This window comes from Burkholderia sp. THE68, from assembly GCF_009938265.1.
GTDB lineage: Bacteria > Pseudomonadota > Gammaproteobacteria > Burkholderiales > Burkholderiaceae > Caballeronia.
In genome coordinates, this window is sequence record NZ_AP022319.1 from 576,394 (window position 1) to 632,785 (window position 56,392).

51 protein-coding genes, 1 pseudogene and 1 riboswitch (1 of these 53 cut by a window edge) are annotated in these 56,392 nt (G+C 63.0%); of the genes and pseudogenes, 22 read left to right on the top strand and 30 right to left on the bottom strand.

The window, feature by feature from the left end:
- From BTHE68_RS31175 to mntP, 3 genes are all read right to left on the bottom strand, one after another.
- Positions 1-547: the 5' end (the start) of an L-lactate permease gene (locus BTHE68_RS31175; protein ID WP_162070148.1), read on the bottom strand. It extends 1,262 nt beyond the left edge of the window; the window shows 547 of its 1,809 coding nt (coding positions 1-547); the start codon lies at positions 545-547; its stop codon lies off the left edge, out of view.
- A gap of 181 nt (positions 548-728) precedes the next feature.
- Positions 729-1,796, bottom strand: a complete 1,068-nt coding sequence (gene alr, locus BTHE68_RS31180) for an alanine racemase (RefSeq protein ID WP_162070149.1) — start codon at positions 1,794-1,796, stop codon at positions 729-731.
- A 136-nt stretch (positions 1,797-1,932) separates the two neighbouring features.
- Positions 1,933-2,502: a manganese efflux pump MntP gene (gene mntP / locus BTHE68_RS31185; RefSeq protein WP_162070150.1), complete on the bottom strand. Its 570-nt coding sequence runs from the start codon at positions 2,500-2,502 to the stop codon at positions 1,933-1,935.
- An 8-nt stretch (positions 2,503-2,510) separates the two neighbouring features.
- Positions 2,511-2,681, bottom strand: a riboswitch (yybP-ykoY riboswitch).
- Positions 2,682-2,795: 114 nt separating this feature from the next.
- On the opposite strand from mntP, the gene BTHE68_RS31190 reads away from it, so the two are divergent.
- On the top strand, positions 2,796-3,242 hold the full coding sequence (locus BTHE68_RS31190) for an ester cyclase (protein WP_162070151.1): 447 nt from the start codon (positions 2,796-2,798) through the stop codon (positions 3,240-3,242).
- On the opposite strand, the gene BTHE68_RS31195 is transcribed toward BTHE68_RS31190, so the two are convergent.
- Positions 3,239-3,712 (bottom strand): hypothetical protein, encoded by a 474-nt coding sequence (locus BTHE68_RS31195; RefSeq protein ID WP_162070152.1) that lies wholly within the window; start codon positions 3,710-3,712, stop codon positions 3,239-3,241. The genes BTHE68_RS31190 and BTHE68_RS31195 overlap by 4 nt on opposite strands.
- A 184-nt stretch (positions 3,713-3,896) precedes the next feature.
- On the opposite strand from BTHE68_RS31195, the gene BTHE68_RS37210 reads away from it, so the two are divergent.
- On the top strand, positions 3,897-4,031 hold the full coding sequence (locus BTHE68_RS37210; protein ID WP_286202804.1) for a hypothetical protein: 135 nt from the start codon (positions 3,897-3,899) through the stop codon (positions 4,029-4,031).
- 10 nt (positions 4,032-4,041) lie between these two features.
- Here BTHE68_RS37210 and BTHE68_RS31200 read toward each other — a convergent pair whose 3' ends face one another.
- The 3 genes from BTHE68_RS31200 to BTHE68_RS31210 all read right to left on the bottom strand — a co-directional run bounded on the left by BTHE68_RS31200 (position 4,042) and on the right by BTHE68_RS31210 (position 7,326).
- Positions 4,042-6,546 (bottom strand): glucose/quinate/shikimate family membrane-bound PQQ-dependent dehydrogenase, encoded by a 2,505-nt coding sequence (locus BTHE68_RS31200; protein WP_162070153.1) that lies wholly within the window; start codon positions 6,544-6,546, stop codon positions 4,042-4,044.
- Between the two features lie 155 nt (positions 6,547-6,701).
- The gene (locus BTHE68_RS31205; RefSeq protein ID WP_162070154.1) at positions 6,702-7,025 is read right to left on the bottom strand and encodes a hypothetical protein; all 324 of its coding nucleotides are present in this window, start codon (positions 7,023-7,025) and stop codon (positions 6,702-6,704) included.
- 52 nt (positions 7,026-7,077) lie between these two features.
- Positions 7,078-7,326 carry a hypothetical protein gene (locus BTHE68_RS31210; RefSeq protein ID WP_162070155.1) on the bottom strand — a complete coding sequence of 83 codons (249 nt, stop codon included), beginning with the start codon at positions 7,324-7,326 and terminating at the stop codon, positions 7,078-7,080.
- Positions 7,327-7,471: 145 nt separating this feature from the next.
- On the opposite strand from BTHE68_RS31210, the gene BTHE68_RS31215 reads away from it, so the two are divergent.
- Positions 7,472-7,843 (top strand): hypothetical protein, encoded by a 372-nt coding sequence (locus tag BTHE68_RS31215; protein WP_162070156.1) that lies wholly within the window; start codon positions 7,472-7,474, stop codon positions 7,841-7,843.
- A gap of 10 nt (positions 7,844-7,853) precedes the next feature.
- Here the strand turns inward: BTHE68_RS31215 and BTHE68_RS31220 are convergent, their stop codons facing one another.
- Positions 7,854-9,053 (bottom strand): amino acid aminotransferase, encoded by a 1,200-nt coding sequence (locus BTHE68_RS31220; protein ID WP_162070157.1) that lies wholly within the window; start codon positions 9,051-9,053, stop codon positions 7,854-7,856.
- Between the two features lie 25 nt (positions 9,054-9,078).
- Positions 9,079-10,479 carry an amino acid permease gene (locus BTHE68_RS31225; protein WP_162070158.1) on the bottom strand — a complete coding sequence of 467 codons (1,401 nt, stop codon included), beginning with the start codon at positions 10,477-10,479 and terminating at the stop codon, positions 9,079-9,081.
- Positions 10,480-10,896: 417 nt separating this feature from the next.
- On the opposite strand from BTHE68_RS31225, the gene BTHE68_RS31230 reads away from it, so the two are divergent.
- Together BTHE68_RS31230 and BTHE68_RS36675 are read left to right on the top strand one after the other, a co-directional pair.
- Positions 10,897-11,085 (top strand): hypothetical protein, encoded by a 189-nt coding sequence (locus tag BTHE68_RS31230; protein WP_225936474.1) that lies wholly within the window; start codon positions 10,897-10,899, stop codon positions 11,083-11,085.
- Positions 11,086-11,149: 64 nt separating this feature from the next.
- Entirely contained in the window at positions 11,150-11,311 is a 162-nt protein-coding gene (locus tag BTHE68_RS36675) for a hypothetical protein (protein ID WP_174258134.1), read from the top strand.
- 48 nt (positions 11,312-11,359) lie between these two features.
- Here the strand turns inward: BTHE68_RS36675 and aroQ are convergent, their stop codons facing one another.
- From aroQ to BTHE68_RS31245, 3 genes are all read right to left on the bottom strand, one after another.
- Positions 11,360-11,806 (bottom strand): type II 3-dehydroquinate dehydratase, encoded by a 447-nt coding sequence (gene aroQ, locus BTHE68_RS31235; RefSeq protein ID WP_162070160.1) that lies wholly within the window; start codon positions 11,804-11,806, stop codon positions 11,360-11,362.
- Between the two features lie 36 nt (positions 11,807-11,842).
- Complete coding sequence (locus BTHE68_RS31240) at positions 11,843-12,913, bottom strand: Gfo/Idh/MocA family protein (protein WP_286202805.1); 1,071 nt, start codon at positions 12,911-12,913, stop codon at positions 11,843-11,845.
- Positions 12,914-13,010: 97 nt separating this feature from the next.
- On the bottom strand, positions 13,011-14,429 hold the full coding sequence (locus BTHE68_RS31245; protein ID WP_162070161.1) for an MFS transporter: 1,419 nt from the start codon (positions 14,427-14,429) through the stop codon (positions 13,011-13,013).
- 397 nt (positions 14,430-14,826) lie between these two features.
- Between BTHE68_RS31245 and BTHE68_RS31250 the strand changes: the two genes are divergently transcribed.
- Both BTHE68_RS31250 and BTHE68_RS31255 read left to right on the top strand, forming a co-directional pair.
- The gene (locus BTHE68_RS31250) at positions 14,827-16,404 is read left to right on the top strand and encodes a sensor domain-containing diguanylate cyclase (protein ID WP_162070162.1); all 1,578 of its coding nucleotides are present in this window, start codon (positions 14,827-14,829) and stop codon (positions 16,402-16,404) included.
- Between the two features lie 110 nt (positions 16,405-16,514).
- Positions 16,515-16,703, top strand: a complete 189-nt coding sequence (locus tag BTHE68_RS31255; protein WP_232078293.1) for a hypothetical protein — start codon at positions 16,515-16,517, stop codon at positions 16,701-16,703.
- A 7-nt stretch (positions 16,704-16,710) separates the two neighbouring features.
- Here the strand turns inward: BTHE68_RS31255 and BTHE68_RS31260 are convergent, their stop codons facing one another.
- From BTHE68_RS31260 to BTHE68_RS31270, 3 genes are all read right to left on the bottom strand, one after another.
- A complete protein-coding gene (locus BTHE68_RS31260) occupies positions 16,711-17,391 on the bottom strand; it encodes a response regulator transcription factor (RefSeq protein ID WP_162070163.1) in 681 nt (226 codons plus the stop codon).
- Positions 17,381-19,231: a PAS domain-containing sensor histidine kinase gene (locus BTHE68_RS31265; protein ID WP_162070931.1), complete on the bottom strand. Its 1,851-nt coding sequence runs from the start codon at positions 19,229-19,231 to the stop codon at positions 17,381-17,383. The genes BTHE68_RS31260 and BTHE68_RS31265 overlap by 11 nt, the downstream gene beginning before the upstream one ends.
- Positions 19,232-19,369: 138 nt before the next feature.
- Positions 19,370-19,726, bottom strand: coding sequence for a response regulator transcription factor (locus BTHE68_RS31270; RefSeq protein ID WP_162070164.1), 357 nt, complete (start codon positions 19,724-19,726; stop codon positions 19,370-19,372).
- Positions 19,727-19,978: 252 nt separating this feature from the next.
- Here BTHE68_RS31270 and BTHE68_RS31275 point away from each other — a divergent pair, with 252 nt between their 5' ends.
- A complete protein-coding gene (locus tag BTHE68_RS31275; RefSeq protein WP_162070165.1) occupies positions 19,979-21,199 on the top strand; it encodes an MFS transporter in 1,221 nt (406 codons plus the stop codon).
- Positions 21,200-21,292: 93 nt separating this feature from the next.
- Positions 21,293-22,249: a LysR family transcriptional regulator gene (locus tag BTHE68_RS31280; RefSeq protein ID WP_162070166.1), complete on the top strand. Its 957-nt coding sequence runs from the start codon at positions 21,293-21,295 to the stop codon at positions 22,247-22,249.
- On the opposite strand, the gene pssA is transcribed toward BTHE68_RS31280, so the two are convergent.
- Positions 22,239-22,853, bottom strand: coding sequence for a CDP-diacylglycerol--serine O-phosphatidyltransferase (pssA, locus tag BTHE68_RS31285; protein WP_162070167.1), 615 nt, complete (start codon positions 22,851-22,853; stop codon positions 22,239-22,241). The genes BTHE68_RS31280 and pssA overlap by 11 nt on opposite strands.
- A gap of 173 nt (positions 22,854-23,026) precedes the next feature.
- Between pssA and BTHE68_RS31290 the strand changes: the two genes are divergently transcribed.
- The 6 genes from BTHE68_RS31290 (at position 23,027) to BTHE68_RS31315 (ending at position 29,112) form a co-directional block, all read left to right on the top strand.
- Positions 23,027-23,506 (top strand): MerR family transcriptional regulator, encoded by a 480-nt coding sequence (locus BTHE68_RS31290; RefSeq protein WP_162070168.1) that lies wholly within the window; start codon positions 23,027-23,029, stop codon positions 23,504-23,506.
- Entirely contained in the window at positions 23,503-25,059 is a 1,557-nt protein-coding gene (locus BTHE68_RS31295; protein ID WP_162070169.1) for an MFS transporter, read from the top strand. The genes BTHE68_RS31290 and BTHE68_RS31295 overlap by 4 nt, the downstream gene beginning before the upstream one ends.
- 93 nt (positions 25,060-25,152) lie before the next feature.
- The gene (locus BTHE68_RS31300; protein WP_162070170.1) at positions 25,153-25,968 is read left to right on the top strand and encodes a cytochrome c; all 816 of its coding nucleotides are present in this window, start codon (positions 25,153-25,155) and stop codon (positions 25,966-25,968) included.
- Positions 25,969-26,071: 103 nt separating this feature from the next.
- Positions 26,072-26,761, top strand: a complete 690-nt coding sequence (locus BTHE68_RS31305) for a GntR family transcriptional regulator (protein WP_232078295.1) — start codon at positions 26,072-26,074, stop codon at positions 26,759-26,761.
- A 39-nt stretch (positions 26,762-26,800) separates the two neighbouring features.
- Positions 26,801-28,213, top strand: coding sequence for an MFS transporter (locus BTHE68_RS31310; RefSeq protein ID WP_162070172.1), 1,413 nt, complete (start codon positions 26,801-26,803; stop codon positions 28,211-28,213).
- Positions 28,214-28,233: 20 nt separating this feature from the next.
- On the top strand, positions 28,234-29,112 hold the full coding sequence (locus tag BTHE68_RS31315; protein WP_162070173.1) for an isocitrate lyase/PEP mutase family protein: 879 nt from the start codon (positions 28,234-28,236) through the stop codon (positions 29,110-29,112).
- A gap of 12 nt (positions 29,113-29,124) precedes the next feature.
- Here the strand turns inward: BTHE68_RS31315 and BTHE68_RS31320 are convergent, their stop codons facing one another.
- Positions 29,125-29,523, bottom strand: coding sequence for a RidA family protein (locus tag BTHE68_RS31320; RefSeq protein ID WP_061177458.1), 399 nt, complete (start codon positions 29,521-29,523; stop codon positions 29,125-29,127).
- A 26-nt stretch (positions 29,524-29,549) separates the two neighbouring features.
- Complete coding sequence (locus BTHE68_RS31325; protein WP_162070174.1) at positions 29,550-30,374, bottom strand: isocitrate lyase/PEP mutase family protein; 825 nt, start codon at positions 30,372-30,374, stop codon at positions 29,550-29,552.
- Positions 30,375-30,505: 131 nt separating this feature from the next.
- Between BTHE68_RS31325 and BTHE68_RS31330 the strand changes: the two genes are divergently transcribed.
- Positions 30,506-31,261, top strand: coding sequence for a COG4705 family protein (locus tag BTHE68_RS31330; protein WP_162070175.1), 756 nt, complete (start codon positions 30,506-30,508; stop codon positions 31,259-31,261).
- A 61-nt stretch (positions 31,262-31,322) separates the two neighbouring features.
- Here BTHE68_RS31330 and katG read toward each other — a convergent pair whose 3' ends face one another.
- On the bottom strand, positions 31,323-33,584 hold the full coding sequence (gene katG, locus BTHE68_RS31335) for a catalase/peroxidase HPI (RefSeq protein WP_162070176.1): 2,262 nt from the start codon (positions 33,582-33,584) through the stop codon (positions 31,323-31,325).
- Between the two features lie 810 nt (positions 33,585-34,394).
- On the opposite strand from katG, the gene BTHE68_RS31340 reads away from it, so the two are divergent.
- A complete protein-coding gene (locus BTHE68_RS31340; RefSeq protein WP_353622673.1) occupies positions 34,395-34,877 on the top strand; it encodes an HVO_A0114 family putative DNA-binding protein in 483 nt (160 codons plus the stop codon).
- A 12-nt stretch (positions 34,878-34,889) separates the two neighbouring features.
- Here BTHE68_RS31340 and fae read toward each other — a convergent pair whose 3' ends face one another.
- Positions 34,890-35,423 (bottom strand): formaldehyde-activating enzyme, encoded by a 534-nt coding sequence (gene fae / locus BTHE68_RS31345; protein WP_162070178.1) that lies wholly within the window; start codon positions 35,421-35,423, stop codon positions 34,890-34,892.
- Positions 35,424-35,724: 301 nt separating this feature from the next.
- Between fae and BTHE68_RS31350 the strand changes: the two genes are divergently transcribed.
- Positions 35,725-37,011, top strand: coding sequence for an MFS transporter (locus BTHE68_RS31350; protein WP_162070179.1), 1,287 nt, complete (start codon positions 35,725-35,727; stop codon positions 37,009-37,011).
- A 41-nt stretch (positions 37,012-37,052) separates the two neighbouring features.
- On the opposite strand, the gene BTHE68_RS31355 is transcribed toward BTHE68_RS31350, so the two are convergent.
- Positions 37,053-37,763 carry a GntR family transcriptional regulator gene (locus BTHE68_RS31355; RefSeq protein ID WP_162070180.1) on the bottom strand — a complete coding sequence of 237 codons (711 nt, stop codon included), beginning with the start codon at positions 37,761-37,763 and terminating at the stop codon, positions 37,053-37,055.
- A 171-nt stretch (positions 37,764-37,934) separates the two neighbouring features.
- Here BTHE68_RS31355 and BTHE68_RS31360 point away from each other — a divergent pair, with 171 nt between their 5' ends.
- Positions 37,935-38,825 carry a TauD/TfdA dioxygenase family protein gene (locus BTHE68_RS31360; protein WP_232078297.1) on the top strand — a complete coding sequence of 297 codons (891 nt, stop codon included), beginning with the start codon at positions 37,935-37,937 and terminating at the stop codon, positions 38,823-38,825.
- Between the two features lie 26 nt (positions 38,826-38,851).
- Positions 38,852-40,279, top strand: a complete 1,428-nt coding sequence (locus tag BTHE68_RS31365) for an aldehyde dehydrogenase family protein (RefSeq protein WP_162070182.1) — start codon at positions 38,852-38,854, stop codon at positions 40,277-40,279.
- A 66-nt stretch (positions 40,280-40,345) separates the two neighbouring features.
- Here the strand turns inward: BTHE68_RS31365 and BTHE68_RS31370 are convergent, their stop codons facing one another.
- Both BTHE68_RS31370 and BTHE68_RS31375 read right to left on the bottom strand, forming a co-directional pair.
- Complete coding sequence (locus BTHE68_RS31370) at positions 40,346-40,705, bottom strand: BON domain-containing protein (RefSeq protein WP_232078299.1); 360 nt, start codon at positions 40,703-40,705, stop codon at positions 40,346-40,348.
- Between the two features lie 106 nt (positions 40,706-40,811).
- Positions 40,812-41,927: a porin gene (locus BTHE68_RS31375; protein WP_162070183.1), complete on the bottom strand. Its 1,116-nt coding sequence runs from the start codon at positions 41,925-41,927 to the stop codon at positions 40,812-40,814.
- A gap of 325 nt (positions 41,928-42,252) precedes the next feature.
- On the opposite strand from BTHE68_RS31375, the gene BTHE68_RS31380 reads away from it, so the two are divergent.
- Positions 42,253-45,060 carry a winged helix-turn-helix domain-containing protein gene (locus tag BTHE68_RS31380; protein WP_162070184.1) on the top strand — a complete coding sequence of 936 codons (2,808 nt, stop codon included), beginning with the start codon at positions 42,253-42,255 and terminating at the stop codon, positions 45,058-45,060.
- Here BTHE68_RS31380 and BTHE68_RS31385 read toward each other — a convergent pair.
- The 7 genes and pseudogenes from BTHE68_RS31385 to BTHE68_RS31415 all read right to left on the bottom strand — a co-directional run bounded on the left by BTHE68_RS31385 (position 44,982) and on the right by BTHE68_RS31415 (position 53,701).
- Positions 44,982-46,184, bottom strand: coding sequence for an acyl-CoA dehydrogenase family protein (locus BTHE68_RS31385; RefSeq protein ID WP_162070185.1), 1,203 nt, complete (start codon positions 46,182-46,184; stop codon positions 44,982-44,984). The two genes, BTHE68_RS31380 and BTHE68_RS31385, sit on opposite strands and share 79 nt — an antisense overlap.
- 17 nt (positions 46,185-46,201) lie before the next feature.
- Positions 46,202-47,023: pseudogene (locus BTHE68_RS31390) on the bottom strand (acyl-CoA dehydrogenase family protein); the annotation flags it as partial.
- Between the two features lie 60 nt (positions 47,024-47,083).
- The gene (locus tag BTHE68_RS31395; protein ID WP_162070186.1) at positions 47,084-47,509 is read right to left on the bottom strand and encodes a hypothetical protein; all 426 of its coding nucleotides are present in this window, start codon (positions 47,507-47,509) and stop codon (positions 47,084-47,086) included.
- Positions 47,506-49,536: an integrase gene (locus BTHE68_RS31400; protein ID WP_162070187.1), complete on the bottom strand. Its 2,031-nt coding sequence runs from the start codon at positions 49,534-49,536 to the stop codon at positions 47,506-47,508. The genes BTHE68_RS31395 and BTHE68_RS31400 overlap by 4 nt, the downstream gene beginning before the upstream one ends.
- A complete protein-coding gene (locus BTHE68_RS31405; protein ID WP_162070188.1) occupies positions 49,533-51,455 on the bottom strand; it encodes a hypothetical protein in 1,923 nt (640 codons plus the stop codon). The genes BTHE68_RS31400 and BTHE68_RS31405 overlap by 4 nt, the downstream gene beginning before the upstream one ends.
- Positions 51,452-52,966 carry a site-specific integrase gene (locus BTHE68_RS31410; RefSeq protein ID WP_162070189.1) on the bottom strand — a complete coding sequence of 505 codons (1,515 nt, stop codon included), beginning with the start codon at positions 52,964-52,966 and terminating at the stop codon, positions 51,452-51,454. The genes BTHE68_RS31405 and BTHE68_RS31410 overlap by 4 nt, the downstream gene beginning before the upstream one ends.
- A gap of 324 nt (positions 52,967-53,290) precedes the next feature.
- On the bottom strand, positions 53,291-53,701 hold the full coding sequence (locus BTHE68_RS31415) for a hypothetical protein (RefSeq protein ID WP_162070190.1): 411 nt from the start codon (positions 53,699-53,701) through the stop codon (positions 53,291-53,293).
- Positions 53,702-54,714: 1,013 nt separating this feature from the next.
- On the opposite strand from BTHE68_RS31415, the gene BTHE68_RS37295 reads away from it, so the two are divergent.
- A complete protein-coding gene (locus BTHE68_RS37295) occupies positions 54,715-55,017 on the top strand; it encodes a DUF6471 domain-containing protein (RefSeq protein ID WP_353622674.1) in 303 nt (100 codons plus the stop codon).
- The last annotated feature ends 1,375 nt before the right edge of the window (positions 55,018-56,392 follow it).

The window sequence follows — 56,392 nt, forward strand, 5'->3', positions numbered from 1 at the left end:
CGATCGCGCCCCACGCAACGGGCGCCGTATTCGCGAGCAGGTTGAGCACGGCGGACTGGAACGGCCTGAAGCCGAGCCCGACCATCACCGCGCCGGCGATCGCCACGGGCGTGCCGAATCCCGACGTGCCTTCGATGATCGCGCCGAATGAAAACGCGATCAGCACGCATTGCAGCCGGCGATCGAACGAGATGTGGACGATCGATTCCTTGACGATCTCGAACTTGCCGGTGACGACGCTCATCGTGTAAAGGAACATCGCGGCCAGCACGATCCAGATGATGCCGAGAAAGCCCGACAGCGAGCCGAGCGCGAACGCCGACACCGCCGAGGCGACCGGCATCCGGAACACGAGACATGACACGATGAACGCGGCGATCACGCCGAACAACGCCGCATAAGGCGCCGAAATACCGAGATGCACGTTGCCCTGCGAATCGCGATGGCGATGCAGCGCGATGAAATAGAGCAGCGTCAGAATGGGGATTGCCGCGACGATCGTCGAAAGGAATGCGTTGCCCAACGGGTTGTAGGTCTGCTGGTACATGTCGTTTCCTTTTTGATCCTAGGATTCGAACTTTGCCCGCAGTCCGGACGAGACTTCACGCCGCCGGGACGTGCGAGCACCCGGGCAACAAAAACGCGTTCCTTACAGATTTACTACCGATCCTTTGAGGTATAGCGGGGGGAAGGGTCGAATGCAAGTTTTGCGGCGGCCTGATGAAAGGTCAGGCGATCGTCACCGGCACGCGGCGCGCGAGCGCGCACATCAGCTCGTAGCCGATGGTGCCGGACGGCTCGGCAACTTCATCGACCCTGACGTGCTCGCCCCACAGCTCTACGGCCGAACCGATGCCCGCCGCAGGACACGGCGTGAGATCGACAGTGAGCATGTCCATCGACACGCGCCCGACGATACGCGTGCGCGCGCCATCCACCCTCACCGGCGTGCCGGTCGGCGCATGGCGCGGATAGCCGTCCGCGTAGCCGCATGCAACCACGCCGATCCTCATCGCGCGATCCGCCGTGAAGGTGCGGCCATAGCCGATGGTCTCGCCCGCGTCGAGCGTCTGCACGCCGATGATGCGACTTTCGAGCGTCATCCCGGCGCGCAGCGGGATGCCTTCGAGATGCCGCGCGCAGCCCGTCGGCGACGCGCCGTAGAGGATCGTGCCGGGCCGCACCCAGTCGCGGTGCGCGCGCGGATGCCACAGCACCGCCGCCGAATTCGACAGCGAGCGCGTGCCGGGCAGATTGCGCGTGGCGGCGTCGAATTCGTCGATCTGCCAGTCGATTGCGCCATCGTCCGCGTTGGCGAAGTGGCTCATCAGGCCGATCGAGCCGATCGCCTCGATGTCCGACGCGCGCCTGTACGCGCCTTCGAACGCGCCAGGCCGATAACCGAGCCGGTTCATGCCCGAGTTCATCTTCAGTTGAATGTCGATGCGCTCGCGCGGCCGCGCCGCCTTAAGCAATGCGAGCTGGTCGTCACAATGAACCGTGACGGTGAGGCGATGACGGTCCGCCGTCTCCACGTCCGCAGGCTCGAAAATGCCCTCGAGCAATAGGATCGGCTTCGTCCAGCCGAGTTCGCGCACGCGCACGGCTTCGTCGAGATCGAGCAGCGCGATGCCGTCCGCGTCGGCGAGCGCCGGATAGATGCGCTCGATGCCGTGACCGTACGCATTCGCCTTGATCACGGACCAGACGCGCGAGGACGGCGCCGTGCGTTTGACGAGCTGAAGATTCTGACGAATGGCGTCGAGATGAATGCGCGCGGAAATCGGACGTGGCATGACGTGCTGGATTCAGGGTTGAAGGCAGTGGAATGATGAATCGTATCGACCAGAAGGCAGTTGTTGTTATTTTATTTATGCCGATTTTTAGTCGATTCGCCTGAGCACTCCACGGCCTTCCGGCGCGCGCGCAGGCTCAGCTCAGATAGCCCAGATGCTCCGCGAGGATGACGCTGCCGACGCCGATCAGGATCAGCCCGCCGACGATCTCCGCCCGCTTGCCGATGGTCGCGCCGACCAGCCGCCCGACCATCACGCCGATCGTCACCATCAGCATGGTCGCGAAGCCGATCGTGGCGGCGGTCGAGAAGATATCGACATCGATGAACGCGAGGCCCGCGCCGACCGCCATCGCATCGATGCTGGTCGCGAAGCCGGTGAGCGCGAGCACCCAGAACGAATGCGAGTTGGGCTTTTCCTCTTCGTGGTCCACGCTGCCGAAGCCTTCGCGGATCATGCGCGCGCCGAGCAGACCCAGCAGGCCGAACGCGATCCAGTGATCCCAGGCCGTCACGTACTGCGCGGCCGCCCTGCCGAGCGCCCAGCCGACGAGCGGCGTCAGCGCTTCGATCACGCCGAAGATCACGCCGGTCTTCAGCGCTTCCGTGATGCGGGGTTTGTGCAGCGTCGCGCCCTTGCCGACAGCGGCGGCGAAGGCATCGGTGGACATGGCGAAGGCCAGAAAAATGGTGGAAGCGAGATTCATCGGGTAGCGCTCTGGTCGGGCAAGACGGAACGACAGAACGCGCGCCCGACCGGTCGCGCATTCCGTCGATGGTCTTGCCAACCTGTGATGGCTGCCCATGCCACGGTCCGAACGACCGAGCGTGTTGACATGGGCGCTTTTCCGGGCGGAAAAGCCGGCTACTCCCCAGCGAAGAAGTGAGAGATTAACACGGCCTGGCGACCGTTCCTGCGTTTGCGCGACTGCTTGGGGTACAGTGAGTGCGCTATGTCGCCGTTCCCACCTCATGCAGACCGCACCGTGTAGGAGGCACCATGCAGCCCGCCCACCTGACTCAATCGGCCGCGCGCGAAGCGGTCGAGCGTCTCTACCGCGCGTTTTCCACCAAGGACGTCGCGCTCCTGCGGCAAGCCGTCACGCCCGACTGGCAATACCTTCCCGAGCCGCCCGGACAGTCGCACGGACCCGATCAGATGATCCCGATCTTCGAAGACCTCGCAACCGCGCTGCCCGACATGCGTATCGAGATTCTCGACATGCTGACGCAGGACGATCGCGTCGGCGTCCGCGCGGAAGTGAGCGGCACGCAATCGGGCCCGTTGATGGGTATCGCCGCGACGAAGAAGCCGATTCGCTTCGCGATCCACTCGTTTCATGAAATACGCGACGGCCGGGTGTCCAAAACCTGGCATCTCGAAGACTGGCTGAGCGTGTTCCGGCAGCTCGACGCCGTCCCGCCGAAGATGAATCCGCCGGTCTAGGCGCGGCGCATGCCGGGCCGCGCGCGCATCGGAGCATTCACGCGCAGGACATGCTCCACGCACAGTCCGACGAGCGTCGCGTCGAGCCGCTCCAGTTCGCGCGCCGCCTCACGCAAGGCGGGCGCATCGGTGCCGAAGGAATCGAAGAACAGCAATTCGCGCTGACGCGCCGCCACGCGCGCCGCCTGCACGGCCGCGCTCAATTCCCGCATGCGCGCAAATCCCGCCGCACGCGCCTTTTTCTCCAGCAGGCCGACGAGCGCTTCGAACGCACGCGGCTCGTTGCGCGTGGAGCGCGTTCGGGCGTCGTCGAATAACGAAAGAAAGCGCAGCACGCTACCCTGCAGCCGCCGATGCGCGTCCACGAGATCGCGCAACGACTCGGCGCGCTCGTGATCGTGCGCCGCCTTCAGGGTGGTGATGGTCGCGCCGTAGCCGCTCTCGGAGATGTCGATGGATGGTGTAAGCATGGTGCCGGGAAAATCGGTTCGCTATATACTCATGAATATAACGCATCCCGTTTCCCGCGGACTAGGCGGTTCGTCGTTTCGCGCGCGCTGCCTAGCGATTTCCGAAAAGTAAATTGTTGCAGCGCGTCAACTGTGCTAACCTAGGGTTATTACCTAGTTAGTTACCCCTAGTACGGAACACACCATGGGAATCATCGCCGCCACCCCGATCGCACTCGTTTCCTTTATCGCCACCAAGCTGCGCAACGCCGCTCGCGACGCCTTCAAGACGCGCGCCAAGGTCAGCGCGCTGATGGCCGAAGCGTATCGTCGCACGTAACCTCGAAGCCTCATTGCAGCGTATAGGCGATCACGTAATCGCCTGCTTTCGTGCCGAGCGAGCCATGGCCGCCCGCCGTCACGAGCAAGTACTGCTTGCCGCTGGCATCGGCGTAGCTCATCGGCGTGGACTGACCGCCCGCCGGCAGCCGCGCTTCCCATAGCTTCCTGCCGTCGCGCACGTCGTACGCGCGCACGTACTGGTCGAGCGTGCCCGTCAGAAACGCCACGCCGCCCGCCGTCACGATGGTGCCGCCCAGACTCGGCACGCCGAGCGGCATCGGAATGGGTAGCGGCGCGCTGTCGACGATCGTACCGTTCTTGTGCATCCACGCGATCTTGTTCGTGCGCAGATCGACGCCCGCCATATAGCCCCACGGCGGCGCCTGGCACGGAATGCCCAGCGGCGACAGGAATGCGCTGATCTCATAGGCATACGGCGTGCCGCGCGCCTGCTTGATCCCGCTCGTCTCGCTCGTGCTGGTAGCGCCTTCCTGTAGCTTTTCGCGCGGAATCAGCTTCGACGTGAACGCCATCCAATCCGGATTCGCGATCAGAATCTGCCGCACCGGATCGACGGAAATTCCGCCCCAGTCGAACACGCCGAAGTTGCCCGGGAACACCAGCGTGCCCTGCTCGGACGGCGGCGTGAACGGTCCGTCGTAGCGCAGGCTCCTGAACTTGATGCGGCACCAGAGCTGGTCAAACGGCGTCGTGCCCCACATGTCCGCTTCCGTCACGCGGGGCGGATTGAAATTGAGCGCGGAGACCGCCTGAGTCGGCGCGGTGTGGTCGCCCTTCGCCGCGCCTTGCGGCACCGGCACCTCGTTGATCGGCACGATCGGCTGCCCCGTCTCGCGATTCAGCACATAGATGCTGCCCTGTTTCGTCGATGCGATCACCGCCGGCTGCATGCCCTGCGCCGTCTGCAAATCGACGAGCGTCGGCTGCCCGCCGACATCCATGTCCCACAGATCGTGATGCGTAAACTGACGGTTCCAGCGCAGCTTGCCCGTCGCGGCGTCGAGCGCGACGAGGCCCGCCGCGAACTTTTCCGCCTGCGGCGTGCGCTCGCCGCCCCATTGATCCGGCGTCTGATTGCCCATCGGCAGATAAATCATGCCGCGCTTTTCATCGACGCTGAACATCGACCACATGTTCGGCGAATTGCGCACGTAGGTGCCGCCCGGCGCGATCGGCTCGGTGGCGTCCGGATTGCCCGGGTCCCAGTTCCAGACGAGATGGCCGTCGTTCACGTCGAACGCGCGGATCACGCCCGAAGGCTCATTGTTCGATTCGTTGTCGGTGACATGCCCGCCGACGATCACCAGATTGCGAAACACCGCCGGCGGCGACGTCGAGTAATAGCCGCCCGGCGTGAACGGGCCGATGTTCGCGCGCAGATCGATCGCGCCGTTCTTGCCGAAGCTCGCGCACGGCTTGCCGGTTTCCGCATCGAGCGCGATCAGGCGGGCGTCGGCAGTCGGAAGGAACAGACGGCGCGGACATTCGGCGAGCGCGGTGGTTTGCGCGGGCGTCTGCACGGGCGCGGCGGGCTCGGAAGCGGCTTGCGGTTCGGAAGCCGCAACCGCTTCGCTCGCCTGAGCAGGCGCGGACGCGGCCACCGCCTCCGACGCCACGGCGGCAGGCATCGCATGCACGGCGGCATCGTAATAAGCGACGCCCCGGCACGTCATGTGTTCCCAATGCTTGAACCCGATCGGGCTCTGAATCTGCGGATCGAAACGCCACTTCTCCTTACCGCTCGTCGCATCGAGCGCGATCACCTTGCTATGCGGCGTGCACAGGAAAATCGTGTCGCCGACCTTGACTGGCGTGTTCTCGTCGGTGGTTTCGGTGGGATCGCCGGGGCCGGGCATGTCGCCGGTGCGGAAGGTCCACGCCACTTTCAACTGATGCGCGTTCTCCGGCGTGATCTGTGCGAGCGGCGCGTAGCGCTGCGCCAGTGGCGATCCGCCATAGTCGGTCCAGTCGCCCGGCTGGCGTCCGGTCGCGGCGTTGGCATCGGCCTGATTCGCGTCGGCGGCCACGTTCACGTCGATACGGCCGGGCCGGTCATGCGGATCGTGAAAATACGTGCCGGCGCCGAGCAGCAGCGCAAGAACGATTGCAGCCGCGAGCGGCGTGCGCGCGGCGCGTGCAGTGGACGGCGGTCCGAACAGCGCGCCGCGATGCACGAATGGAATCAGCAGCCAGAGCGCGAGCAGCACCCAGATCCACAAGCGCGGCATCAATTGCCAGAAATCGAAGCGCACTTCGAAGACGGCCCAGACCGTCGATCCGAACAGCACGAGCGCGAACAACAGAAGCGCGGAGCGTCGCCGGATCAGCAGCAAAAGCCCCGTCAGGACGATGGCCGCGCCCGCGATCGCGTAGTACCACGATCCTTTCACCGTCACGAGATACGCGCCGCCCGCCGCCAGCAGCGCGCCGAGCATGATGAACACGATGGCCGTAAAGAACGTGAGCGGATGAAGTCTTCCGTTGCCAGCCATGCTGAAACCCTCCGTGACGATGAATGGCGGAACACGGCCGCGGGCGGTCGTGGTTCGGGCACTGTCGCGTCGTGGGAGAGAGCAATCGTTGTGCCGTTCGGCGGGAGTAAAGCGTGCGAGGAGTGCTTACAAATGACTTTCCCGCGATTCAGCGATCAAAGCGCCCGCGGCCAGAGCCCGCCTGGCAGGCTCACGGGAATCACGCCGGCGACGAACGCCGCCTTCAGATCGGCGCGTTCGGAAAAGCGCGGCGCGTCGAACCAGGTCAGGAATTCATCGCGCCAGTTGCCCCACGCGTTCTCGTCGAAATCGAAATCCTCGTCGATCCGGCCGTTGTCGCGCAGATAGGCGCCGACCACTTTCGTGCCGTTCCAGTACGCGACGGCCACATCCGTCAGATCGGCGGTCATGCCACGCGGAAGATCGCGCAGCAGCATCGCGACGTGCGCTTTGAACGATTCGAATTCGGTCGGTTTCATCGCGTGCTCCGCGTCAAAAAGTGCGTGAAAAACCTGCATGCGGCATGCTCGTTCAGCCGAACACGCCCTTGTTCAAATCCTTCTCGAACGCGGCCGTCCATTCGGAGCCGTGTCCAATGCGATAGTCGCGTTCCTTCAGCGTGGAACGTCGCGTAATGGTGACGGTGCCCTGCAGCGGATAGACATCGTCCACGACATCGGACGCGCCGCCTTCTGCGACGAGAAAATCGCTTTCGTCGAGCCTATGGCGCGCGAGAATCGCGAGAAAATCCGCTTTCTCGTCCGGTGCGATCACTGTCATCACGGCCTCCATGATCGAACGCTGCTCTCTTCAAAGTAGCACACGCGCGGCGGAAAGTCGGCGCATATCTTGCGGCGAGCGCGGCAGGGCGCACGCGCGCGCGATGAACGCGCGTGCCGATTTTTTCGATGAGGAGCCTGTACCGATGAATCGCGGATCAATCTTTCTGGTCGCGGCGGCGTTCGCCGTCTGCACTCATGCACATGCCGACGATGCCGTCTGCGGCACGCTCGAAAGCGCGATCAACGGCCAGGACGGCATGATCGCGCTGCGCGAAGGGGAAAGCGTGAATTTCTGGCGCGGCGGCGCCGTGAGTCACGGCGCGCTGCATGTCTACAAGGATGGCGAAGTGTATCGCGTGTACTGGCAGCCGGAAGGAAGCGGCGACCTGTATGTGCTTGCGAACGAAGGCACGACCAGCGTGCGGCTCATTCTGACGCCGCCGCGCGGCACGAAAGTGGACACGGGACCGGGCAGCCTGCCGCCGCAAAAAGTGCTGTCGTGTCCCGCGCTCTAGATGAACGTGCTTACTTCGCTGCAAGCACCTTGCCGATCGCATCGGCGACGACTTGCACGTTGCTGTCGTTCAGGCCCGCGACGCACATGCGCCCCGAGCGCAGGATGTACACGCCGAATTCCTCCTTCAGACGGTCCGCCTGCTCAGCGACCAGGCCCGTGTACGTGAACATGCCGCGCTGCCTGATGTAGCGCGTGAGCATTTCGCCGCGCACGTGATCCTTCAGGCCGTCGTGAATTGCCTGGCGCATGCGTGCGATGCGCTGGCACATCGACGCGAGTTCTTCCTGCCACGACTGCCTGAGCGCCGGCGTGTTCAGCACGTGCGTGACGATCTTCGCGCCGTGCGTCGGCGGATTGCTGTAGTTCGCGCGCACCGCGCTCGTCAGTTGGCCGAGCACGCGGTCGGCTTCGGCGGCATCGTCGCAGATCACGTGCAGGCCGCCGCAACGCTCGCCGTACAGCGAAAAATTCTTCGAGAACGAATTCGCGACGAACGCCGGCACGCCACGGCGCGCGAGTTCGCGCACGGCGAACGCGTCGTCGTCGAGGCCGGCGCCGAAGCCCTGATACGCCATGTCGACGAACGGCAGCAGATCGCGTTTCTGCAGCACGTCGATGAGCTTCACCCACTGCGCTTCGTCGAGATCGACGCCGGTCGGGTTATGGCAGCACGCATGCAGCAGCACGACGCTCTTCGCGGGCAGCTTGTCGATGGCGTCGAGCATTGCGTCGAAGCGAAGGCCGCCGGTGGCTTCGTCGTAATACGGGTACGTGTTCACTTCGAAGCCCGCGCGCTCGAAGATGAAACGGTGGTTTTCCCACGTCGGATCACTCACCCACACTTTCGATTGCGGGAAATAGCGCTTGATGAAATCGGCGCCAACCTTCAGCGCGCCCGAACCGCCGAGCGTCTGCACGCTGGCGATACGTCCGTCCGCGCGCGGCGGGCTGTCGTGGCCGAACACGAGCGCCTGCACGGCATCGCGATAATGCGCGAAACCGGCCATCGGCAGATAGGGCTTCGCACCGGGCTCCTTCGCGATCGACAGTTCCGCTTCGCGCACCGCATGCATCACGGGCAGACGGCCTTCGTCGTCAAAGTAGATGCCGATGCTCAGGTTGACCTTGTTGGTGCGCGGGTCCTTCTGGAAGTTTTCGTTCAGCGAGAGAATCGGGTCGCCGGGATAGGCATCGATATGTTCGAACATGGTGTGAGGGTGTCAGGACGAGTGATCAGCGAGATGGAAGGCGATCGGCGCGCGTGGCGTCAGCGCCCCTTTTTTTGAGATAGTAGCCGATTCCGAGCACGGCCAGCCAAACCGGAATCAGATACACCGAGAGGCGCAGGTCGGGCGTCTCGAACATCACCCACACGATGCCCGCCAGAAACGCCAGCACGACGTAGTTCGTGAACGGAAAGCCGAAGCTCGGAAACGACGTCGTTGCGCCGCTCGCGCGTTTGCGCCGCCGGAACATGACGTGGATGATGCTGATCATCGCCCAGTTGATGACGAGCGCCGATACCGCGAGGCCCATCAGCAGGCCGAACGCGCGCCCCGGAATCAGATAGTTGATGACCACGCACGCCGCCGTGACGAACGCCGACACCGCGAGCGCCGTCAGCGGAATGCCGCGTCGGCTCACGTTGAGCAGCGCCCGCGGCGCGTTGCCCTGTTGCGCGAGGCCGTACAGCATGCGGCTGTTCGCATACACGCCGCTGTTGTACACCGACAGCGCAGCCGTCAGCACGATCACGTTGAGCACGTTCGCCACGAGCGTGCTGTTCATCTCGCGGAAGATCAGCACGAACGGACTGCCGCCGGTCGCGACCTTGTCCCACGGATACAGCGCGAGCAGCACGCCGAGCGCGCCGACATAGAAAATCAGGATGCGATAGATCACCTGATTGGTCGCGCGCGGAATGCTCTTCGACGGATCTTCCGCTTCCGCCGCCGTGATGCCCACGAGTTCGAGGCCGCCGAACGAGAACATGATCACGGCCATCGACATCACCAGCCCGTTCACGCCGTGCGGAAAGAAGCCGCCGAGCCGCCACAGGTTCGCGACGCTCGCCTCCGGCCCCGCCTTGCCCGACGCGAGCAGATAGCCGCCGAACAGGATCATCCCGACGATCGCCGCCACTTTCACGATCGCGAACCAGAACTCGGTCTCGCCGTAGGACTTCACGCTCGTCAGGTTGATCGCATTGACGATCACGAAGCACGCGAGCGCCGATATCCACGTCGGCAGGCCCGGCCACCAGTACTGCATGTAGATGCCGATGGCCGACAGCTCCGCCATGCTGACGAGGATGTAGATCGCCCAGTAATTCCAGCCGGAGATGAAACCGGCGGCGTGGCCCCAGTACTTGTCGGCGAAATGGCTGAACGAACCCGCGACCGGCTCGTCGACGATCATCTCGCCGAGCTGCCGCATGATGAAGAACGCCATCAGGCCGGCGATCGCGTAGCCGAGCAGCACCGACGGCCCGGCGAGCTTGATGGTCTGCGCGACGCCGAGGAACAGCCCCGTGCCGATCGCGCCGCCGAGCGCGATCAGCTGGATATGGCGGCTCTTGAGTCCCCGCCTGAGTGTTTCGTGGTGTGGTGCTTCGTGGGTGTCGCCGGAAATCATGTCGATGCCTGTGTGCCGCAAAAGTTACCGCTTTGATATGACCGCATGTACGCCTATGTCGTTTCGCCCACATTTCTGCTGCCGTTTCGGGCGGAAACTGTTGTTTTTTGGTGCGGACGGACCCATAGGGCAATGAAAAAAGAGCCGATTATTCGAAGACGGAGCTGCGATTTTACCGCCCGGCGACCCGCGAAGCCTTGTTGGGCGGACCATTCGCGGCCGTATCTGAGAACTTTAGATCCGCACAGCAAACGATTTGAGGCCGAAATCAGGTGTTGTTCGGAGGATTGCCCGAGGCGTGGTGGCGGGAGAATCCCATCATCCACTCACGACGGGGTCGCCATGTATCAGACGATGGAAGGAAACGCCAGGCCGCATCGAACGGCGCAGTGTTTCGCTGAAGGATCGCAGTACAGCATGCCGGCTACGCAGGCCGAGTTGCTGCGCACGCTGCAGTCGGTGTCGGACGACATCATGCGACTCGCCGGCAAGCTGCACGCCGGACGCGACGCCACGGACGAAGACGCCGTGACGATCACCGAGCAGCAGGAGCTTGCGCAACATCTGATCGGCCAGTTGCTGACGATGCCCGCGTCGCAGCCGTAAAGGAAATATAGGGACCTAGCGCGGAAGCGGCCGCAGGCCGCCCGCGACCATCGGGGAAGGACACATGAACTACTTGACCATCATCGCGGCTGTATGGGGAATTTGCGCGATCTGCGCGGTGCTGTTCATCCGCGGCGCGGCGCAGCGCAATCAGGAACCGCTGCGCGTGCAAAGCGAGCGCGAGCCGAAAGCGAACCGCTCGGGCGACTACGGCCGCCCGGTCTGACCCGATGAAACCGGCGAGGCGCGCACGCCTCGCCAGCGCGTCGGGGTATTACTTGCCCGCGCCGATCGCGGCGACCGCGGCGCGCAAGCCCAGCAGATAGCTGTCCACGCCGAAGCCGGAAATCTGTCCCTTCGCGATTTCCGCGAACACCGATTTGTGGCGGAACTCCTCCCGCGCGTGCACGTGCGACATGTGCACTTCGATGACCGGCGCCGTCAGAATGGCGAGGGCATCGCGGATCGCGTAGCTGTAATGCGTCCACGCGCCCGCGTTGATGACGATCGCATCGACCTTTTCCTCGAACGCCCGATGAATGCGCGAGCACATCTCGCCTTCGATGTTCGTCTGATAGCACTCCACGTCCACGCCCAGCTCCTTGCCCAGCGCAGCCATTTGCTCGTCGATCTGCGCGAGCGTCGCCGTGCCGTACTGCTTCGGATCGCGCTTGCCGAACATGTTGAGGTTGACGCCGTGCAGCGTCAGGATCTTTGCCATGTGATTTCCTTGAACGGAATGGGGAATTGAAAAGACTCAGGCGGTCTCGACGATCTTGCCGCTCGTCGCCGCGAGAACGATAGCTTCGGTGATCCGCAGATTCTGCAGCCCGTCGCGTGCGCTGACAATAGGCTCGGCTTCGCTGCGCGCCACGCGCCCGAAATGTTCCATCTGATGCGCGAGCGGATCGTCGCGCTGCATCGGCACGATGCTTTCCTCGAACGGCTTCCACCACGAGCGGTCGGACGCAGCGCCGTAGGACTTCAGACGCATCGTCGGCACCGAAAGCGAGCCGAAGGTGCCCGCGATCACGTAGCAGTCTTCGTCGGGATAGGTCGAATACGCCTTGTTTTCCTGCGAGGTCTGTTCCCAGCTGCGCGGGCACGCGGCGGTGTCCGACAGCATGAAGGTGCCGAGCGCGCCGCTCGCGAAACGCAGATTGATCGCGACCGTGTCCTCGACGGGAAAGCCGCGCGTCGCCTGCGATGCGAACGCCTGCACCGCGACGATATCGCCGCACAGCATGCGCAGGTTGTGCACCTCGTGAATCATGTTGAGCAGGATCGGCCCGCCTCCCGGCTCGCGCCGCCACGGTGCGCTGGCGTAATACTCGTCGGGCTTGAAGAACACCGCGCTGCCCATCACCGCGACGAGCTTGCCGAGCCGCCCTTCGTCGATCACCTGCTTCGCGCGCGCCATGATCGGGCTGTGCGCGCGATGATGTCCGATCAGCACCTTCGCGCCTGAGCGCTCCACTTCATCGACGAGCGCCTGGGCTTCGTCGACGGTCGGCGCGATCGGCTTTTCCAGCAGCGTCGGCACGCCCGCCGCGAGACAGACGCGCGCATGTTCGACGTGCAACTGATTCGGCGTCGCGAGCACGATGCCATCGGGGCGGTCTTTGGCGAACAAATCATCGAGCGTGCGGTAGAGCGGCACGCCCGCCTTCGCCGCGATATCGACGGCGGCGGGCGCCGGATCGACGATCGCACAGAGCGTGCAGGTCGCGCTCGACTGCGCGACGCCCATGTGCGCCTGACCGATATAGCCCGCGCCGGCCACCGCGATGCGTGTCTTAACCGGGGAGTTGCCTGTGTCCGTATTCACTTGAATTTACCGAGGTTGATAAAACGAGCGCGCGCGAGGGCACGCGGACGGCGCGGTCCACGCGCCGCCGTCAGAAAATCAATCGAGGGAGAGAGCCTTACGAAACGCGCGCGTTCGCCACCGATTCCGCGCGCAGCCGGTCGTATTCCGTTTTCTCGACCGGCCGTGCATCCCGTTCGCCGAGCTGGCTGAGCGGAATGCGATACGTCTCCCGCGCGCTCCAGGCCGCGATGGCCGCGATGATCGTCACCGCGAGCGTGATCGAGCCGATCAGAACCGGGATGTTGGTCGATCCCGGCGGCGCGACGGTCGCGAAGAGCGCGGGCAGGAGCGCGGTGATCGTCGTGCCGACGTTCTGCGAGATCGCCATCGCGGAGACGCGCGTGCGCGTCGGGAAGAGCTCGGGATAGAAGCTCGGGAAAATTGCGTTATAGCCCTGATAGACGATGCCCCACATCAGCAGCGACGCGACAATCGCCAGGCCGACGCTGTGAATGCTGATCGCGTAGAGATACAGATACGACATCAGGCCCGAGGCGATCGCGCCGAAGATGATCGGAGGCTTGCGCCCGATCTTGTCGGAGAGATTGCCGACGATCGGAATCACGATCACGGCGAGGATATTGCCGACGACCGGAATCCACAGATACACGCTCTTGTGAAAGCCGACGCCGTAGGCCGCCTGCACCGCGTAGGCCGCGCCGAAGATCGTCGCCACCACGGGAATCACGTTCATCAGCGCCATGCAGACGACGCGGATCATGTCGCCGAGGTTGTATTTGAAGGCCTCGACGATCGGCGAGCGCGGCACCGCGCCCTTTTCGCCTTCCTTCTCGAAGGCGGGCGTTTCGTGCACTTCACGCCGGATGATATAGCCCGCGATCAGCACGACTGCCGAGAGCAGGAACGGAATGCGCCAGCCCCACGAATTGAACGAGTCCTCGGGCATGTAGTACGCGAGCGGCAGGAACACCGCGGCCGCGAGAATCTGCCCGGCCTGCACGCCCTGCAGCGTGAAGCTCGCGAAGAAACCGCGCCGGCCGAATGGCGCGTGCTCCAGAATCATCGAACTCGCGCCGGAGATTTCGCCCGCGACCGCGAAGCCCTGGACGAGGCGCAGGATCACGAGCAAGGTCGGCGCGAGCATGCCGACGCTGTGGTAGGTCGGCAGCAGACCGACCGCCATCGTCGAGCCGCCCATCAGGAACATGCACAGCACGAGCACGGTCTTGCGGCCGTGCGTGTCGCCCCAGTGGCCGAGCACGAACGCGCCGATCGGCCGCGCGACGTAGCCTACGCCGTATGTCGCCAGCGAGGCGACGATCGCCACTTTGGGGTTGCCGGATGGAAAGAAGAGTTGTGGAAAGATCAGCGCCGCGGCCTGCGCGTAGATGAAGAAATCGTAGTATTCGAGCGCGGAGCCTATCCAGCCGCTCGCGGTGGCCTTCTTCGTCTGCTTGTGGTGCTCGGCGTGCGACTCGCGTGATGCACCGGATGAGGCAGGCTTCGTGTCCATGACGTCTCCTTTTATGGGCTCGCCCGACGGTTTCTGCGGCCATCGTCGCGACGATGCTTCTGTACCGATATCACAGTTGCCTTCTTTTCTCGACGGACGATGCCCGTTGCTCGCGCAACGGACATCCAGCCATCATCGCCCCTGTATCGAAAGCTTTCGATGAGGCAAAACCCGGGCGCCCCCAATCGATGAAAGGATTGAGCGATAAATTACTATGCCGGCGAAAAAACATAATCCAGCGCAAAGGAAAGTCAGAATGCGCTCCGGGCGAATAATCTATATCGACTCGCCCGCGTCTTGCCTAAAGCTTGTGCAGACGAAGCCGTAAACACGAGTACCGGCGGTGACGGCATCGCCGCCGCCCTCATTTCGCCCTCTCGCTGGCCCGGTCTTCCGTATGTCAGGCAACCCGTCCTTGATCGATTCGATTCTGGCCACGCCGCCGGCGACAGAGGACGGACGCATCACGGCCGCCATTCGCGCGTCGCTGCTGTCGACGCTCGTCGAGGACGTCCGCCCGCTCCTCTTGTCCGGCATCTCGAGCGCGTTCGTCGCGATGATCGCGCTCGGCCGCCTGCAGGCCGTCTGGACGATTCTCTGGGTCGCCGCCGATGCGCTGTTGCTCGCCGCGCGCCTGTTCATCGTGTGCCGCTATCGCGCGCTGAGCCGCCCGAGCGCGCCGCATCCCGGTCCGTGGGCCGCGCGTTACGCGCCGTTCGCGCTCGCGACGTGTCTCGTGACCGGCCTCGGCACGATGGCCTGCGTCATCTCCGGCGACGCCGTGCTGACCTCGCTCGCGATCATGGTGACGGCGGGCCTGCTCGGCGGCATCGCGTCGCGCAACGCGGGCACGCCGCATCTGGCGATCGCGCAGGTGTGTCTCGGCGCGCTGCCGATCGGCGTCGGCGGGCTGTTCGGTCCGGCCGGTTACTGGATTCTCGTGCCGCCGCTCTTTCTCTACGCCGGCGCGATGGTCGCGGTCGTGCAGCGCCACTATCGCGGGCTCGTCGCGCTGATGACCGCCGAGCAGGGCCACGCCGAAATCGCCGCGCGCTTCGACGCGGCGCTCGCGCACATGCCGCACGGCCTTTGCACGGTGGATGCGGCGGGCAAGGTGGTGATCGCGAATCGCAAGGCGGCCGAGCTGTTCGGCGCGACCGTCGAAATGCTGCGGCTGAACGTGTCCTTGCCGGAATTCATCGGCTATGTGGGTCTCGCGAAATTCGGCGAAGCGCTGCGCGCGCAGTTCTCCGAGCGCTGTGCGCAGTGGCTCAAGGACGGCAATCTGCCGCTCGATCTGCCGTTGCGCGATGGCCGGCATCTCGAACTGAGCCGCAACCCGGTGCCGGACGGCAGTTCGGTCATCATCATCGAGGACGTGACGGAGCGCCGCAAAGCCGAGGCGAAGATCCTGCACTGGGCGCATCACGATTCGCTGACCGGCCTGCCGAACCGGCGCTATCTCGGCGATCACGCCGAGCGTCTGATGGCGGGCGGCGCGGGCCGCGACAAAGTGATGGTGATGTACGTCGATCTCGACGGCTTCAAGCGCGTGAACGACACCTACGGCCACAATGCGGGCGACGAACTGCTGAAGCTCGTCGCCGACCGCCTGCGCAACGTGATGCGTCACGGCGAACTCGCCGCGCGCCTCGGCGGCGATGAATTCGCGATCGTCGCGACCTATATCGCGGACGCGTCGATCGCGGCCTTCGCGCGCAAGATCATCCGCGAGCTGTCGGCGGTGTACGCGCTCGCGTCCGGGCAGACGCTGCGGGTGGGCGTGAGCATCGGCATCGCGCTCGCGCGGCCTTATGAGCCGTTCGAGAGCGCGCTGAAACGCGCCGATGCCGCGCTGTACGAGGCGAAGTCCGAGGAACGCGGCGGCTATCGGTTCTCCGACCGGGACGGCGAAGCGGTGGCCAATGACGAGCAGGTTGTCGCCGCGTTGGGGGATAGAGGGCGGGCGTGGTAATCGGGACGACACATCACACGTTCGTATAACCGCGCCGAGTCGTTCGTAGAATGGCCAACGCACACGCGCATCCTTATCCTGATGTCATCGTCAGGCAAACGGAGCGCACCATGAGCGATACATCGACACGCAGGCTGTTATCGGGTTGCGCCGCCGTGCTGGCGTTCGGAACGTGGTATTCGGTGAACGCGCCGCACGACTGGAGCGCGCTCGATCGCGCCGGTTACGACACGGAATTGCCGCTGGAACGCATCGCGCTCACCGAGGACATGGCGTCCATCACGACGCCGCAACGCTAAGCCGACTTCAGGGCCGCTGCGCGCGCGACGGCGTCGATGCGCCCTGCGGCATCTTCACGCCGAGGGCTTCGGCTTTCAGCACGAGATCGGCGAGCGAGCGCGCCGCCATTTTCTTCATCGCCTGGCCGCGATGAATCTTCACCGTGATTTCGCTCAGGCTCATTTCCGCCGCGATCTGCTTGTTCATCAGACCCGATACGACGAACGCCATCACTTCGCGCTCGCGCGGCGTCAGCGAATCGTACGAGCGCCGCAAGTCGGCCACCGAGCGGCTCGCCGCGCGCCGTTCCTGATCGGCCTCCAGCGCCTGCGCGACGGCATCGAGCATGTCCTGATCGCGGAACGGTTTGGCGAGAAAGTCCTTCGCGCCGGCTTTCATCGCCTTCACCGTCATGGCGATATCGCCGTGCGCCGTCATGAAGACGATCGGCAAGCCGAGCTGGCTCGCGGCCATCTGCTCCTGCACCGCGAGTCCGCTTTGCCCCTTCAGACGCACGTCGAGAATCAGGCAGCTCGGCACCTCGGGCATGTCGTACGCGAGGAATTCATGCGCGGACGCGAACGTCATCACGCTCAGGCCGACCGAGCGCAGCAGCATGCGCAGCGCGTCGCGCATCGATTCGTCGTCGTCGACCACGTAGACCATCGCGCCGCTCGTCTTCGTGTCCGCGTCCCTGTCAATGCTCATCGTCTCCCCCTGCGTGTTCGGGCAGCACGAAGCGCAAGCGCGCGCCGCCTTCATCGGGCGATTCCGCCCAGATCCTGCCGCCGTGCGCCTCGATGATCGAACGGCAAATCGACAAACCCATGCCCATGCCTTCGGCCTTCGTCGTGAAGAACGCGTCGAAGAGGCGGCGGGCGTTGTCCTCGCTGATGCCCGTGCCGGAATCCTGCACCGTGATCTGCACACAGCCTTCATCGCTCAGACTCCCGCCCGTCGCGACGCGCAGCACGCGCGGCCCGTTCACGCCGGACATCGCCTGCGCGGCGTTCATGATCAGGTTGATGAGCACCTGCTGCAACTGCACGCGATCGCACTGCACGGTCGGCGCGGGCGTCGCGAGTTCGGTGCGCACCTCCACGCGATGACGCGCAAGCTCGCGCCGCACGAGTTCGATCGTCTCGCCGACGATCTCGTTCACATCGAGCGTGGCGGGCTGGCTGTCGCGCTTTCTCGCCATCGCGCGAATGCGTGCGATGACCTCGCTCGCGCGCCTGGCGTCGCGAATCATCTGTGTGATCGATTGCTGCGCCTCCGCGATTTCCGGCTGCGCGCGGTTGAGCCAGCGCAAGCCGGCGTCGCCGCTCGTGACGATCGCGGCCATCGGCTGCGTGACTTCATGCGCGATCGACGCGGCCAGTTCGCCCAGCATCGTGACGCGCGTGACGTGCGCGAGCTCGGCGGTCGAGCGCGCGAGCGCTTCTTGCGCGAGCTTGGTGTCGGTGACGTCCATGAGCGCGCCGACGTATTCATCGCCATCGGCTTCCGTCGATGCGCGATGCGCGACGAAATGCACGTGCTTCACCGTGCCGTCCGGCAACAGCAGACGATGCTCCACGTCGATGTCGCACGCGCCGTCGAGCGCCGCGTGATGCGCGCCGCGCACGATCTCGACGTCGTCGGGATGCGTGCGCGCGAGAATCGCGTCGATGGACAGTTCGATATCGCGCGGGTAATCGAAGATGCGATACGCCTCGTCGGACCACCACATCGTGCCGGCGGGCAGGCGCGTCGCGATGCTGCCCGTGCGCGACAGGCGTTGCGCGTCGAGCAGGAACGCCTCGCTGCGCTTCAACGCGTCGCGCTGACGCTGCAACTCCGCTTCCATGCGCTTGCGCTGCGTGATGTCGTTGCTCGTCGCGAGCACCGCGCGCGGCTGGCCTTTCGCATCGCGCAGCAAGGCCGCGCGGCTCGCGATCACGATCTCGCTGCCATCGTGGCGCACGCGCGTGATCTCGCCGTCCCAGCGGCCCGAGCGCAGCAGTTCCGCGCGGATCTGCGCGTGCGGCACGGGCGAGTGCGCTTGCGTCATGCGATGGATCGGCTGGCCGAGCGCCTCGTGCGCCGGACAGCCGTAGAGCGCTTCGGCGCCGCGATTCCAGAACGTGATGCGGTCGTTCATGTCGTGCGCGACGATCGCGTCGTGCGCGAGATTGAGCAGTTCGAGCTGCTCCTGCATCTTGGTCGTGGTGGCCTGATTGCGCAGCGAAAGGACGGCGGTCGTGCCGATCGCGACGAGACTCACCGCGCAGCGCGCGAGCGCGCCGCCCGACACGTTCTGGTCGTGCGAAAGAATGAAGCCGACGAGCGTCAGCACGACGCAGCCCCACGCGATGGTGACGGTCGCGGCGCGATTGCCCGTCGACGCGACGAGCAGCACGACGACCACATACAGCACCGCGATGGCGATATCGAGTGGCGTGAGGGCGTCGATCAGGAACACGCCCAGCGCGATGGCGGCCGCGAGCATCGACACGATGCGGGTATCGTGACGCGCCGCGCGCGGCGCGCTCTGGAATGTCTCCATCACGGCCGGTCTGACGCCGGCGAATGGAAACGAACGACGAACGAGACGAGCGACTGGGTCATTGAGCGTTCGAAAAAAGACGTTCGTTGAAAAGTCGCGATTGGCGCGCGACGCATCGAAACCATTACGAAATGAATTCTAGCCCTTCAAAAAGCCTTGCCTGATGCGCTCCAGACAATCCGCGACTGCCGCGCCGTCGACAGGCTTGCCGAGAAAGCACACCGCGCCGCCGTCGAGCGCCTGACGGCGCGCGGCGTCCGATGCGAATGCGGTGATGAACATGACCGGCACGCCCGGCTTCAGCTCGCGCAGGCGCTGTTGCAGTTGCAGGCCGGACATGCCGGGCATGTTGAGATCGGTGATGATGCACGCGAGACCGTCGAGCGAGTCATCGTCGAGAAACGACTCCGCCGACGGATACAGACTGACCTCCCAGCCAAGCGAGCGCAACAGGCTTGAAGAGGCGACGCGGACGGATTCGTCATCGTCGATCACGGAAACTCTCGATGGGGATTGCAAGGGCGTAGTCCTGGGCCGTGCGTGAATGTCGGCGGGCATGGGACAGGTCCACCGCCTGAATGAAGGTCATCTTACGCACGCGGCGTCGCCCGGAAAATCATATGTACGTATAGGTTTGCAGCGTTTGCTTCCAATCCGGCATTCCTGTGATGAAACCGGGTGAACGGCGTGTCGAGCGCGTTGCGCGGCAAAACCGTATAGTCCCGATCTGCCTCCCTGGAAACCCTTATGTCGACTCCAACATCGACCGCGCTCGACGGCAAGCACGTCGAGCTCACGCGCGGCCTGATCGCGCTCTTCGCGTTCTGCTGCGGCGCGATCGTCGCCAATCTGTATTACGCGCAGCCGATCACCGAACTCATCGCGCCCGACCTGCACATGGCGGGCGGCACGGCGAGCCTGATCGTGTCGCTCACGCAGATCGGCTATGCACTCGGGCTGTTCTTCATCGTGCCGCTCGGCGATCTGCTGGAAAATCGCAAGCTCATGATCGCGACCGCGCTGGTATCGATCGCGAGCCTCACCGCCGCCACGTTCACGCACACGCCCGGCTGGTTTCTCGTGATCTCGCTCGCGATCGGCTTTTCATCGGTGGCGGTGCAGATCCTGATTCCGCTCGCGGCGCATCTTGCGCCCGACGAATCGCGCGGCAAGGTGGTCGGCACCATCATGAGCGGGCTGCTGCTCGGCATTCTGCTGTCGCGGCCGATATCGAGTCTCGTCGCGGGTCACTTCGGCTGGCGCGCGATGTTCGGCGCCGCCGCCGTATTGATGATCGGCATCACGACCGTGCTCGCGCTCACGATCCCGCGCCGTCAGCCGGATCACAGGGCGACGTACTTTCAGTTGATCGGCTCGCTCGGCCATCTCGTGCGTACGATGCCGGTCCTGCGGCATCGCTCGCTCTATCAGGGGCTGATGTTCGCGTCGTTCAGTCTGTTCTGGACCGCGATTCCCGTCGAGCTGACGCGGCATTACGGGCTCACGCAGACGGCCATCGGCATCTTCGCGCTGATCGGCGCGACCGGCGCGACGTCCGCGCCCATCGCCGGGCGGCTTGCGGACGCGGGCCACACGGTGCGCGCGACCTTCATCGCGCTGATTCTCGCGGCCGTCGCGTATCTGCCGGTGGTGATTCATCCGGCGTGGGGCGTCGGCGCGCTCGTCGTGACCGGCATCGTGCTCGATTTCGCCGTGCAGATGAACATGGTGCTCGGCCAGCGCGAAATCTACGCGCTGCACGCGACGAGCCGCAACCGGCTGAACGCGGTGTACATGACGAGCATCTTCGTGGGCGGCGCGATCGGTTCGGCGTTCGCGAGCCCGCTTTACGAGCGCGGCGGCTGGACGCTCGTCGCAACCGTCGCGACGGTGTTTCCGCTCATCGCGCTGGCGCATTTCATCGTGATCGGCCGGCATCACGCGGCCCGCACCTATACGCAAGGATGATCCGGCTGTATGCACGGCTGATGGCGTGGAGCGCTTAGCGAACGTATCTTGATTCCATCGATGACATGATCGGAATCGGGAGGTAAAGCGGACATGGACAAGCTCTTCAGCATGCGCGTGTTCTCGCGCGTCGCCGAAACCGGCAGCTTCAGCGGCGTCGCCAAAGACATGGATTGCAGCGTGGGCATCGTGTCGCGCGCGGTCGTGTCGCTCGAAGACGAGCTGCGCACGCGGCTTTTGCAGCGCACGACGCGCCGCGTATCGCTCACCGACAGCGGCGAGCGCTACTACCGCAAGTGCAAGACGATTCTCGCCGAAATCGACGCCGCCGACGCCGAAGCCAGCGACGCCACCACGATCCCGCGCGGCCGCCTGCGGGTGCATGCGGTGCCCGATCTGGGCCTCACGCAACTGATGTCGACGATCGTCGAATACCGGCGCGCGCATCCGCAGGTGACGGTCGATCTGAAACTGCTGCCGGGCATGCCGGATCTCGTGCAGGAGCAGTTCGACGTGTCGGTGCTGTCGGCGGCCTCGCTGCCCGATTCGGGCCACACCTACCGAATCGTCGGGCGCTTTCAGCGCGTGCTCGTCGCGGCGCCCGCGTATCTCAAGCGTCACGCGGTGGAATCCGTCGGCGACCTGCCGATGCACGCGCTCACGCGCATCAACGCACCGTTCGCACATCCGTGCGACTGGCACGCGGAACTCGCATCCGGCTGGACCGGCAACGCCGAAGCCGCCGATCAGATCGTGGTGAACGACGCCGAAGCGATTCGCGTCGCGCTGGTGGCGGGCGCGGGCGTCTCGGCGATGCCGCATTATTTCGTCGCCGATGACATCAGCGCGGGTCGTCTCGTGCGCCTCTTTCCCGACTATCCGCTGCGGGGCGCGAGCGTGTACGCGGTCTATCCGTCGCGCCAGCACGTCGACGCGAAGATCAGGACTTTCGTCGAGTTTCTGGCGACGTCGCTACAGGGAAAGTTCGACGTGAGCGCCGGCCGCGCGGCGCGCGCTGTGACGAGCGCGCCGCAACTGGTCACGGCTTAGGAATGCGAATGCGGCTGATCATCAGCGAGCCGGAAATCGCATAGATCAGCACGAGCGGATGCAGCGTGAAGCCGCCGAAACGCACCGTGCCGAGCCACATGCTCTCGCCGATCGCGCCGGACCACGCGCCGATGGTCAGCAACAGCACGATGACGAACGACGTGGGAATCGGCGTGCCCTCGAAGTGCGTGACCTTGCCGCTCGCGCCCGACATTTCCTCGGTCGTCACGTTATAGCGCGCGAGACGCGACACGCCGCACGCGACGAAATACGCCAGAATCACGCGGTCATACAGCCCGCGCATGCCGAATCCATAGCCGATGATCGCCGGCGCGACGCCGAACGAGATCACGTCGGCGAGCGAATCCAGTTCCTTGCCCAAGAGCGACGCCTTCTGACGCCATCGCGCAATGCGGCCGTCGAGCACGTCGAAAACGAGCGCCGCGAACACCAGCGCGCAGGCGAGGTAGATATGCAGGACGTCGGAATCGTCGAGGTAGGACATCGACGAGAACAGCGCGCCCGTGCCGCACACCGCATTACCCAGCGTGAACCAGTCGGCCAGGTGGAAATCGCGGATCATCGAGAATCGTTTGGCTTTCATTCGTTTCTGTTGTCGTGACGTTCGGGCGGCACCGGCGGTCGGCGTCGCGAGGCGTTCAAGTCTATCATCGCACCCTCTTTCCCAAGCACCTCGCATGCCCGGCAAACCTGTACGCGAACGTACAGGTTTGTGTTAAGCTACGCGGCATCCGCATCGTCATCTGGATATCCGCCATGCCCGCGCTTCTCACCATCCGCGACGCCGCCGAGCGCCTGCAAGTCACGCCGCGCACGCTCAAGTATTACGAGGAGCGCGGACTCGTCACGCCCACGCGCAGCGAAGGCCGCTACCGGCTCTACAGCGAGCAGGATCTGGAGCTGTTTGCGCGGATTCTGCGCCTGCGCTCGCTGGGATTCTCGCTGCAGGGCATCGTCGAGATGCTGAAGCGGCCGATGGAAGCGCAAGGCGAAGGCCGCACCGGTTACTCGGCGTCGTCCTTGCGCGAAATCGAAGCAGCGCTGTCGCAGCAGATCGAAGCGGTGGATACGCGCATCGCCGCCGTGCGCCGCGAACTGAAGGAAGCGCAGGCGGTGCGCAGCGAACTCGCCGGCGACCTCGATTATCTGCGGCGGAGAATTGCGGGCGAAAGCAAGGAAACGCTGTTGCAGGAACGCATGGCCGCGCGCAAGCCCCGCAAGGATATCGACGAATGACCACGACTTCGTTTCGATATCCGAAGCAAATCGCCGGGCGTTTTCGTGGCGATCTGTTTCCGTGGGCCATCGCGCTCGCCACGGGTCTCGATTACTTCGACAATTCCGTCTTTTCATTTTTCACGAGCTATATCGCGGGCGGCATCAATGCATCGTCCGATGAGCTCGTGTGGGCATCGAGCGCGTATGCGGTGGCGTCCGTGCTCGGCATCCTGCAGCAGCAATGGTGGATCGAGCGGCTCGGCAACCGGCGCTATATCGCGGGATGTCTGCTGCTTTTCGCGGCGGGCGCGGTGGCGGCGACGCTGTCCGAATCGGCTATCGAACTGGCGCTCGCGCGCGGCTTTCAGGGCTACTTCATCGGTCCGATGATGAGCGCCGCGCGCATCCTGATCCAGACGCGCTTCAGTGCGCAAGAGCGCCCCGCCGCGACGCGCCGCTTTCTCAACATGATTCTGCTCGGCACCGCGCTCGCGCCCTTGTGCGGCGGGTATCTGGTCGCGTCGCTGGGCTGGCGCGCGCTCTTTTCGTGCACCGCGTTCGCGGGCGTCGCGCTCGGCGTGCTGGCGTTCTTCGCCGTGCCGTCTTCGGGACGCGTGCAGCCCGAGGCGCGCGGCGACGCGCATTTCTGGCCGTACATTCTCTTCGCGTTCGCGCAGGGCGCGCTGCAGATCGTCATGCAGCAGGTGCGCTTCGAACTCTTCAGCACGTCGCCCGAGTTGATCGTGCTGACGGTTGTGGGCTTGCTGTCGCTCGGATGGTTCGTGTGGCACCAATGGCATCATCCGAAGCCGTTGTTGCGGCTGCATGCGCTGCGCGAAAAGACGTTTCAGGTGGGCATCGTGCTGTATATCGCGTTCTATTACATCAACAACGCGATGAGCTTTCTCGTCTCGCGCCTGCTCGAAGGCGGCCTCGGTTATCCGGTGGAAAACGCGGGGCGGCTCGTCGGCTTCACGTCGATGGTTTCACTCGCGATGGCGGTCGTCTATTTTCGCTATTCGTCGCGCATCAAACACAAGAAGTGGTTGATCATGACCGGCTTTCTGATGGCCGCGTTCATCGGCACATGGATGATCAATCTGCCGCCCGATGTCAGCATGCCGTGGCTCATCGCGCCGATGATCCTGCGCGGCATGCTGCTGCTCTTCATCGCGTTGCCGGTCGCGAACCTGACGTTTCGCGTCTTCGCAATCGATGAATACAGTCACGGTTATCGCTTCAAGAACATCGTCAAGCAACTGACCTATTCGTTCTCGACGGCGACGATCATCATTCTCGAACAGCATCGCGTCGCGCTGCATCAGACGCGGCTCGTCGAAGCGGTCAATCCGTTCAACCCGACTTTTCAGAGTGTGTATCAGAGCCTGATCGGCACGTTCGAGCACATGGGGCGCAGCGCGTCCGAGGCCAGAAGCCTGGCGCTCGTCGAGATCAGCCGCGTCGTCACGCAGCAGGCGAATTTTCTCAGTTCGCTCGATGGCTTCTACTACATCATCGGCATTGCGCTCTGCGCGAGCGTGGTGGCGGCGTGGCAGACGCGCATCGATTGAACCGCCGCGCCGCAAAAGTGGAATTCGATCCCTCCATGTGCAATCATGCGACTCGTGTTCGGCAGAGCGCGTGAGAAAAGGATGCGGATCCGAATGGGCTTCAGACATGCAATAGCACTGGCGAGCCTGATGCTGGCTTGCGCTTCGTCGCTTGCCGCGACCCTCGCGATCAATGTCGGCGGCGAACGCTCGCTCACGACCGATCAGTTGCTCGCGCGCCCCGACGCCGCCACGATCCGCGTGCCGAACGACGTCACGTTCCACCGCACGATGACGTATCGCGCGGTGCCACTGCGCGCGCTGCTCGGCATCACGACATTGCCCGAAGGCAAGGAGTTGCAGATCACCGGCACCGATGGCTTCGTCACGCACCTGTCGGCGAAGTTGCTCTTCGGCGCCGCGAAGCAGCGCGCCGAACCGTGGCTCGCGATCGAACCGCCCGACGCGCCGTGGCCGCAAGCGCCGGGCATCGGCGATATCGGTCCGTTCTATGTCGTGTGGATCGATCCGGGCGCGTCGGGCGTCAGCAGCGAGCAATGGCCCTTCAAGGTCGATGCGATCCGCATCGCGCCGACGCTCGCCGCGCGGTTTCCGCAAATCGCCGTCGACAAGAGCGTGCCCGCCGATTCGCCGATTCGCCGCGGACAGACCGTGCTCGCGACGCAATGCATGGTCTGCCACAAGATGAACGGCGCGGGCGATGCCTCGATGGGCCCCGACCTCAACCTCCCGCACAACCCGACCGAATACTTCCAGCCGTGGGTGCTGAAGTCGTTCATCCGCAATCCAAAGTCGATCCGCGCCTGGCCCGACATGAAAATGCCCGGCTTCGACAAAAGCGCCATCAGCGACGGCGATCTCGACGCCGTCATCGCGTATCTCGGTTACATGGCGAAACACCGGAAGTAAGCGGGCACTGCGGGAAATCCCCACGTTTCATCGCGTCAACATTGCATACAATGTTGACGTTAGTCATTGAAACGGACGCATCGTGCCGCATATCGAGCCAGTTTTGCATACAATCCCGCCCGAAGCAGCGCGTTCCGCGGACGACGTCTATGTCGCCATCAAGGACGCGCTCGCCGGCGGGCAGTACGGCGCGGGCCAGTATCTGCGCGAGGAAGTGCTGGCGAGAAGCCTCGGTGTGAGCCGCACGCCCGTGCGCGAAGCCTTGCGCCGGCTGGATGCCGAAGGCTGGGTCGAAACGCGCCCGAACTACGGCGTGCGCGTGAAAGCGTGGACCTTGCAGGACGCGCGCGAGATCTTCGAGGCGCGCCTTCTGATCGAGCCGTATCTCGCCGGGCGCGCGGCGCTTTCGATCGGCGCATCGGATATTGCGCGTCTCAAAGACCTGGCCGATGCGATGCTCGCCATCACCCAGCATCCGACGACCGCCGAATCCTGCGAAGCGTGGTTCACCGCGAACGGCGAATTCCACGCGATCATCACGGCCGCCGCGAACAACGCGCGTCTCGACCGCTCGCTCAGGTCGATGAAGGAAACGCCGCTCATCAAATGGACGTTCGACACCTACGACGACCGCGACCGCGAGCGCAGCGCGCGTCAGCACTTCGAAATCGTACTCGCGCTCGAACAGCGCAACGCCGCGTGGGCGGAAGCCGTCACGCGCTGCCATATCCTCGCCGCCGAAAAGGCGGTGCTCGACCGCCACGACAGGGAACATTCCGCGTTCCAGCCTTGAGCGGTTCGAGTCATAACAGCATCGACACGGAGACACGACATGGCGGCCACAGACAGCATGACGATCAGCACCGTAAACGCGGGTCCCCGCCTCGACCGATTACCGATCTCGGGCTTTCACAAGCGCGTGTTATGGCTGATCGGCGCGGGCATGTTTCTCGATTCCTTCGATGTCTATCTCGCGGGCGGCGTGCTCGGCGCGCTCTCGAAGACCGGCTGGTCGACGATGCAGCTCAACGCCGCGTTCCTCTCGTCGACCTTCATCGGCATGTTGATCGGCGCGTTTACCGCGGGCGTGCTCGGCGATGCGAAAGGCCGCAAGTTCACCTATCAGTTCAACCTCGCGGTGTTCGGCCTCGCGTCGCTGGCGGGCGCGTTCGCGCCGGACATGACGTGGCTCATCGTGTGCCGCTTCTTCATGGGGCTCGGCCTGGGCGCGGAGATCGTCGTCGGCTATGGCTCGGTCGGCGAGTTCATGCCGCCCGCGGTGCGCGGCAGATGGTCGGCGTATCTGTCGCTGATCACGAACTCGGCGCTCTTTTTCTCGACCTTCCTCGGCTATCTCATCATTCCGACGATCGGCTGGCGCGCGATGTTCGCGATCGTCGGCGTGGGCGCGATGGCCGTCTGGGTGATCCGCAAGAAGATGCCCGAGTCGCCGCGCTGGCTCGAATCGAAAGGCCGTTACGAGGAAGCCGAAGCGATCCTGCGCGCCGCCGAAGAAGAGTCGTCGCGCCACGCGCCGCTGCCGCCCATCGACGATACGCCGCGCACCGTGACGAAGAAAACCACCCTGCTCGAACTCTTCTCGCCTTCGCAGATTCGCCGCACGTTTGTGTCGATCGTCGTGCAGATCGCGATCAACATGGTGATCTACGGCTTCATCGTGTGGGTGCCGACGTTCCTGATGAAACAGGGCGTGGGCATGGCGTCGTCGCTCGGCTATTCATCGCTGATGGCGCTCGGCGGGCCGGCGGGCGCGCTGTTGGGCGTACTCGTCGCCGACCGGATCGGCCGCAAGAACGGGCTGATCGCGGTCGCGGTGCTGGCCGCGGTGATCGGCTGGCTGTATGGAAATTCCACCGGCGTCGCGATGGCGACGCTGCTCGGCTTCCTGCTTTTCACGCTGACGTATCTGATGGTCGCGCTCGGCATCGCGACGTACATTCCCGAGCTTTTCGCCACCGAGAACCGCATGCGCGCGAACGGCATCGCGGGCTGCGCGGGGCGCATCACCGGCATTTTCGCGCCGCAGCTCGTCGTCGTGATGTACGCGGCGGGCGGCGTGAAGGACGTGCTGTCGATGATCATCGGCGCGCTCGTCGTGATGGCCGTCGTGCTGGCGATGTTCGGCATCGAGACGAATCGCCGTTCGCTGGAAGACATCGCGCCAACGCCTGCCACCGATGACGCGCTCGCGGCAGCGGCGCTGTCGCGCGAATCACATCGTTGAAACTTTCCAAGGAAATCGTCATGAGCGTTACGCATGCAGACAAGCGTCAGGCACTGAAAGCGCGATTCGCGCGCAAGGAGATCGTCACCGCGCCGGGCATCTTCGACATGATCTCCGCGAAGATGGCCGACTCGATGGGCTTCGAATGCCTCTATATGACGGGCTTCGGCACGGTCGCGTCCTACCTCGGTCTGCCGGACGCGGGGCTTGCGACCTATACCGACATGGTCGATCGCGTGGCGGCGTTTTGCGGCGGCACCAACACGCCGATGATCTGCGATGGCGACACGGGTTACGGCGGATTGCTGAACGTCGCGCATACGGTGCGCGGTTACGAGCAGGCGGGCGCGGCGGGCATTCAGCTCGAAGATCAGGAGTTCCCGAAGAAATGCGGTCATACGCCGGGGCGGCGCGTGATCGCGCTCGAAGACATGGTGCGCAAGATCAAGGTCGCGGTGGAAAGCCGAAGCGACGGCAATTTCCAGATCGTCGCGCGAACCGACGCACGCACGTCGCTCGGGCTCGATGAAGCGTTGCGTCGCGGCGAAGCTTATGCGAAGGCCGGCGCGGATGTGTTGTTCATCGAATCGCCGGAGAGTGTCGAGGAACTGGAGAAGATCGGGCGCGCGTTCGACATGCCGCTGCTCGTGAATGTCGTCGAAGGCGGACGCACGCCGCAGCTTGCGCCCGAGGAATTGCAGAAGCTCGGCTTTTCGCTGGCGATTTATCCGGCGTCGGGTTTTCTGTCTGTCGCGAAGGCGCTCAAGGATGTCTATGGCGAGATTCTCGCGCGCAAAGGCACGATGAGCGCTTCAGCCGCGATGTATCCGTTCCCCGAGATGTGCGAGTTGATGGGATTCCCGGAAGTGTGGGCATTCGACCGGGCGCACGCGGACTGACGATATCCGCCCTCACGCGAGCGCCGCGACGCAGTCGATCTCGATGTCGAAGCCGCCCGGCCACGCCGGCACGTTGATGAAGATGCGTGCCGGCGGATTCGGTCCGAAGAAGCGTCCGTAGACGGCGTTCACGACAGGAAACGCATCCACGGACGTGCAATAGACATTGCACTTCAACACCTGATCGAGCGACGAACCCGCCGTCTCGACGCACAGCTTCAACTGCTGAAGCACCAGTTCCGTCTGCCGTTCGATGGTTGCGTTCGCAACGACTTCGCCGGTTTCCGGATCGAACGGTGGAAAGCCCGAAACGTAGACCGTATCGCCGTGACGGGCGACCGCGGACGTCGGCGCCTTGAATCGTTCGAGCCAGGTCGAAAGCGGTTCGACGCGGATGAGTTCGCGAGCCATGTGCATGTTCTCCTTTGCGTAAGGAACTATCCGCGCTCGTCGAATATTCCGTTGAGGTCATTGCCCGCCGCCGCGTCCTTGAACCCGTCGAAGCGCCCTTCGCCGAGTCCCTGCGCCGCGCGGATGAACCCGCCCCACGCCGCCCGCGCGAGTCCCCCGCCGACGCTCACGCGCCGCACGCCGAGCGCGGCGACATCGCTCAAAGTGAATTCGGATACGCCGCCGATTAGCAGATTCACCGGCTTCGGCCCGACCGCCTTGACCACCGCCTCGATCTGCTCGCGTGTCTTGATGCCCGGCGCGTAGAGGCAATCCGCGCCCGCATCGGAATAGGCCTTGAGACGCGCGATCGCATCGTCGATATCGGGCTTGCCTGCGAAGAAATTCTCCGCGCGGCCGACGAGCAGCGTGTCGCCGCCGCTTTCATCGATCGCGCGCCGCGCCGCCTTCATGCGCGCCACGGCGACATCGACCGGAAAGAGCGGCGCCGCTGCATCGCCTGTCGAGTCTTCGATCGACAAGCCCGCGACGCCCGTTGCCACCGCCAGCTTCACGCTCTGCGCGACTTCCTCCGGCGTCGCGCCGAAGCCGCTTTCGAAGTCAGCGTTCACGGGCAGGTCGGTCGCCTCGACGATCTCGCGCAAGTGCGCGAGCACGGCGTCGCGCGTCACGTGGTTATCCGCGTGACCGCGCGACCAGGCGAAACCGGAACTCGTCGTCGCGAGCGCCTTGAAGCCGAGTGTCGCGAGATAACGCGCGGAACCGACATCCCAGGGATTCGGCAACATGAAACAACCGGATTCGTGCAGCGCGCGAAAAGCCGCGCGTTTCTCGGCGACGGTGCGGGGCATACGGGTCTCCTGTCGATCTGCGAGTCGGAATGTAGACGATACTCGATCGCGCAAAAACGCGCTGACCACTAAGTCTCTCTTAAGCAACCGCCCACTACGCTTGACCTCTTTCCCATCCCATGAGAAACGACATGGAGCACGCAAAGCATGCACTCACCAAGGTTCCGGAGCTGACGCTCGCGTTCTGGATCATCAAGATCGCGGCGACGACGCTCGGCGAAACCGGCGGCGACGCGCTTTCGATGTCGATGAATCTCGGCTATCTGATGAGCACGTTCATCTTCGCGGCGGTTTTCGTCGTCGCGGTGATCGCGCAGATCAGGGCGGACCGGTTTCAGCCCGCGCTCTACTGGATCACCATCATCGCGACGACGACCGTCGGCACCACGCTCGCCGACTTCGCCGACCGCTCGCTCGGCATCGGTTACGCGGGCGGTAGCGCAATCCTGCTCGCGCTGCTGCTTGCGTCGCTCGTGGTGTGGCATCGCGTGATGGGCTCGGTATCGGTATCGACGATCGCATCGCCGAAGGCCGAAGCGTTCTACTGGGTGACGATCATGTTCTCGCAGACGCTCGGCACCGCGCTCGGCGACTGGACCGCCGACAGCGCGGGCTTCGGCTACACGGGCGCGGCGATGATCTTCGGCGGCCTGTTGCTGCTGATCGTGCTTGCGTACTACTTCACGGAGGTGTCGCGCACCGTGCTGTTCTGGAGCGCGTTCATTCTGACGCGGCCACTCGGCGCCGTGGTCGGCGACTTTCTCGACAAGCCGATCGCGAACGGTGGACTCGCGATGAGCCGCTATGGCGCGTCGATCGCACTCGCGATGTTCATCGTCGTGTGCGGGTTGTTGTTCAGGCAACGGGCAGCGCGCGTGGCGCATTGAGGTATCGCGCAAAAAAAACGGCGGTCCCGAAGGACCGCCGCGCTTCTGCTTGCTTCTGCTGCTACTTCTTCAGATCGAAACGATCGAGGTTCATCACCTTGGCCCAGGCCGCGACGAAGTCCTTCACGAACTTCTCCTGCGCATCGCTGCTCGCATAGACTTCGGCGAACGCGCGCAGCACCGAATGCGACCCGAAGATCAGGTCGACACGGCTGCCGGTCCACTTGCGCTGACCCGTCTTGCTGTCGCGCCCTTCGAACACATCGCGGGCCGACGACATCGGCTGCCATTCCGTGTTCATGTCGAGCAGGTTGACGAAGAAGTCGTTCGTCAGCGTTTCGGGCTTGTCGGTGAAGACGCCATGCGTGCCCTTGCCGGACCCGTTCAGCACGCGCAATCCTCCGATGAGCGCGCTCATCTCCGGTGCGGTCAGCGTCAGCAGTTGCGCCCGGTCGATCAGCAACGCTTCGGAAGGCACGCGCACGTTGGACTTGATGAAGTTGCGAAAACCGTCGGCGACCGGTTCGAGCGCTCCGACCGATTGCACGTCGGTCTGGTCCTGCGAAGCGTCCATGCGGCCCGGCGTGAACGGCACCGTGACTTTGTGACCGGCCTTCTCGGCGGCTTTTTCGATCGCCGCGCCGCCCGCCAGCACGATCAGATCGGCTATCGAGATCTTCTTGCCGCCGGATTGCCCGCCGTTGAATTCGCCCTGAATCCCTTCGAGCGTCTTCAACACCTTCGCGAGTTGCTCTGGCTCGTTCGCTTCCCAGTCCTTCTGCGGGGCGAGGCGAATGCGCGCACCATTGGCGCCGCCGCGCTTGTCGGACCCACGGAACGTCGATGCCGATGCCCACGCCGCCGACACCAGTTCGGAGATCGACAATCCCGACGCCAGCACTTTCTGCTTGAGCGCCGCGACCTCTTCATCGCCGACCAGCGGATGATCGACTTCCGGAATCGGGTCTTGCCACAGCAGTTCTTCCGACGGCACTTCAGGCCCGAGATAGCGCGCCTTCGGACCCATGTCGCGGTGCGTCAGCTTGAACCACGCGCGGGCGAAGGCATCGGCGAACTGGTCGGGGTTCTCCCAGAAACGCTTCGAAATCTTCGCGTATTCCGGATCGAAGCGTAGCGACAGGTCCGTCGTCAGCATGGTCGGCTTGATCTTCTTCGACGGATCATGCGCGTGCGGCACGGTCTCCGCCGAATCCTTCGCGACCCATTGATTCGCGCCCGCCGGGCTCTTCGTCAGTTCCCATTCGTGTCCGAAGAGGCTTTCCCAGAAGCCGCTGCCCCACTTCGTCGGCGTGGTGGTCCAGGTGACTTCGAGACCGCTCGTGATCGTGTCTGCGCCCTTGCCGCTGCCGTAGCTGCTCTTCCAGCCGAGGCCCATGTTCTCCAGATCGGCGGATTCCGGCTCGGGGCCGACGTTGTCCGCCGGACCCGCGCCGTGCGTCTTGCCGAAGGTGTGTCCACCGGCGATCAGCGCGACGGTTTCCTCGTCGTTCATGGCCATGCGCGCGAAGGTCTCGCGGATGTCGTGCGCCGCCGCGAGCGGATCGGGATTGCCGTCCGGGCCTTCCGGGTTGACGTAGATCAGACCCATCTGCACTGCGCCGAGCGGGTTCTCCAGATTGCGGCCGGCGTCGGTGCGGCTGACTTCCTCGCCGTGTTTCTGGACATCGGCGGTGATCACGCCCTGATCGTCGTCGTTGCCCGCCGCGCCCTTGCCGTAGCGGACATCGCCGCCGAGCCAGGTCTTCTCATTGCCCCAGTAGACGTCCTGATCCGGCTCCCACGTGTCCTCGCGGCCGCCCGCAAAGCCGAAGGTCTTGAAGCCCATCGTTTCGAGCGCGACATTGCCCGCCAGAATGATGAGGTCGGCCCAGGAAAGTTTCTGGCCGTATTTCTGCTTGACCGGCCAGAGCAGACGCCGCGCCTTGTCGAGGCTGACGTTGTCCGGCCAGCTATTGAGCGGCGCGAAACGCTGCTGGCCGCGCCCGCCGCCTCCCCGGCCATCGCCGATGCGGTAGGTGCCCGCGCTGTGCCACGCCATGCGGATGAACAGCGGACCGTAGTGGCCGAAGTCGGCGGGCCACCAGTCCTTCGAATCGGTCATCACCGCTGCGAGGTCCTGCTTGACCGCGGCGAGATCGAGACTCTTGAATGCTTCGGCGTAGTCGAAACCCGTATCCAGCGGATTCGACTTGCCGGAATGCTGATTCAGCAGATCCACCCGTAGTTGCCGCGGCCACCAGTCGCGGTTCGTCGTTCCTGTGCCGGCGGCATGCGTAAACGGGCACTTCGATTCGTTCGACATGCGTTATCTCCTTGCGAGGACGTACCCACTAGTTTTTCTACTACTCACTTCCAAGGCGTCAGGCTTGCGTGCGTTCCGTGCTGCACGAACCTGGTCCAGAAAGGGTTGTCGCGGCGCGCGGCGGACGAGCGCGACTCGTCCCGGCAGCCTTCCTCATCTTGAAAAATACGTGAGAGCGACGTTCAATAGAATGCGATTTTTGCAATGCCGCCGATAGGTGACGGCTATAAGCCGACGGCGCTTTCGAGATGCGCGTGCTTGTTGCACTGCGGGATGACGAGCGACGCGTCATGGCGCGATGGGCCGGCGTGCCTGACTTCGATTCGTCATGAAAGCTCCTTCCAGAGGGTGTAGGGATCGGGCTCGACGGACCAGCGCAACTCGTCGCGCGTGTTTCGCGCGGATGGGCAGGGTCTTTCAGTCTAGCAGCGTCTCGGTCGGTTGGCAGACGGAATGCGCGGGACGAGGACCGCGTCCAGTCGTCCGTTCGGGAAATGGTCGGAAATGGTTGCGTGTTGGAGGATTTGACAACACATCAGGGTGTTGTCAAAATGTCCAACACAAAGGCCAGTCTCATTGCGAAGGTACGCGAGGCGTATTCGCACAATGCGTTCGTCGTAACCATATGGCACGTTCCGCGGCCGGTACCGGGATGTACGCATGCGTACAAGTACAGGCTTGCGTACGTCGTATCGAAGGCGATCACCGCCATTTCGTCGACGGTGAAACGGCTTATGAATTTACTTCCATCGGGCAGCTTTATTCAGATTTCCTAACCGATGTGAAGCTCTGGAACAGATGGAGGTTGAGATGATGAAGACCGTCACGATTGGCATCGCTTCACTGGAAGAGGTCGGCGAAAGGGTCTTGGCGGCCGTCAAGAGCGGCAAGTTCCAGGGTCACTTCTTCTCCTACGCCACCCCCGAACTGCTCTTCCGCACCTTCACGACCTCACGCTGGCAGATCATCCGGGCGATGACCGGCGCCGGCCCCATGTCCATCCGTGAGCTCTCGAGGCGAATCGAACGCGACGTGAAGGGTGTGCATCGCGATGTCACGGCGCTCCTCGAAGCCGGCCTGCTGGAGCACGACGAGCACGGCGCCATCGTGTTTCCGTTTGACACCGTGCATGTCGATTTCACGCTGAAGGCAGCCGATCTCGCACCGCCCGCCGCCACGGCACGCAAGGCGCTCGCTCCCGCCATCGATGAAGTTCACGAGCAGGCGCCGCGCACCCCGCGTCGACGCGCGGCGCCGCGCAAGCGCGAGCCTCGCCCGGCAGGCAGCCGCTGACGACCGCCCGACTCAGCTCCAGTCGTCCATGTCGTGCCGGATGCTGTGACGATTCGCGATGAGTTCGTCCACGCTCGGCTCGTTGTTCATCGCGCGCTGAATCGCGAGCTTCGTCGCCTCGTAGTTCGTGCGATACATGTCCTTCTTGTCGAGGTTCGCGTCCGTCGCGCAGCGCGGATCGATCCACACGAGGCTGATGATGCACAGATCGTTCGCCTGATCCTTCGGCAGGATGCCTTCGATCAGGCAATCGACCACGGCATCGGCGGTCGCGGACTGCACGACGCCGCCGAACAGGTCGATATTGCCCATGTCCTTCAGCGTCACCTTCGGAACGATCATCGTCGCGGGGCGCACCATCTGATTGCACGCGCGAATCGCGAACATGGCGGTGTGGCCTTTCGACTGCGCCATCATGTTGGCGAACGCGTGGCCCACCGGCCCGTCGACGCGGCCAATCAGAATTTCCGGCATTGCATCGGTCGCTTGTCCCGGGGCGGCCAGCACGGTTGCTTCGCCGGCACGGAACGTCAGATCCAGACTCATGAGCACTCTCCTTTTGGGGCGGAACGATGTTTCGATAAACCGAAGGGACGTCCACACGCAAGGACGATGCCATCGCCGTTGCCCGGGGTTCCATCCCACGCTCACGACAGACTGCTCCCGCCGCGTGACACACTGTGCGGGACGGCGTTTTCCCTGTCCTCCCTGTTTCGGGTGGGGGTGCGGTTCGCCACGCGCCCTTAACGTGGCAAGCGTGCGGCATGCGCTACGAGCGAGCGCGGCCGAACCTGACTTGCACCCTGCGGCGCGCCGCTGCGCGCCCATCATCGAGCCGACCAGGACCATGAATTCACTCGACGGTTACAGGCCACGCGCGGCGTGGATGACGACCCTGATGCTGACGGCGCTTGCCCTCATCAACTTCCTCGACAAGATCGTGCTCGGCATGGTTGCCGTGCCGCTCATGCGCGAACTGAACCTGTCGCCGGCGCAATTCGGCGTCGTCGCGGGAAGTTTCTTCTGGCTGTTCGCCGTATCGACTGTACTGGTCGGGTTCCTCTCGAACCGGATCCAGACGCGCTGGCTGCTGCTCGCGATGGGCATGATGTGGGCCGTGCTCCAGATTCCGCAGGCGCTCTTCAGCAGCATGGCGGCGTTTCTCGTGAGCCGCGTCGTGCTCGGCGCGGCGGAAGGTCCGTTCTATCCGGTGTCGGTCCACGCACTCTACAAATGGTTTCCCGACGAAAAGCGCAACATGCCGGTCGCGTTTCTGAATCAGGGCGCCGTCGTCGGCCTGCTGCTCGCAGGGTTGCTGATTCCGGTCATCACGCATCACTGGGGCTGGCGGACCAACTTCATCGTGCTCGGCATCATCGGCGCGGTGTGGAGCGTGCTGTGGCTGGGCGTCGGACGCGAGGGCAATCTCGTGCAGCGCGCGCGCGGGCCCGCGAGCGCGCCGCTTCAGAAAGTGCCCTATCGCAGGCTGCTGAGCAACCCGACGATCCTCTGCGTGTTTTTTCTCGGCTTCGCCGGCTACTGGATGCTCGGCGCGAACATGACCTGGCTGCCGACCTATCTGGAGCAGGCGCTCGGCTACTCGGGCATCACGTCGGGACGTTGGTTCGCGCTCGTGATCGCCACGGCGGCGCCGTTCAGTCTCGGGCTCAGCTGGCTGTCGCAGCGCATGCTCGCGCGGGGCGCAACGTCACGCAGTGCGCGCGTGCGTTTGCTGTGTGCGGCGTTTGTGGGCGGCGCGTGTCTGTTCTTTGCGTTGATGTTGCCGGGTCTTTCGCCTGGCCAGAAGGTCGCGGTGTTCGCGCTGGCGGGCGCGTTGCCTACCGTGTGTTTTGCGCTCGCGCCTGCGCTGTTGTCGGAAGTCGTGCCGGATGCGCAGCGTGGCGCGCTCATCGGTATTCATACGGCGCTTGCGAGCACGGGCGCCGCGATCGCGCCGATGCTGATTGGCCGGATCGTGCAGGCGCACGGAAGTACGAGCGCGCACGCGTACGAACTCGGTTTCGCTACGAGCGCGGGCATGTTGATTGTCGCTGCGCTTGCGGCCTTGCGTTGGTTGCATCCGGAGCGGTCCAGGGGCGGTTCGCGGGAACGGATCGCTACTACGGCCGCCTGAGGGCGCAGCTATGGCGGGTTTCGCCGGATCCGGCGAAGAACCTACCGCGAAACCTTCGCACGATAAGCAAACCGGTCCCCACGAAACACCAGCTCGGCGCAACAAAGCGCATTGCCCTGGATATCGAATGGCGTACAGCGTACGCGCAATAGCGGCGTCCCCGGCTCAACTTTCAGCCGCCGGGCGTACTCCTTGGTGGCGGCGATCGCCGCGCTCTCCGTTTCGACGTGTTTGAGCCGATAGCCAAGCCGCTCCTCGAAGATGCTCATCACGTCGTTCGTCTCGAGATCCTCGGCGACGAGCGCGTCGATGAGCGCCGCGTCCCCCATCACCATGAACAGCGCCACCGGCACGGCATCCCACAGCCGCAGCGTCGTCGCGCACACGAGCGAGTCGCCTTCCTCGAGGCCAAGCGAGCGCACCGCAAACGGCGGCGCCGCAACCTGCCGCACCGACAGCAACTCGCCGTGCGCCGTCTGGCCACGCTTGCGCGCCGCCTCGTAGAAGCCCGTCAGTTGCCCGAGGTCCGAGCGCTCGGCAGGACGCGTAACGAAACTCCCCTTCCCGTTGATCTTCTCGATCAACCCGCTCGCATGCAGACCCGCGAGCGCCTGCCGGATCGTGATGCGGCTCACGCCGTGTAGCGCGACGAGCTCGGCTTCCGACGGAAGCTTCACGCCCGGCGCGAGATCGTTTGAGACGATCCGCTGCCGCAACGCGTCTTCGATCTGCTTGAAACGAGGCTGTGTCATGGCGCCTTCTTTTCCTGTTCGATGGACGGCAACGATAGCGACGATTGTAGCTGTCATGACAGGCTAGGGGTTTTGCCCGGTATACCTGTTATGACAGGTGGTGCGACGATGCCAACGAGCGTCGCCGCTCGCGAACCTCCTTTGGCGACGTCCGATCCACAGGAGAACACCATGCTGCAAGCCGTTCCGGCCGCCGAAGAGCGCAATGAAAACTGGCCCTTCACCGTCGAGCGCGCGACTCCGGCGATCGGCGCGTATATCGGCGGCATCGATTTGCGCGAGCCGCTCGGCGAACCGGCCTGTCTCGCGCTGCGCCGCGCGCTCATCCGCTACAAGGTGCTGTTCTTCCGCGACCAGGACATCACGCCGGCGCAACACGTCGCGCTTGCGCAGCGCTTCGGCAAGCTGGAAGTGCATCCGGTCTTCGCCCATCACCCGGATCATCCGGAACTCGTCCTGTTCGACAAATCGGGCGAGAAGCGCGGCCACGAAAACATCTTTCACAGCGACGTTTCGTGGCGCGAAGTGCCGTCGATGGGCTCGATCCTGCGTTGCGTCGAATGCCCGAGCGTCGGTGGTGACACCATCTGGGTCAACATGGCGCTCGCGTATCAAAAGCTGCCCGAGGACGTGAAGACGCGCATCGCGAATCTGCAAGCGGTGCACGACATGCTGCCGCTGTTCGGCAAGGTTCTGTCGCCCGAGCAGCGCGTGAGCGTGCGCGCGCGCAATCCGCCAGTCACGCATCCGGTCGTGCGCGCGCATCCGGAATCGGGCGAGAAGATTCTCTTCGTGAACGAAGCGTTCACTACCCACTTCGCCAATTACGCCGATACCACTGCGTTCCGCTTCGGCTTCGATCTCAAGCTGGCCGAGATGGACCTGCTCCAGTACCTGTTCCGGCAGGCCGCCGCGCCGGAATATCAGGTGCGCCTGAAGTGGGAACCCAACACGATCGCCTTCTGGGACAACCGCGCGGCCCAGCACTACGCGGTGCAGGACTATTACCCCGCCGTGCGCCGCATGATGCGCGCGACGATCATCGGCGACCGTCCGGTCTGAGCGCGTCGCCGCGCAATGGAGAAACCATGAAAGACTTGAGCAGGTTCTATATCGGCGGACGATGGGTCGAGCCGGCCGTCGGCGGGCGCTTTGCCGATATCGTCAATCCCGCGACGGAGGAAGTCGTCGGCCGCGTGGCGATGGGCACGAACGCCGATGTCGAGTCCGCGGTCGCGGCCGCGCGCGCCGCGTTTCCCGCCTGGTCGCGCACGAGCGTCGAGACGCGCGCGGCGTTGCTCCGACGCGTGATGGCGCTGTACAAGGAGCGCATCGGCGCGCTCGCCGACGCGATCACCACCGAAATGGGCGCGCCGTCATGGCTCGCGCGCGAAAAGCAGGCGCCCGCCGGGCTCGGCCAGTTTCACGGCACCCTGACCGCGCTGCAAGGCTTCCCGTTCGTCACCGAACGCGGCGCGACGCAGATCGTGCGCGAGGCCATCGGCGTTGCGGCGCTGATCACGCCGTGGAACTGGCCGCTCAACCAGATCGCCGCGAAGGTCGCGCCCGCGCTCGCGGCGGGCTGCACCATCGTGCTGAAGCCATCGGAGATCACGCCGCTCGACGCCGAACTCTTCGCGCAGATCATGCACGATGCCGACGTGCCTGCGGGCGTGTTCAACATGCTCTACGGCGATGGCGCCGAAATCGGAGGCGCGCTCGCCCGGCATCGCGGCATCGACATGGTGTCGATCACCGGTTCGACGCGCGCGGGCGTCGACGTCGCGCTGAAGGCCGCGCCGACCGTCAAGCGCGTGACGCAGGAGCTGGGCGGCAAATCGCCGAACGTGATCCTCGACGACGCCGATCTGCAAAGCGCTGTAGCGGGCGGCGTGATCGCCTGCATGATCAACTCCGGCCAGACCTGCATCGCGCCCACGCGCATGCTGGTGCCGAAGCATCTGTACGCGCATGCCGTCGCGATTGCGGCAGCGACGGCGAACGCGCTGACAGTCGGCGATCCGACGCTGCCCGACACCAAGGTCGGCCCGATCTCGAATCGCCGTCAGTACGAGCGCGTGCAGCAGATGATCCAGCAGGGTATCGACGAAGGCGCGACGGTCGTGGCGGGCGGCCCCGGCCGTCCGTCGACCCTGACGCGCGGCTTCTACGCGCGCCCGACCGTGTTCGCGAACGTGCATAACGACATGAGCATCGCGCGCGAGGAAATCTTCGGGCCGGTCGTCGTGATGATTTCGTACGCGACCGAGGACGAAGCCATCGACATCGCCAACGATACAGATTTCGGGCTCGCGGCCTATGTGTCGTCGGCAGACCCGGCGCGCGCGCGACGCATGGCCGCACGTCTGCGTGCGGGCGCGGTGATGCTCAACGGCGCGACGCTCGACCTGAACGCGCCGTTCGGCGGCTACAAAGCTTCCGGCAACGGCCGCGAGTTCGGCGAGCACGGCCTGTCCGAGTTCCTCGAAACGAAGTCGATCGCGGGCTGCGTGTAAGTGAATCGCCCCGCGTCGGCGTATTGACCGGCGCGGGGCGAGAACAAGATACCGAAAGCGGCCCGATCAGAACGTCGAGAGCGTCAGCGTATTGCGCACCGACTTCACGCCTTGCACACCTTGCGTGACGCGCGTTGCCTGTTCGATCTGCGCTTCTTCGGGCACCCAGCCTTCCAGGATCACGTCGCCATTGGTCGCGCGCACCGTGATGCCGCCCGCGCGCATGCCTTTCGCCTTTCCGAGCGCGGTGAGAATGCGCCGGCGCAACGCGCGATCCACCGCTTTGGACGGTGCCTTGCCCGCGCTCGCAGCGGACGTCGCCGCCGATGCGACAGGCGTCGACGCCACCTCCTGCGCGTGAACGCAAAAAGAAGCGCTGAGCGCGGCGAGCGCGATCATCAGCTTGCCGGTTCGAATGAATTTCATAGTGTCGTTGGTTGCCATGATCGTTGTACCGATATTCGATGCGATGAACCTTGCCACGCGCGCTTCGCCGCGCCCGCAAGCCCGGACGAAGCGCGCCCGATGTGAATCAGAAGCGATGCGACACGCCGACGCCGACGAGCGTCTGCTTCTCGCCCGGCCCGATCGCCGTGAGGCCGGGCCAGGTCGTCGTCGCGAGTCCGTTGTTCTTCATGTAGCCCGCGCGCGCATAGAAGGACGTGCGCTTCGAGATGCTGTGGTCCGCGCCGACCTGCACGCCCCACGTGTTGTCGTGCACGCCACGCACGAGCCGCTGGAAGCCTGCGATTTCGATGGCGTCGGCGGGCGTCGCCTGGATCGTCGCCCCGAGTTCCGCGACGCTGAACGGATGCGCCGCATTCAGGCGCGCGGCGACCGAACCGGCGGACGGTTCTTCCGGCTTGTGATACGTGTAGTTGAATTGCAGATTCACGATGCCGATGCGGTAAGCGAGCGCGCCGGTGTAATGCTCGACCGAGACGGTATTGACCGCGGCGGGCAAGCCCGGAATGTTCTTCGAGCCCGGATGCTGGAACTGATACGACAGGCCCACGTACAGGCCGTAACCCGAATACGTTCCGGCGATGTCCAGCATGTTGCCGGTCGATTGCGGATACGGCTGCGTGACGGAAGCGGCGAGCGCATACATGCCCCACAACTGGAAGCCGCTGAGATTGGGCGACTTGTACACGATCGCGTTGCTCGAACGTCCGCCGCCGGTCTGCGTGGCCATCGTGTTGCGGTCGAACGTGGTCGACGACGCCGCGAGCGGCGAGAGCACTTCGTTCGCGCGGAACGGATCGGTCGGATAGAGCGACCAGAACGTAGGCTGATATTGCCTGCCGAGCGACAGCGAACCGTATTTCTCGTGCGTCAGGCCGACCCACGCCTGGCGATAGAACATCGCCGAGGAGTCCGCGAAGAACGTGCCGTTGTTGATGTTGTAGCCGTTTTCGAGCGTGAAGACCGCCTTGAGGCCGCCACCGAGATCTTCGCTGCCTTTCAGACCGACCATCGAGCCGCTGTTGCCGCCGCTTCGCATCGACCAGGACTGGGTGCCGCCGTTGTTGAACCACTGTACAAATGCATCGGCGACGCCGTAAAGGGTCACGCTGGATTGCGCCGCCGCGCTGCCGGCCGCAACCGCGAGCGCCGCGCCAGCGACGCTCTTCGTGATGAAACGCATGAGTGTCTCCTCGTTGTGGGTGTCTGGTCTGCCCGGCGCGCGCGATCGCGTCGCGCAACGCACACCGATGCTGCGCCGACCTATTCCAAAGCAGTGTTGCAGCCGGGCACGAACGCACCACTACCCGAAGCGAGTAGGCACGGGAATACCCGCATCACTTCACCCATTGCTTCGTTTTCCCGACTATCACTCGCGCGACTCACAAGCAAGTGCTTTGTTCCGATATACGGGGTTATGCGCCCTACACATGTTCCCTAGCGGGCAGCGCGCGTCCCGAAGGCTAGAATCAACCGTAGAGGCCCATAATTAACGACGCAGGTGTTCGATGACTGAAACAATCATTCTTCGCAATCCGAATCATGATGTTGACGACGTGGCGACGCCGCCCGTCGCCTGTGCGTCGCCGCGCGTGTCGACGCTGGTCGTGGGCCGCGAGCGGCTCGTCGCGCAACTCGTCGAGGCGCGCCGCAAGCGCTGCATCGTCGTGCAGGGCCCGGCGGGCTATGGCAAGACCACGGCGCTCATTGCGTGGCGCGAGGCGCTCTATCCGCTCGCGTTTCAGGTCGCGTGGCTCACGCTGTCGGACGAAATCGACGACCTCGCCCGCTTTCTCGACGCGCTGGCCGCGAGCCTCGCGCAAGTCGATCCGGCGATTTCGCGCGACGCCGCGTTGCTCGGCGGGCGCGGCATGGACGACGAAGCGATCGAGCGCACGATCATCGCGCTGGTGCGCGGCATCGCGAGCCGTCAGGGCGATCTCGTGCTGGTGCTCGACGATCTGCATCGCCTGACGCAGCGGCGCTGTCATCAGTCGCTGCAGTGGCTGCTCGACTACGCGCCGCCGAATCTGCATGTCGTGCTCGCGTCGCGCGGGGCGATTCCGCTGTCGGTCGGGCGCATTCGCGATGCTGGCTTGCTGCTCGAACTGGACCTGCGCGACCTGCGCTTTTCGATGGCGGAATCCAGGGCGTTTCTCAAGTCGCAATGTCCGGAAATCGGCTCGCGCGAGGCGCGCCAGATGCACGAACTCACCGACGGCTGGGTCGCCGGGCTGCAACTGATGGTGGTCGGCGCAAGGCGCTGGAAAGCCGCGCCGGTGCGGTCCGCGCCCGATGATCCGCCCGCAGACACGCAGTTCCTCGATGTCCACACCTTCGCGGAATATTTCGAGCGCGAAGTGCTGTCGCGGCTCGCGTCGAGCGAAGTCGAGCTGCTCGTCCGCATGGCCGTGTGCGAACGGCTTTGTGCGCCCTTGTGCGTCGCGCTGCTCGGCGGCGCCGATGATTCCGGCGACGTGCTGAAACTGCTCGCGCGCCTCGAGAGCGACAATCTCTTTCTCGCGCCCGCCGGTCACGATGCCCGCCACGCGTGGTATCGGCTGAATCCGCTGTTTCGCGAAACTCTGCTTGAGCGCTTCCGCGCGCGCAGCGAGGCGCAGCGGCGGCAGGTACATCAGGCGGCGTGGCGATGGTTTCAGGCGCACGATCACGCCGATGAAGCCGTGCGCCACGCCATGCTCGCCGGCGAACCCGCGGCGGCGGCGGATCTCGTCGCCCATATCGCGCGCAGCCTGCAGTTGCGCGGCGACTTGCGCAAGGTCGTCGCGCTGATGCGCCTGTTGCCGCAAGCGGAGATTCAGGCGCGCGTCGGCCTGCGGCTCTGGATGATCCACCTGCATCTCTACGCGCGCGAGTTCGAAGCATGCGAAAGCGCGATCGAGCGGCTGGCGAGCGATCTCGCGCCCGACGACACCCAGTCGCGCTATCGCCTGACGCTGCTGCACGCGGCGCTCGCGGTTCAACGCGACGATCTCGACGCCGCCTGCGAACTGCTGCCGCATCTGCGCGCGCTGCCGCACGACGCGCAGGGCATCATCGTCGGCGCGCGCAACAATCTGCTCTCGTGGATCCATGCGCGGCGCAGCGATTTCGACGAAGCGTGTCGCGTCCAGACGGAGCGCGCGGCCGCGTTGCCCGATGGCACGCCGATCATGGGCACATCGGCGGGCGTGTTGAGCGGGCGCGCGCTCGCGGGTTTGAGCCATCTGCTGCAAGGCGATCTGCTGCAGACCGAGCGCGTGTGCCGCGACGTGCTGTACGAAGCCGAACAGCGTGGCAGCGCGGCGGCCGAAGCGTCCGCGCTCGCAACGGCCTTGCTCGGCGAAGTGCTCTACGAATCGGGCGAGGCGGATCACGCGCGCAAGCTGCTCGAAGAGCGCCTCGACGTGATCGAGCGCGTTTCGTTTCCCGATTCGGTGATGAGCGTGCTGACGGTGTTGTCGGCGTCGCATTGGCTCGCGGGTCATCGGCTCGATGCCATCGCGTGCCTCGACCGGCTCGAAGACTACGCGGCGCGGCACGATCTGCGCCGCGTGCTCGCGCATTGTCTGGCGCTGCGCGTCCGGCGTGATCTGCAACGCGGCCAGTTCGACGCCGCTCAGGCGCACCTCGCGCGGCTCGACGCGCAGGTGGCGCGCGCCGCGTCGCACACATCGGCATCGGCATGGGTGGAATTTCAGGTGATCGCGCAGCAGGCGTACGTCGACTGGCGTCTCATCCACGAGGACTACGACGCCGCGGCGCATGCGCTGTCGCCGCTGATCGAGTCATGCCGCGAGCGCGGCTGGCAACGGCGGCTCGCGTTCCTCGAAGCGCAGAAAGCCGTCGCGGCGCAGGGGCTCGGCGACGCGGGTTCGGCGCGCAGGCTGATGCTATCGGCGATGCGTCTCGGGCATCGTCTCGGCCTCGTGCGGACGCTGCTCGACGCCGATCCTGCCGTACCCGATCTGATCGTCCGCGTGAGCAAGGACGCGCCGCAGGACGCCGTGTTGCAGTTCTACGCGGATCGCCTGCGCGATGTGCACGCCCGCGCCACCGCGGCACAAGCGGCCTCGACGAAACCGAAGGCACGTTCCGGCGATGCGAAAGTGCACGACCTTCTGAGCGCGCGCGAGACGAAAGTGCTGAGCCTGCTCGCGCAGGCGCTGCCGAACAAGAAGATCGCCCGGACGATGGGCATTTCGCCCGAGACGGTCAAATGGCACCTGAAAAACATCTACAGCAAGCTCGGCGTGTCGAGCCGCGACGAAGCCGTCGCGCGTTCGCGGGATCTCGCGCTGAGCGACGGCGCGTGATCGAGCGGCAGATTCGCGAGCACGTCGGCGTGAAAATCCGCATCGCCGAGGCGCAGCGAAGCCGCCGTCAGATACTTGAAGTAGTCGCCGACAGCCAGTTCCGCCGTGACGCCCATGCCGCCGTGCAACTGCACGGCCTGCTCGCCGATGAAGCGCGCCGCGCGGCTCACGATCAGCTTCGCCGACGAGATCATGCGGCGCCGCTCGGTCGCGTCTGTTTCGCCGATGGCGGATGCGGCCAGATGCGCCATCGACAGCGCGAGTTCCTTCTGCACGAGCATGTCCGCCAGTCGGTGACGCAGCGCCTGAAAGCGTCCGAGCGCCTGTCCGAACTGCTTGCGGGTGCACAGGTACTCGGAAGTCATCTCGATCAGGCGTTCCATCGCCCCCGCGCTGGCTGCGCACGACGCCGCGATGCCCAACTCCAGCGCCGCTTCGATCATCGCCGCGCCGTGCGCGCCGTCGCCGAGCATCGCCCGTTGCGGCACGCGCACCGCCTGCACCGTGACTTCGGCGGCGCGCTCGCCATCGAGCGTCGGATAGGCGCGCACGGTCACACCCGCCGCCGCTGTCGGCACGATGAACAGCGACATGGCCTGAATGGACGCATTCCACGCCGAGACGATCAGCGAGTGCGCGGCCCCGCCGTGCCATACGTGCACCTTGTGGCCGTCGAGCACGAAGCCGTCATCCTGCACGCGCGCCGTGGTCTCCGGCTGCGCGTAGTCGTAGCGGCTCTCTGGTTCCTGATACGCGAGCGTGACGATCTCGCGGCCCTCGGCCATCTCCGGCAACCGCGCTTGCCGCTGCGCGTCCGAGCCGAAACGTTGAATCAGACCAGCCGCCATCACTGCGCAGGGAATCAGCGGCTCGGGAAGCAGCGCGCGTCCGGCTTCGAACTGCACGGCGAAGGTATCAGTGGCGGTGCCGTCGAAGCCGCCGTAGTCGGACGCGATCGTCAGCCCGAGTACGCCGAAGTCCGCATAGGTGCGCCACGCATCGCGGCTGAAGCCGTCGGGATAGCGCACCGCGTGGCGGCGCGCGTCGATCGGATAGCGTTCCTCGGTGAAGCGTCTCAGGCTGTCCGCGAGTTGACGCTGCTCTTCGCTATATGAAAAGTCCATCTTGCCGCCCGCCCGTTCTAGAGATCGAGAACCGCTTTCGCGATGATTTCCTTCTGCACCTCGTTCGTGCCGCCGTAGATGGTCGGCTTGCGCATGTCGAGATAGAAGCTGCCGATGTTCGCGCCGTAGCCAGGCGCGGGCGTCCAGCCGTCGAAGCCGTCCGCGAGCCAGGCGGGCGAGAACGGCAGCGCGTTCGGCCCGGCGATGTCGACCTGCAACGCCGACAGCGCTTGCTGCAACTCCGAGCCGCGAATCTTGAGAATCGACGACTCCACGCCCGCGCCGCGCTGACTCGCCTCCGACGCCACGCGCATCAGCAGCATCTCCAGCGCCATGACTTCGGCCTCGATGCGCGCGATCCTTTCTCGGATACGCACGTCGTCCGAGAGCGGCCTGCCGTTGCGGCGCTCGCGCTGCGCCAGCGCCTTCACGTAACGCAATTCCCGCCGGCAATGTCCGATGCCCGCAATGCCCGTGCGCTCATGGCCGAGCAGATACTTCGCGTACGTCCAGCCGTGGTTCTCCTCGCCGACGAGATGCGCGGCGGGCACTTGAACGTCGTCGAGCCAGACCTCGTTGACATCGGCGGCGCCTTCGAGCGTGTCGATCGGGCGCACCGTGACGCCGGGCGATTTCATCTCGATGAGCAACAGCGAAATGCCGTTCTGCTGCTTCGCCCCGGGATCGGTGCGCGCGAGGCAGAACATCCAGTCCGCGTGCTGCGCATACGTGGTCCAGGTCTTCTGCCCGGTCACGATGTAATGGTCTCCCGCGCGCACCGCGCGCGTCTTGAGCGAGGCGAGATCCGAGCCCGCGCCCGGCTCGGAATAGCCCTGGCAACCGGCACGTACAAGTGCATGGAATGGACACCGTTGCTGTGCTAGTCCGGCGTCCTCCCTTCAAATCTCCTTCTGTCCATCGGGCTTCTTGAAAAATGGACGACCTCGGATGGGCAGTACCTTTTCGCCCGTCAGCGTCGAAAGCTGTTTGCGAGTATCGAACAACTCTTTCAAGAGCGACACTTCGCGTGCGAGTGCCGCCTCCAACTGCGTGCGCAGTTCATCAATGCGACCCTTTTCCTTCAATCGCTTCGCGTTTTCATGATTCTTGGGACTAGCTTGTTCACTCGCAGCCTCGTCAATCGTCCGAATCAGGTCCGCGAAGACCGCGCGAGACCGTTTGATGCTGCCCTTCGCTCGTCCAGCCTCGATAGATACAGCGTCGTTGGTTATCCGAGCGCCCCGCGCGACGTGTCGAGCGCCGCCAGATTTAAGCCGCTCAAGCGCCGCGAAATATTCATTCAGAGGTTGTCGATTCTCGCTCATTTCGCATTCTCGAAGTTTTGTCGCTCAATCCGCTCGCGAATGCGAAGCAGAATCTGTAAATCTGCACTCTCATTCCTGTATTCAGGAGTATCTTTGTCAAGGCACTCGAGCATTTGAGTCTGCGCCGCTATGACTCGGTCGAGCCTCGAAAGCCTGCCTAAAAGATGCTTACACCCCTTCACGCAGTCAATGTTCAACCATTTGACAGGCTCAATTTCACACGACTCCGTCGAGGTGCAACCACCCAGAAGCGTCTCTCTGTACGCCAGCTCGCCTTTTTGAAATCTTTTGATAGTTATCTCCCGGTCAACGAGAACAGAGCCACCAGGCCCACGCAGACGATTTTCAACCCAGCTTCCTTGGGCCCCGAATAGCGCCTCGTCGGTCGTAAGAACATTCAGAATGTAACTTAGCGCTGCGGAAACGTGCTGCGTCTTACGCCATTCATGGCCAAAGTGTTTTTTATTCTCGCCTATGAGGTTATCTGCAAAAGCCGAACCTCTCGCGTAGTAGCGAGACATCTCTTCTGTGAGGTGTTGCAACTGACGCCTCAACGAAGGCAGTGATACTAACCCCGACCGTTGAGCGTAGAGTGCCAGCGACCGACGCAACTGATGAGTCGTGAGCGTCCACGGCGCGCCCAACTGAAATTTGGCCTCTGAGCGCCACGCGCGATGAGGGTCAATCTTCTCCAACTCTCTGAGGTCTTGCTCGATAATGATGGGTTGGAGTGAATCGCGAAGCGTTGCAACTTCGTTCAAGTCAAACTTAGACGGGTACAAACGGCCGCTCTCGCCCTGCGGGGGCTGGGCGCCAGTCAATCCGAGGTATGCAATAGAAGGAAAGAGCAGCGTCTCCTCTACCGGAGGCAAAGCGTTTGACGCCCGAGATTGTGCTATCGACCAAGTCAGCTTAGCTAGCCGCTGCGCGAGACGGACGGCACGCACACCCTCGGTATTCGTCACCCAGCGTGCACGCTTGGGGTTTCCGCCACTGAGTTTAGTAGTTTTCCCTTCGAGGAAATGATGCACTTTTCCAGCTTGCGTTGAGATGTCGATGCACGAGTATGGGAGTTCACCGACCTCATTGTGTCGCATACCGCTGAAGACATGGATTGTCAGACGACATACCGCCTGAATCATTGTTAGACCGGAAGACAGCCCCTTTACACCAAAGAAAAGGCGCTGCTCCGCAAAGTAGGCGCTCAGCCCATACTTCTCCAGTGCTGAAGCGAAATCGGCTTCGTAGTCATCCAGCGAAAGACCAGCGCGGTTCGCCTTGGTCCGCTGTTGGGTTTTGCACCGACCGAGCATCGGATTCGAAACGCAGCTCTCTGTAAAGGCAAGATATTGGTCCGCTACTTGCTCGAACGCCGTCAACTTTTCCGACAATGTCGCGATTATGTGCGAGTAAATGCGAGTAGGTAGCGGTGGATGCTGGCGCAATGAATCCGAATATGAGCGTGCTATCCGCCTCAGCGACGCCTTTGTCTGTTCCCCGAGCACGACATACCCCACATAAGTGGGGTGGAGAGCGCTAAGGGTACCCAGGATGCCGGACAAATACCGAGCATGAATAGCTTTGACTCCGTTGACGAGATTCAACAGCGCCTCTCGCGTCGTGAACACGTCCAATATGGTCTTGCCCGCGGTATCGCAGTGGGCGGCCACAGCTCGAAGCGTTTTGATGTAATGCTGCAGAGTCTGATACCTGAGAGTTGGAGCTTCTCGCTTCTTAGCTATCAAATACATCACCCAACGCATCTCATCTAGCAACTGTTCCTGGAATTGGGTCGACGCCTTATTCTGAGGCCAGAAGCGAAAGCTCAGGCGGCTAGTCTTTCCTGACTCCCCATACGGCGTCCAGTCCCAGACCAAATCGCCATATCGCGATGCGACCCTCCCATCGGCGTAGACACTGACCGGGAAATCACGCCCAGGCCGTAGTTCCGCGAGGTCAACGGAGGGGCTTATGACCTTTGAATGGCGCCCTGCGACCAGTCTTTCTGGCAAAAAAATCTCCCTCATCCCGCGAGCTCCAGGTCAACCAACATTTCAAGCTTGCTAGCCCAGTACGGGTCGAGTTCGCCCGCTTCGACTTCTTGTTCGATTCTCTTTACCAACCCGGCTTCACGGTGGTCAATTTCCTTCAGCAAATCCTCTATTCGGTCCAGCAAGGGCTGCACAACGTCTCGGAAGTGTTCTTCGCTTCTAACCAAGTGCGAAGTCTGCATTATGCAGAACCGACAGCTCACGATTTTCCGTGTGTCCTTCTCATCCGCATGAACTTTGAATTTATCGCAAAACAGACAACCCTCTGGACCCCTGCAATCCGACGCGACCGGCGCGTTAACGACCTGTCGCGGCTTCCCAAAGCTTGTGCAAATTCCAACTGCGTTAACAACGCCGTCTTTCACAACAGCACCGGACTCTATCACTGCTGACTGTAGTTGGTCGAAGAAAGCACTCAGTTCTTCGCCCTGGCTGGATGGAGAACCCTCAGCATACGACGCGAGCATTGTTGCTTCGGTCGTCTGCAGAACCGCGGCAGCCGTCGCCGGGTCTACCCTACGAAGAAGCCAGTCGCTCTTGCTCGCCCGCCATCCTTTCGACTTGATGCTGGGCAAGCCTGGGTCAAGACGGTGAAGCGATTGAATTATGTTGGTTAAGCCCTTCCCTTTTAAAGGCGCAAACGTCTGTGCCCAGTCACTGGACGCCAAAAACAAGTGCCCCAACGGTTTTTGATTCAGTAGAAAAGCCCTGAGCAAAAGGAATTTCCTGAACGTCGGTAGAAACACGGCTCCGATTTCAAAGGAGACTAGTCGGCCCCCAGCTCGGTACTTCACGGCACGAAACCCCTGACGCTCCGTGCTAATCTCGTGCTCTTGTGCCCATGGCAAGCCTCTCAAGACGGCCCAATTCATGCAAGTGTTCGCCAGAAAAAGCACAATGAAGGCGTTATGAGCTAACAAGGCTGCTCTCCGCCTAAAGTGGTGCTGGCGCTCGGAATTCGCCTCTTTCAAGCCCTGTGTAGCTTGTGCAGTTAGCAATTCAGCCGTCGCACCCCGACGCTGTTTAGCTGGATTATGCGAGTAGCGTTCCGTAATCTCGGCGATTTCAGAGATTCGCCCATTCTCATAGTCATAGGCCCAATAGCCACATGTGAGTTCGTCGCGAACCGCCAGTTCATGAGGGGCCATACACCACTTGTTCGCCGGAAACACCCAAAGCCTATTTCCTGTTGCGCCTAGCGATGGTGGAACGGGCAAGGCGTAAGGATACAGTTCAAAGTTTAGGCATAAATTGCTCAGTCCATCGAACAATGCCTGACACAGCGCCAACACCCGAGCTCGCGAACCTTCGGAAGGCGGTATCGTGGCCTGACGAGCATGCTTTTGCACGCGCAACAAGTTGCAGCCATGGTGCAAGTCGTCAAGCTGGGATAGCTCTGCCGCGACAGTAAGCACTGAGTTCTGGGCCACTGCAGCTGTGTTGTTCCCAATCTGCCCCGTGTCAACCCGCAGTCTTAGATGTTCAACAAACGCAGGAAAGGCGAGGCGCAAGGCACCCTCGTCGACGATTACATCACCGAAACCTGCCTGCTCGGCCCAGTCCAAAAAAACGGTATAATGTCGAGCTGACGTAAAGGCCGTCGCTGGCCTCTTCCCACCAGAGTACATCTGCTCCGAGAAATAGCGCACAGCCTCGCCCACTCGTTCCAGCCGCGCTGGAATTAGCGACGCTAAGTCGACCAATCGTTCGGACTTCGGCCGGTCGCAGCTTTTTCTCTGACCGACGGGGCTTGTACGCTGCGCGTAGCAGACCGCTCCAAAGTCAAGGGAAAGGCCGCTCTCGAATTGCAACACGGCGCCCTCGGGATGTAGCACCGCGGCTCCGTCGGTCAGCGGCATAATCACGATGTCAATGTTACGAGCGACAAGGTTCATTCAAGACCTTCCATGGCGTGCGATGCGAGCGATTTAAGATGAGCCTCATGCTCCTGCACGACGCTTCGCACCAGTTTGAGGTTGTGCCGATATTTCAGGTATCGGTCTGTCACGACAGACGACTCATGACACATGCGTACTCGCACAAACTCTCTCGCCTCATGCAGGCTTGATTCTCCGCGCCTGACCAGAGCGAGCTGCCCGTCTGTCCAATTCATTCCGGCCGTTGCACGTATGTCGTGGAACTGATACCAGAACCGTGGCGCGTTGTACTTTTCCCGGATATAGGGAACGACACGCTCCGAGATGAACTGCCGCACGCCTTGACCATTCTTTTGGTATCGCAGCTTATTAGTAGGATTGAAAGTTCTGATGTCGTCCTTTGCCAGATATAGCGGCGCGCCGCGTTGACTAAGAAACAGATACTGAAGGTTTGTGTCACCGCCGAATGCACGGATTCGCCTAGTCCGCGCACGCTCGCTTAAGGCATAAATCTTGAGCATTCGAAACAACCAAACTGGAATGTGCAGTACCATCTGCTTATCGTTCTTTGTGTCTACCCGAGTGCCCGAGCCGACTGGCAAGCGGATATCTTCTGCCGCATTGTCGTCCAGCGCGAGAAGCACATGACACACTCGCAAGGTAAGGACCGTTTGAATCCGAGCCCCCGTAAAAAGGCTGAACAGGTGAATGAGCGTCATCTCTGTGTTTCTCAGCGTGACCAAGGTTTCAACGAGCCATTCCTGCTCCGAATGAGAGAGCGGCCGAAGCTTTCCCCCGTCATCGATTAATCCATCGAATGGGTCATCTTGTTGAGGCACCTTCACATGTACGTCGGTGGTCACCACCTTCTTAATCTTTCTAAAGCCGATTGCACTCGTGTACTGAACATAGTGGTCCGACTCCTTCCACGGCGGGTTCTCGGGTGTGAAGACTTGTTCGCTAATAAGCCATCTGTAGAAAGCGACAACACTGCTCATTGAACGCCGCGCCGTCGACGCGGAAACTTCGCCAGCCCGGATAGCGAACTTTAGATGACCGTTGAACCGATACGTAGGACGCGAAAGTTTCTGCGCAGGGAATGCGAGCCAGTCTACGCCGTTCTCCTCCAAAAATCGGAGATACGCGGCCAGGTCGTGAGCCAAGCCTGCGTATGTAGACATAACAGGATTCAGAGTTCCTTCGAGCCGAGAAAGGATATACATGTTGGCTTCGGCCCAAGGAACTCCGCGAGAATCCAAGACTAGCGGGTAGAGATTGAACTGATGCGGGACCCAGTTGGGCTTGCCATCTCTTCGCCAGCCCTCATCCGGCACTAGCTTCGGACAGACAAAATAGGTATCTCCCAGCACGTTCACCCTCATGGCGGACGAATCGTCTTCGTCAGATAGCTGAGTCAACTCGAACTGCGGCAGCAAGACCTTGCGGGCGCGTTCGAGCGCGAACCCACCTCCGCCGGGATGAGACTCTGAGGATGGACTCTTAGCCCTTGCTAGCTTTTTGATGCTCATGTTTAAACTCCCGCAGGTCCGCTGCGTTTCGCTTGCAATCCTGACCCGCCTAGTTGTTCCTCTATGCCCTCGAGATGCAGATGGAGGGCACCAAAGCGGCCAAGTGCATTCTTTGCACCAGCAAGTTTGCTACCTCATTGCGACGTCGAAGTTCCGGGACGTCCCCTAGGTTCGTTGCTGAGTCAGATTCTTGAGTTATAGGCGCAAAATCATTCGACGTGCGGTCCAAAGGGCCGCGGGTCGAAGGTCTTGGGTTGATTAAGGCGGCTTTTTTTAGGCGAGGCTTAGAATCGGCGACGCACAGTGGGGGATGCGCCGTCAGTTTCATCGCGATTCGCCCAGTTGACAGTCCAATGACGACAGGTGTGCATGTAGCGCGTCGGCTTTTGATAAATGATGAGCTTGAGGAAGCAACCCGGAGAGAAACGCCCCGTGGAGTTCACTGTGCGATTGCGAGTAAAACCGAATAGTGAGTGTCTCGCCATTACGGCGCAAACTGGTCATCAGTTCGACCCACGTGAAGAACGCGACGAGGTGACGAAGCTCCCGTCCCGGCGTCAACGGGCTTTCTTCCGCTCCTGACGAAGTCTTGGACCCCAAAGAGAGCATGTAAGACTGCAAGGCACTCGGCGACTTATGGCCCATATGGGTTTGCAATGCCCACAGACAGGCTTTGTTCTCTCGCGAGGATTGATACAAAGGTTGCGCACTGAAAAGCTTCATTCGTTTTGCCATTTGGTCCCCTCAGTCTGTCTCGTTTGGTTCGCGATGTCTCGTATGGGTACCCGAGAGGACAGGTTCAATCTGGTTCCTATTCGAATCGCAGTCGAGAATTGAGGCTACGCATCCAAGTGGCAGAACGCAAACTACATCTGTAGACCATACCTCCTTCTGCGGTAAGAAATTCCCTCACGGTTGTAGTCCATAGCCTGCCTCGAAAAGAATAAGAATCTACATATGGGAGCTCAATGCGGGATAGTGTTACCGTCGCTTGTCGAAGACGAGCGGGTTCGACCTATTTGGAGGTCCTCTCCGTTTGCGAGTTGTTATTGGCCGCAGACTGTAGAGAAAAATCGACCGTTGACCGTTTGCGCCTGCCTAGGCTGACGTCAGCGCCAATCTATCGATTCTCGCTTCATTGCCTGTCTCGACCTCCATGGGCGCGGTCGCGGTCCCGTGCCTAGGTGGCACTCGCTGCGCAACCGGGGCGTACGGTCAGCGCCATATCGGTCCCGCTTCCGGTGCGTGTGGTGCGTTCGTATCGCCCGAACTTCCGAGTGCAGTCGCCCGTGCTGCAGCAAAATCCTTGTTCGCGGCCTTCCAGATAAGCCAGCAGACCTTGAAGATGGTCGAAGCTGCTAGGTCTGTTATCTCAGAGTTGTGTGGCGCCACGACCCGGCCGCACCGCTACTTGGACCCGCGGCTGTGCGGAGCCATCGACTTATCCGCGCGCACATGCGAAGCTCGGCCTCACTGGGGGAGGTCGCTTCTGCGGTTCCCCTGTCGGAGAGCCGTTATCGACACCTGTTCGTCGCGGGAACCGGTAGCTCGTTCGGGGTGTACCTCCTTGGGTGCGTATCAATCTGGCCATCGAGGCCTCGTGACCGGCGCCTCGTGGACCGAGGCCGCGCATGAGGCAGGCTTAACTGACTCGGCACACCGCACTCGCACGCGCAAGCTCATGTTCGGCATCGAACCGACTGCAATACGTCATCAGTCTCTCTTTCGCAAAAGGTAAAGAACTTTTCGTGAGTGAGGCCGATAGTCCGTGGGCACGACCTGCACGCCGCGTCGTGCATGTTGCGATGGGTCGCAAGGAGGTCACATATACTTCGCTCACCCGGGCCTTTATTGCTGACGGCTTCGAGGAGACGGAAAGCAGTCTAGTGCTGCGCATCACTCGCGGCACCTTACGTCTAAGCTCCTTCCTCCACTTCTTGTCGTTAGTGTCCGCAACTCCTCCGGCGATATGGCGCGAAAGTCTGGCGGCAGAAGGACACTGGCCTGCGCGAGCCCAAGCCGTAGTCCTCGCAGAACTACGAGAAGGATAGCTAACCGACCTTGCGGAAATCACTGGGCGCCCGGGGAAGCGTGGTACGGTCATTACTGAAAAGGCTTTGGAAGGTCAAATCACGACGGGAAGCATTCCTCTGTCGCTGCTCCTGCAACTGACGTTCCTCGTCAGGTCTCCCTCCCTCGAACGTTACGTCGACCTCGCGGACATCGCCTCGACTGCGGACAGTTCACTGGTCTGACGGAAACGATTCCTTGAACTTTCCGGCCGACAATTCGGCCTGCAAGGCAATGAGACGACTGCGCCCCGAGTAACTCTTCTAGGAAGCGCTCGGCGGCCTCGGTCGCTGAAATACCTAAGTTTGCGCGGCGTCGTCGCCCGATGCTCAAGCCTCGAGCAGATTCAATTCCTGCCTTGAATACCGACGCCGTCGCTCAGTGCATGCCTCATCGGTTGGTGGTCAAGCCCGGCGCGTAGAATACGACGTTGGTCGCACCCATGTGACTGTGAAACCGAGCAGGTGCACGACAACGATTCCGATAAGCTCCGTTCGTGGAGCAGATAGCTAACTGAAACACGCCCTGAGGCGACAAAGACCGCTGGGCTAACACGACGACGTCCAGAGGACAACATGCATTTTTCGATGAGACGGTCGAACGTCCGAGGGTCTTGGCTTTCACCGCACGCGAAAGAGCGGGTGAGCGAACGGTGTTCCCTTTCGGCAACTGCTGTTCGAGCGATGATAGACACAGGTCGATGCATGTGGCTCGGCGAGTCGTCCGTGACTAGGTGCCTGAGTCTCATCTACAGTCAAGTGGACGACCGGTTTTTCGTCGTTGTGCAAGACACCGGCAACCAGGCTGTCATTACCGTTCTTCCTCTTTGGATGTGGAAGAACGGGACGTTGCTAGAAACCTCATCGGAAGCAAGCGAAGCTCGAAGGTTGGCTCTCGAACCACCGTCGCCTCGGTCGAAAGGAAAAGGAATCCGACATCGTCCGCGCCGCCCAAGCGGCTTGTTTGGACGTCGTCGATGAATTTTCGTGACGCGCGCTGACGGCACGAAAGACTGAGGTGCGTCGAACTCGGTAAGGATGTGTCTAGCAGAATGAATCTGCGGTCAATTGCAGCCGTAGCCTGTACGACGATTCCACCAGCATATTGCTTCACCTTCGGTGCAAACGAACATGCTGCCAACCGCGTCGCATTGGACAGTCGTTTGCCGGCGACCATTTGACGTCGGACTGTCTTTCGTTAACTCCGAATCCGATGACGCGACTGCGCTCTCTATCGCTCCGCGAACCTTTGCAGTCCCTTCGGTAGGCTTCTTTGTTGCCGCGACGGGCGCGACGCTGCAAGCAGAAACGAAGGCGCACAGACAAATCAATATGAGCAAGCGGTTTGCCGAAACCA

What these genes read in the sequence shown, in the direction of transcription:
- BTHE68_RS31410 (WP_162070189.1), bottom strand. Translation starts at nt 52,966, where the DNA reads ATGAGCATCAAAAAGCTAGCAAGGGCTAAGAGTCCATCCTCAGAGTCT.
- BTHE68_RS31360 (WP_232078297.1), top strand. Translation starts at nt 37,935, where the DNA reads ATGCTGCAAGCCGTTCCGGCCGCCGAAGAGCGCAATGAAAACTGGCCC.
- BTHE68_RS31400 (WP_162070187.1), bottom strand. Translation starts at nt 49,536, where the DNA reads ATGAGGGAGATTTTTTTGCCAGAAAGACTGGTCGCAGGGCGCCATTCA.
- BTHE68_RS31195 (WP_162070152.1), bottom strand. Translation starts at nt 3,712, where the DNA reads ATGCTTACACCATCCATCGACATCTCCGAGAGCGGCTACGGCGCGACC.
- BTHE68_RS31320 (WP_061177458.1), bottom strand. Translation starts at nt 29,523, where the DNA reads ATGGCTCGCGAACTCATCCGCGTCGAACCGCTTTCGACCTGGCTCGAA.
- BTHE68_RS31315 (WP_162070173.1), top strand. Translation starts at nt 28,234, where the DNA reads ATGAGCGTTACGCATGCAGACAAGCGTCAGGCACTGAAAGCGCGATTC.
- fae (WP_162070178.1), bottom strand. Translation starts at nt 35,423, where the DNA reads ATGAGTCTGGATCTGACGTTCCGTGCCGGCGAAGCAACCGTGCTGGCC.
- BTHE68_RS31290 (WP_162070168.1), top strand. Translation starts at nt 23,027, where the DNA reads ATGCCCGCGCTTCTCACCATCCGCGACGCCGCCGAGCGCCTGCAAGTC.
- BTHE68_RS31405 (WP_162070188.1), bottom strand. Translation starts at nt 51,455, where the DNA reads ATGAACCTTGTCGCTCGTAACATTGACATCGTGATTATGCCGCTGACC.
- BTHE68_RS31230 (WP_225936474.1), top strand. Translation starts at nt 10,897, where the DNA reads ATGCCGGCTACGCAGGCCGAGTTGCTGCGCACGCTGCAGTCGGTGTCG.
- BTHE68_RS31260 (WP_162070163.1), bottom strand. Translation starts at nt 17,391, where the DNA reads ATGAGCATTGACAGGGACGCGGACACGAAGACGAGCGGCGCGATGGTC.
- BTHE68_RS37210 (WP_286202804.1), top strand. Translation starts at nt 3,897, where the DNA reads ATGGGAATCATCGCCGCCACCCCGATCGCACTCGTTTCCTTTATCGCC.
- BTHE68_RS31300 (WP_162070170.1), top strand. Translation starts at nt 25,153, where the DNA reads ATGGGCTTCAGACATGCAATAGCACTGGCGAGCCTGATGCTGGCTTGC.
- BTHE68_RS31365 (WP_162070182.1), top strand. Translation starts at nt 38,852, where the DNA reads ATGAAAGACTTGAGCAGGTTCTATATCGGCGGACGATGGGTCGAGCCG.
- BTHE68_RS31210 (WP_162070155.1), bottom strand. Translation starts at nt 7,326, where the DNA reads ATGACAGTGATCGCACCGGACGAGAAAGCGGATTTTCTCGCGATTCTC.
- BTHE68_RS31415 (WP_162070190.1), bottom strand. Translation starts at nt 53,701, where the DNA reads ATGGCAAAACGAATGAAGCTTTTCAGTGCGCAACCTTTGTATCAATCC.
- pssA (WP_162070167.1), bottom strand. Translation starts at nt 22,853, where the DNA reads ATGAAAGCCAAACGATTCTCGATGATCCGCGATTTCCACCTGGCCGAC.
- BTHE68_RS31215 (WP_162070156.1), top strand. Translation starts at nt 7,472, where the DNA reads ATGAATCGCGGATCAATCTTTCTGGTCGCGGCGGCGTTCGCCGTCTGC.
- BTHE68_RS31325 (WP_162070174.1), bottom strand. Translation starts at nt 30,374, where the DNA reads ATGCCCCGCACCGTCGCCGAGAAACGCGCGGCTTTTCGCGCGCTGCAC.
- BTHE68_RS31355 (WP_162070180.1), bottom strand. Translation starts at nt 37,763, where the DNA reads ATGACACAGCCTCGTTTCAAGCAGATCGAAGACGCGTTGCGGCAGCGG.
- BTHE68_RS31220 (WP_162070157.1), bottom strand. Translation starts at nt 9,053, where the DNA reads ATGTTCGAACATATCGATGCCTATCCCGGCGACCCGATTCTCTCGCTG.
- BTHE68_RS31205 (WP_162070154.1), bottom strand. Translation starts at nt 7,025, where the DNA reads ATGAAACCGACCGAATTCGAATCGTTCAAAGCGCACGTCGCGATGCTG.
- BTHE68_RS31330 (WP_162070175.1), top strand. Translation starts at nt 30,506, where the DNA reads ATGGAGCACGCAAAGCATGCACTCACCAAGGTTCCGGAGCTGACGCTC.
- mntP (WP_162070150.1), bottom strand. Translation starts at nt 2,502, where the DNA reads ATGAATCTCGCTTCCACCATTTTTCTGGCCTTCGCCATGTCCACCGAT.
- alr (WP_162070149.1), bottom strand. Translation starts at nt 1,796, where the DNA reads ATGCCACGTCCGATTTCCGCGCGCATTCATCTCGACGCCATTCGTCAG.
- BTHE68_RS31375 (WP_162070183.1), bottom strand. Translation starts at nt 41,927, where the DNA reads ATGCGTTTCATCACGAAGAGCGTCGCTGGCGCGGCGCTCGCGGTTGCG.
- BTHE68_RS31340 (WP_353622673.1), top strand. Translation starts at nt 34,395, where the DNA reads ATGATGAAGACCGTCACGATTGGCATCGCTTCACTGGAAGAGGTCGGC.
- BTHE68_RS31225 (WP_162070158.1), bottom strand. Translation starts at nt 10,479, where the DNA reads ATGATTTCCGGCGACACCCACGAAGCACCACACCACGAAACACTCAGG.
- BTHE68_RS31245 (WP_162070161.1), bottom strand. Translation starts at nt 14,429, where the DNA reads ATGGACACGAAGCCTGCCTCATCCGGTGCATCACGCGAGTCGCACGCC.
- aroQ (WP_162070160.1), bottom strand. Translation starts at nt 11,806, where the DNA reads ATGGCAAAGATCCTGACGCTGCACGGCGTCAACCTCAACATGTTCGGC.
- BTHE68_RS31280 (WP_162070166.1), top strand. Translation starts at nt 21,293, where the DNA reads ATGGACAAGCTCTTCAGCATGCGCGTGTTCTCGCGCGTCGCCGAAACC.
- BTHE68_RS31250 (WP_162070162.1), top strand. Translation starts at nt 14,827, where the DNA reads ATGTCAGGCAACCCGTCCTTGATCGATTCGATTCTGGCCACGCCGCCG.
- BTHE68_RS31350 (WP_162070179.1), top strand. Translation starts at nt 35,725, where the DNA reads ATGAATTCACTCGACGGTTACAGGCCACGCGCGGCGTGGATGACGACC.
- BTHE68_RS36675 (WP_174258134.1), top strand. Translation starts at nt 11,150, where the DNA reads ATGAACTACTTGACCATCATCGCGGCTGTATGGGGAATTTGCGCGATC.
- BTHE68_RS31295 (WP_162070169.1), top strand. Translation starts at nt 23,503, where the DNA reads ATGACCACGACTTCGTTTCGATATCCGAAGCAAATCGCCGGGCGTTTT.
- BTHE68_RS31395 (WP_162070186.1), bottom strand. Translation starts at nt 47,509, where the DNA reads ATGAGCGAGAATCGACAACCTCTGAATGAATATTTCGCGGCGCTTGAG.
- BTHE68_RS31370 (WP_232078299.1), bottom strand. Translation starts at nt 40,705, where the DNA reads ATGAAATTCATTCGAACCGGCAAGCTGATGATCGCGCTCGCCGCGCTC.
- BTHE68_RS31190 (WP_162070151.1), top strand. Translation starts at nt 2,796, where the DNA reads ATGCAGCCCGCCCACCTGACTCAATCGGCCGCGCGCGAAGCGGTCGAG.
- BTHE68_RS31200 (WP_162070153.1), bottom strand. Translation starts at nt 6,546, where the DNA reads ATGGCTGGCAACGGAAGACTTCATCCGCTCACGTTCTTTACGGCCATC.
- BTHE68_RS31275 (WP_162070165.1), top strand. Translation starts at nt 19,979, where the DNA reads ATGTCGACTCCAACATCGACCGCGCTCGACGGCAAGCACGTCGAGCTC.
- BTHE68_RS31255 (WP_232078293.1), top strand. Translation starts at nt 16,515, where the DNA reads ATGAGCGATACATCGACACGCAGGCTGTTATCGGGTTGCGCCGCCGTG.
- BTHE68_RS31385 (WP_162070185.1), bottom strand. Translation starts at nt 46,184, where the DNA reads ATGGACTTTTCATATAGCGAAGAGCAGCGTCAACTCGCGGACAGCCTG.
- BTHE68_RS31310 (WP_162070172.1), top strand. Translation starts at nt 26,801, where the DNA reads ATGGCGGCCACAGACAGCATGACGATCAGCACCGTAAACGCGGGTCCC.
- BTHE68_RS31380 (WP_162070184.1), top strand. Translation starts at nt 42,253, where the DNA reads ATGACTGAAACAATCATTCTTCGCAATCCGAATCATGATGTTGACGAC.
- katG (WP_162070176.1), bottom strand. Translation starts at nt 33,584, where the DNA reads ATGTCGAACGAATCGAAGTGCCCGTTTACGCATGCCGCCGGCACAGGA.
- BTHE68_RS31265 (WP_162070931.1), bottom strand. Translation starts at nt 19,231, where the DNA reads ATGGAGACATTCCAGAGCGCGCCGCGCGCGGCGCGTCACGATACCCGC.